The sequence below is a fragment of the Pseudomonas entomophila genome, from assembly GCF_023277925.1.
Classification (GTDB): domain Bacteria; phylum Pseudomonadota; class Gammaproteobacteria; order Pseudomonadales; family Pseudomonadaceae; genus Aquipseudomonas; species Aquipseudomonas entomophila_D.
In genome coordinates, this window is record NZ_CP063832.1 from 4,686,465 (window position 1) to 4,742,347 (window position 55,883).

54 protein-coding genes (2 of these 54 cut by a window edge) are annotated in these 55,883 nt (G+C 64.4%); 26 read left to right on the forward strand and 28 right to left on the reverse strand.

All coding sequences use genetic code 11. The features are described 5' to 3' along the window. Positions 1-733 carry the 3' portion of a sulfurtransferase gene (locus tag IM733_RS20770; protein ID WP_248918291.1) on the forward strand. Its footprint begins 122 nt before the window's first position, so only the last 733 of its 855 coding nucleotides appear in the window; its start codon lies beyond the left edge, outside the window; it ends in the stop codon at positions 731-733. A gap of 94 nt (positions 734-827) precedes the next feature. Here the strand turns inward: IM733_RS20770 and IM733_RS20775 are convergent, their stop codons facing one another. Genes IM733_RS20775 through IM733_RS20790 form a run of 4 tightly spaced genes read right to left on the reverse strand, consistent with a single transcriptional unit; the run spans position 828 to position 5,336 of the window. Next, positions 828-1,820, reverse strand: a complete 993-nt coding sequence (locus IM733_RS20775) for a hydrolase (protein ID WP_213659193.1) — start codon at positions 1,818-1,820, stop codon at positions 828-830. A gap of 60 nt (positions 1,821-1,880) precedes the next feature. After that, positions 1,881-2,495: a 16S rRNA (guanine(966)-N(2))-methyltransferase RsmD gene (gene rsmD / locus IM733_RS20780; RefSeq protein ID WP_248918292.1), complete on the reverse strand. Its 615-nt coding sequence runs from the start codon at positions 2,493-2,495 to the stop codon at positions 1,881-1,883. After that, positions 2,495-3,988 (reverse strand): M16 family metallopeptidase, encoded by a 1,494-nt coding sequence (locus IM733_RS20785; RefSeq protein ID WP_248918293.1) that lies wholly within the window; start codon positions 3,986-3,988, stop codon positions 2,495-2,497. Before IM733_RS20785 ends, rsmD begins: the two co-directional genes overlap by 1 nt. Further along, positions 3,981-5,336 carry a M16 family metallopeptidase gene (locus IM733_RS20790; protein ID WP_248918294.1) on the reverse strand — a complete coding sequence of 452 codons (1,356 nt, stop codon included), beginning with the start codon at positions 5,334-5,336 and terminating at the stop codon, positions 3,981-3,983. The genes IM733_RS20785 and IM733_RS20790 overlap by 8 nt, the downstream gene beginning before the upstream one ends. 233 nt (positions 5,337-5,569) lie before the next feature. Between IM733_RS20790 and ftsY the strand changes: the two genes are divergently transcribed. The 4 genes from ftsY to rpoH all read left to right on the forward strand — a co-directional run bounded on the left by ftsY (position 5,570) and on the right by rpoH (position 9,794). After that, on the forward strand, positions 5,570-7,135 hold the full coding sequence (ftsY, locus tag IM733_RS20795; RefSeq protein ID WP_248918295.1) for a signal recognition particle-docking protein FtsY: 1,566 nt from the start codon (positions 5,570-5,572) through the stop codon (positions 7,133-7,135). After that, positions 7,132-7,803, forward strand: a complete 672-nt coding sequence (gene ftsE, locus IM733_RS20800; RefSeq protein WP_011531723.1) for a cell division ATP-binding protein FtsE — start codon at positions 7,132-7,134, stop codon at positions 7,801-7,803. Before ftsY ends, ftsE begins: the two co-directional genes overlap by 4 nt. Then, positions 7,800-8,828, forward strand: coding sequence for a permease-like cell division protein FtsX (gene ftsX / locus IM733_RS20805; RefSeq protein ID WP_248918296.1), 1,029 nt, complete (start codon positions 7,800-7,802; stop codon positions 8,826-8,828). The genes ftsE and ftsX overlap by 4 nt, the downstream gene beginning before the upstream one ends. 111 nt (positions 8,829-8,939) lie before the next feature. Continuing rightward, entirely contained in the window at positions 8,940-9,794 is an 855-nt protein-coding gene (gene rpoH / locus IM733_RS20810; protein ID WP_213659199.1) for an RNA polymerase sigma factor RpoH, read from the forward strand. A gap of 176 nt (positions 9,795-9,970) precedes the next feature. On the opposite strand, the gene mtgA is transcribed toward rpoH, so the two are convergent. After that, positions 9,971-10,681, reverse strand: a complete 711-nt coding sequence (gene mtgA / locus IM733_RS20815) for a monofunctional biosynthetic peptidoglycan transglycosylase (protein WP_248921212.1) — start codon at positions 10,679-10,681, stop codon at positions 9,971-9,973. 64 nt (positions 10,682-10,745) lie between these two features. Between mtgA and IM733_RS20820 the strand changes: the two genes are divergently transcribed. The 4 genes from IM733_RS20820 (at position 10,746) to trmB (ending at position 13,018) form a co-directional block, all read left to right on the forward strand. After that, a complete protein-coding gene (locus tag IM733_RS20820; RefSeq protein WP_248918297.1) occupies positions 10,746-11,117 on the forward strand; it encodes a DUF423 domain-containing protein in 372 nt (123 codons plus the stop codon). Between the two features lie 102 nt (positions 11,118-11,219). Then, a complete protein-coding gene (gene thiS / locus IM733_RS20825; protein ID WP_248918298.1) occupies positions 11,220-11,420 on the forward strand; it encodes a sulfur carrier protein ThiS in 201 nt (66 codons plus the stop codon). Between the two features lie 53 nt (positions 11,421-11,473). Beyond that, positions 11,474-12,286 (forward strand): thiazole synthase, encoded by an 813-nt coding sequence (locus IM733_RS20830; RefSeq protein ID WP_248918299.1) that lies wholly within the window; start codon positions 11,474-11,476, stop codon positions 12,284-12,286. A gap of 9 nt (positions 12,287-12,295) precedes the next feature. Next, a complete protein-coding gene (trmB, locus tag IM733_RS20835; RefSeq protein WP_248918300.1) occupies positions 12,296-13,018 on the forward strand; it encodes a tRNA (guanosine(46)-N7)-methyltransferase TrmB in 723 nt (240 codons plus the stop codon). 274 nt (positions 13,019-13,292) lie between these two features. On the opposite strand, the gene IM733_RS20840 is transcribed toward trmB, so the two are convergent. From IM733_RS20840 to IM733_RS20880, 9 genes are all read right to left on the reverse strand, one after another. Then, positions 13,293-13,619 (reverse strand): DUF3392 family protein, encoded by a 327-nt coding sequence (locus IM733_RS20840; protein ID WP_011531731.1) that lies wholly within the window; start codon positions 13,617-13,619, stop codon positions 13,293-13,295. 9 nt (positions 13,620-13,628) lie between these two features. After that, complete coding sequence (gene hemW, locus IM733_RS20845) at positions 13,629-14,807, reverse strand: radical SAM family heme chaperone HemW (RefSeq protein WP_248918301.1); 1,179 nt, start codon at positions 14,805-14,807, stop codon at positions 13,629-13,631. Continuing rightward, positions 14,804-15,400 carry an RdgB/HAM1 family non-canonical purine NTP pyrophosphatase gene (rdgB, locus tag IM733_RS20850; RefSeq protein ID WP_248918302.1) on the reverse strand — a complete coding sequence of 199 codons (597 nt, stop codon included), beginning with the start codon at positions 15,398-15,400 and terminating at the stop codon, positions 14,804-14,806. Before rdgB ends, hemW begins: the two co-directional genes overlap by 4 nt. After that, complete coding sequence (locus tag IM733_RS20855; RefSeq protein ID WP_248918303.1) at positions 15,397-15,831, reverse strand: DUF4426 domain-containing protein; 435 nt, start codon at positions 15,829-15,831, stop codon at positions 15,397-15,399. Before IM733_RS20855 ends, rdgB begins: the two co-directional genes overlap by 4 nt. Before the next feature lie 25 nt (positions 15,832-15,856). After that, positions 15,857-16,477 (reverse strand): methionine biosynthesis protein MetW, encoded by a 621-nt coding sequence (metW, locus tag IM733_RS20860; protein WP_011531735.1) that lies wholly within the window; start codon positions 16,475-16,477, stop codon positions 15,857-15,859. A gap of 7 nt (positions 16,478-16,484) precedes the next feature. After that, positions 16,485-17,624 carry a homoserine O-succinyltransferase MetX gene (gene metX / locus IM733_RS20865; RefSeq protein WP_248918304.1) on the reverse strand — a complete coding sequence of 380 codons (1,140 nt, stop codon included), beginning with the start codon at positions 17,622-17,624 and terminating at the stop codon, positions 16,485-16,487. An 88-nt stretch (positions 17,625-17,712) separates the two neighbouring features. Next, the gene (locus IM733_RS20870) at positions 17,713-18,303 is read right to left on the reverse strand and encodes a YggT family protein (protein ID WP_248918305.1); all 591 of its coding nucleotides are present in this window, start codon (positions 18,301-18,303) and stop codon (positions 17,713-17,715) included. A gap of 10 nt (positions 18,304-18,313) precedes the next feature. Next, positions 18,314-19,132, reverse strand: a complete 819-nt coding sequence (gene proC, locus IM733_RS20875) for a pyrroline-5-carboxylate reductase (RefSeq protein WP_248918306.1) — start codon at positions 19,130-19,132, stop codon at positions 18,314-18,316. A 38-nt stretch (positions 19,133-19,170) separates the two neighbouring features. Further along, on the reverse strand, positions 19,171-19,857 hold the full coding sequence (locus IM733_RS20880; protein WP_248918307.1) for a YggS family pyridoxal phosphate-dependent enzyme: 687 nt from the start codon (positions 19,855-19,857) through the stop codon (positions 19,171-19,173). Between the two features lie 65 nt (positions 19,858-19,922). Here IM733_RS20880 and IM733_RS20885 point away from each other — a divergent pair, with 65 nt between their 5' ends. Next, on the forward strand, positions 19,923-20,915 hold the full coding sequence (locus tag IM733_RS20885) for a type IV pilus twitching motility protein PilT (protein WP_248918308.1): 993 nt from the start codon (positions 19,923-19,925) through the stop codon (positions 20,913-20,915). A gap of 161 nt (positions 20,916-21,076) precedes the next feature. Here IM733_RS20885 and IM733_RS20890 read toward each other — a convergent pair whose 3' ends face one another. Continuing rightward, positions 21,077-21,724: a C40 family peptidase gene (locus IM733_RS20890; protein WP_248918309.1), complete on the reverse strand. Its 648-nt coding sequence runs from the start codon at positions 21,722-21,724 to the stop codon at positions 21,077-21,079. A 158-nt stretch (positions 21,725-21,882) separates the two neighbouring features. On the opposite strand from IM733_RS20890, the gene IM733_RS20895 reads away from it, so the two are divergent. After that, positions 21,883-22,308 (forward strand): NINE protein, encoded by a 426-nt coding sequence (locus IM733_RS20895; RefSeq protein ID WP_011531742.1) that lies wholly within the window; start codon positions 21,883-21,885, stop codon positions 22,306-22,308. Between the two features lie 39 nt (positions 22,309-22,347). Here the strand turns inward: IM733_RS20895 and IM733_RS20900 are convergent, their stop codons facing one another. The 3 genes from IM733_RS20900 to IM733_RS20910 all read right to left on the reverse strand — a co-directional run bounded on the left by IM733_RS20900 (position 22,348) and on the right by IM733_RS20910 (position 27,237). After that, positions 22,348-23,052, reverse strand: coding sequence for an SPOR domain-containing protein (locus IM733_RS20900; protein ID WP_248918310.1), 705 nt, complete (start codon positions 23,050-23,052; stop codon positions 22,348-22,350). A 1-nt stretch (position 23,053) separates the two neighbouring features. After that, the gene (gene argS / locus IM733_RS20905; protein WP_248918311.1) at positions 23,054-24,790 is read right to left on the reverse strand and encodes an arginine--tRNA ligase; all 1,737 of its coding nucleotides are present in this window, start codon (positions 24,788-24,790) and stop codon (positions 23,054-23,056) included. 227 nt (positions 24,791-25,017) lie between these two features. Further along, entirely contained in the window at positions 25,018-27,237 is a 2,220-nt protein-coding gene (locus tag IM733_RS20910; protein ID WP_248918312.1) for a primosomal protein N', read from the reverse strand. Between the two features lie 169 nt (positions 27,238-27,406). On the opposite strand from IM733_RS20910, the gene rpmE reads away from it, so the two are divergent. The 3 genes from rpmE (at position 27,407) to IM733_RS20925 (ending at position 29,894) form a co-directional block, all read left to right on the forward strand. Beyond that, complete coding sequence (rpmE, locus tag IM733_RS20915; protein ID WP_011531746.1) at positions 27,407-27,622, forward strand: 50S ribosomal protein L31; 216 nt, start codon at positions 27,407-27,409, stop codon at positions 27,620-27,622. 2 nt (positions 27,623-27,624) lie between these two features. Next, positions 27,625-28,446 (forward strand): thermonuclease family protein, encoded by an 822-nt coding sequence (locus tag IM733_RS20920; RefSeq protein ID WP_248918313.1) that lies wholly within the window; start codon positions 27,625-27,627, stop codon positions 28,444-28,446. A gap of 179 nt (positions 28,447-28,625) precedes the next feature. Then, the gene (locus IM733_RS20925) at positions 28,626-29,894 is read left to right on the forward strand and encodes a malic enzyme-like NAD(P)-binding protein (protein WP_248918314.1); all 1,269 of its coding nucleotides are present in this window, start codon (positions 28,626-28,628) and stop codon (positions 29,892-29,894) included. Positions 29,895-30,047: 153 nt separating this feature from the next. On the opposite strand, the gene IM733_RS20930 is transcribed toward IM733_RS20925, so the two are convergent. Further along, positions 30,048-32,498 carry a penicillin-binding protein 1A gene (locus IM733_RS20930; RefSeq protein ID WP_432760437.1) on the reverse strand — a complete coding sequence of 817 codons (2,451 nt, stop codon included), beginning with the start codon at positions 32,496-32,498 and terminating at the stop codon, positions 30,048-30,050. Between the two features lie 171 nt (positions 32,499-32,669). Between IM733_RS20930 and pilM the strand changes: the two genes are divergently transcribed. The 11 genes from pilM (at position 32,670) to IM733_RS20985 (ending at position 47,704) form a co-directional block, all read left to right on the forward strand. Beyond that, entirely contained in the window at positions 32,670-33,545 is an 876-nt protein-coding gene (pilM, locus tag IM733_RS20935) for a type IV pilus biogenesis protein PilM (RefSeq protein WP_283107510.1), read from the forward strand. Continuing rightward, entirely contained in the window at positions 33,542-34,081 is a 540-nt protein-coding gene (locus IM733_RS20940; protein WP_248918315.1) for a PilN domain-containing protein, read from the forward strand. Before pilM ends, IM733_RS20940 begins: the two co-directional genes overlap by 4 nt. A 65-nt stretch (positions 34,082-34,146) precedes the next feature. Continuing rightward, positions 34,147-35,079 (forward strand): pilus assembly protein PilP, encoded by a 933-nt coding sequence (locus tag IM733_RS20945; RefSeq protein ID WP_248918316.1) that lies wholly within the window; start codon positions 34,147-34,149, stop codon positions 35,077-35,079. Further along, complete coding sequence (locus tag IM733_RS20950; RefSeq protein ID WP_248918317.1) at positions 35,039-36,283, forward strand: type IV pilus secretin PilQ; 1,245 nt, start codon at positions 35,039-35,041, stop codon at positions 36,281-36,283. Before IM733_RS20945 ends, IM733_RS20950 begins: the two co-directional genes overlap by 41 nt. Before the next feature lie 4 nt (positions 36,284-36,287). Continuing rightward, the gene (gene aroK, locus IM733_RS20955) at positions 36,288-36,806 is read left to right on the forward strand and encodes a shikimate kinase AroK (RefSeq protein WP_248918318.1); all 519 of its coding nucleotides are present in this window, start codon (positions 36,288-36,290) and stop codon (positions 36,804-36,806) included. 97 nt (positions 36,807-36,903) lie between these two features. Beyond that, positions 36,904-38,001 (forward strand): 3-dehydroquinate synthase, encoded by a 1,098-nt coding sequence (aroB, locus tag IM733_RS20960; protein ID WP_248918319.1) that lies wholly within the window; start codon positions 36,904-36,906, stop codon positions 37,999-38,001. A gap of 15 nt (positions 38,002-38,016) precedes the next feature. Beyond that, positions 38,017-39,636 carry an AAA family ATPase gene (locus IM733_RS20965; protein WP_248918320.1) on the forward strand — a complete coding sequence of 540 codons (1,620 nt, stop codon included), beginning with the start codon at positions 38,017-38,019 and terminating at the stop codon, positions 39,634-39,636. A gap of 374 nt (positions 39,637-40,010) precedes the next feature. Beyond that, positions 40,011-44,456 carry a glutamate synthase large subunit gene (gene gltB, locus IM733_RS20970; RefSeq protein ID WP_248918321.1) on the forward strand — a complete coding sequence of 1,482 codons (4,446 nt, stop codon included), beginning with the start codon at positions 40,011-40,013 and terminating at the stop codon, positions 44,454-44,456. Between the two features lie 106 nt (positions 44,457-44,562). Beyond that, entirely contained in the window at positions 44,563-45,981 is a 1,419-nt protein-coding gene (locus IM733_RS20975) for an FAD-dependent oxidoreductase (protein WP_248918322.1), read from the forward strand. 194 nt (positions 45,982-46,175) lie between these two features. After that, on the forward strand, positions 46,176-47,240 hold the full coding sequence (hemE, locus tag IM733_RS20980; RefSeq protein ID WP_248918323.1) for a uroporphyrinogen decarboxylase: 1,065 nt from the start codon (positions 46,176-46,178) through the stop codon (positions 47,238-47,240). A gap of 116 nt (positions 47,241-47,356) precedes the next feature. Then, entirely contained in the window at positions 47,357-47,704 is a 348-nt protein-coding gene (locus tag IM733_RS20985) for a NirD/YgiW/YdeI family stress tolerance protein (protein WP_248918324.1), read from the forward strand. Positions 47,705-47,783: 79 nt separating this feature from the next. On the opposite strand, the gene IM733_RS20990 is transcribed toward IM733_RS20985, so the two are convergent. Continuing rightward, positions 47,784-49,025, reverse strand: a complete 1,242-nt coding sequence (locus IM733_RS20990; protein ID WP_432760379.1) for an MFS transporter — start codon at positions 49,023-49,025, stop codon at positions 47,784-47,786. A gap of 111 nt (positions 49,026-49,136) precedes the next feature. Here IM733_RS20990 and IM733_RS20995 point away from each other — a divergent pair, with 111 nt between their 5' ends. Further along, positions 49,137-50,030 (forward strand): LysR family transcriptional regulator, encoded by an 894-nt coding sequence (locus IM733_RS20995; RefSeq protein WP_248918325.1) that lies wholly within the window; start codon positions 49,137-49,139, stop codon positions 50,028-50,030. A 150-nt stretch (positions 50,031-50,180) separates the two neighbouring features. Here IM733_RS20995 and IM733_RS21000 read toward each other — a convergent pair whose 3' ends face one another. The 8 genes in view from IM733_RS21000 to IM733_RS21035 are tightly spaced (at most 25 nt apart) and all read right to left on the reverse strand, a layout consistent with a single transcriptional unit that may run on beyond the window. Further along, positions 50,181-50,609, reverse strand: coding sequence for a hypothetical protein (locus IM733_RS21000; RefSeq protein ID WP_248918326.1), 429 nt, complete (start codon positions 50,607-50,609; stop codon positions 50,181-50,183). A 25-nt stretch (positions 50,610-50,634) separates the two neighbouring features. Next, positions 50,635-51,861, reverse strand: a complete 1,227-nt coding sequence (locus IM733_RS21005; protein ID WP_248918327.1) for a beta-ketoacyl-ACP synthase — start codon at positions 51,859-51,861, stop codon at positions 50,635-50,637. Beyond that, positions 51,861-52,589 (reverse strand): 3-oxoacyl-ACP reductase FabG, encoded by a 729-nt coding sequence (fabG, locus tag IM733_RS21010; protein WP_248918328.1) that lies wholly within the window; start codon positions 52,587-52,589, stop codon positions 51,861-51,863. Before fabG ends, IM733_RS21005 begins: the two co-directional genes overlap by 1 nt. Further along, complete coding sequence (locus IM733_RS21015) at positions 52,582-53,052, reverse strand: hotdog family protein (RefSeq protein WP_248918329.1); 471 nt, start codon at positions 53,050-53,052, stop codon at positions 52,582-52,584. Before IM733_RS21015 ends, fabG begins: the two co-directional genes overlap by 8 nt. Then, positions 53,049-54,242, reverse strand: a complete 1,194-nt coding sequence (locus IM733_RS21020) for a beta-ketoacyl-[acyl-carrier-protein] synthase family protein (protein ID WP_248918330.1) — start codon at positions 54,240-54,242, stop codon at positions 53,049-53,051. Before IM733_RS21020 ends, IM733_RS21015 begins: the two co-directional genes overlap by 4 nt. Beyond that, the gene (locus IM733_RS21025; RefSeq protein WP_248918331.1) at positions 54,239-54,724 is read right to left on the reverse strand and encodes a hypothetical protein; all 486 of its coding nucleotides are present in this window, start codon (positions 54,722-54,724) and stop codon (positions 54,239-54,241) included. Before IM733_RS21025 ends, IM733_RS21020 begins: the two co-directional genes overlap by 4 nt. Next, complete coding sequence (locus tag IM733_RS21030) at positions 54,721-55,452, reverse strand: class I SAM-dependent methyltransferase (RefSeq protein WP_248918332.1); 732 nt, start codon at positions 55,450-55,452, stop codon at positions 54,721-54,723. The genes IM733_RS21025 and IM733_RS21030 overlap by 4 nt, the downstream gene beginning before the upstream one ends. Beyond that, on the reverse strand, positions 55,449-55,883 hold the 3' end of the coding sequence (locus IM733_RS21035; protein ID WP_248918333.1) for an NAD(P)/FAD-dependent oxidoreductase. It continues 813 nt past the right edge of the window; the window shows 435 of its 1,248 coding nt (coding positions 814-1,248); its start codon lies beyond the right edge, outside the window — the gene reads right to left on this strand; the stop codon is at positions 55,449-55,451. Before IM733_RS21035 ends, IM733_RS21030 begins: the two co-directional genes overlap by 4 nt.

Sequence of the window (55,883 nt, forward strand, 5' to 3'; positions counted from 1 at the left end):
CCAGGGGCATATCGCCGGGGCGCGTTTCGCCGACCTGGAGCGTGACCTGAGCGGGCCGGTGGTCAAGGGGCGTACCGGGCGGCATCCGTTGCCCGATGCGCAGCGCCTGGTCGAGCGCCTGCGTGAATGGGGCCTGGACGACGACAGCGAGGTGGTGCTCTACGACGACGGCCCTGGCGCGTTTGCCGCCCGTGCCTGGTGGCTGCTGGCCTGGCTGGGCAAGCGCGACGGGGTATGGATTCTCGATGGCGGCCTGAAAGCTTGGCACGCGGCACACCTGCCATTGAGCCTGGACCCGCCCGCGCGGCGTGAGGGCAACTTCAGCGGTGACCCGGACATGAAGCTGCTGATCGATGCCGGGCACCTGGCCAAGCGCTTGGGCGAGGCGGACCTGACCCTGATCGACGCCCGTGCGTTGCCGCGCTTCCGAGGCGAGGTCGAGCCGATCGACCCGGTGGCCGGGCACATCCCGGGTGCGCAATGTGCGGCCTTTACCGACAACCTTGGCGCCGACGGGCGTTTCCTGCCTGCCGCGCAGCTCAAGCAGCGTTTTGCCGAAAAGCTGGGTGGCCGCTCGCCGGAGCACCTGGTGGCCTATTGCGGCTCGGGCGTGACGGCCTGCCACAACCTGTTCGCCCTGGCGCTGGCGGGGTACCCGCTGGGGCGGTTGTATGCAGGCTCCTGGAGCGAGTGGATCAATGATCCGCAGCACGCAGTGGCGACAGGCGACTGACTTTTACTGTAGGAGCCAGCCTTGCTGGCGATGCAAGGCGCAGCCTTGCCAGAGAGCCCATTCGCCATTAAGGCTGGCTCCTACAGAACTACCGCTATCGACCTTCCAGCAGCCACTGCGGAATCCGCCGCTCCAGGTAATACCCCGGATTACGCAGGCTGCCGTCGACAAACCCCACATGCCCGCCCCGGCTGTGCAACTCGAAGTGCGTTTGCGCTGCCAGCTCGCTGGCGCTTGGCAGGCTGTGGTCGAACACGAATGGATCGTCGCTGGAGTGGATGATCAGCGTTGGGGTGCGGTTCTCGCCCAGGTAGTAGCGGCTTGAAGCACGCCGATAATAATCGTGGGCATCACTGAAACCGTTGAGCGGCGCGGTTACCCGGCCATCGAAATCCCAGAAGGTACGCAGGTTGCGCAAAGGCCCCAGGCGCTCGATCTCATCCAGCCCTTGTTGATGGCCCTTGTCACGAAAATGCCGCTGCTTGTTCTGCACATAGGCCAGCATCTCGCGCATGAAATGCGCTTGGTAGAGCTTCGAGAAGCCCAACCCGATGCGATCGGCGCACTGGTCCAGACGAAACGGCACCGACACCGCCACCGCCGCTTCCAGCTGGCTGGCCGAACCACTCTCACCCAGGTACTTGAGCAACACGTTGCCTCCGAGCGAATAGCCCACTGCGTACAGCGGTGCCAGCGGCCGCTGGGCGCGCAGGTGGCGGATGGTCTCGGCCAAGTCTTCGCTCGCCCCGGAGTGGTAGCTGCGCGCCAGCAGGTTGGGCTCGCCCGAGCAACCACGCCAGTTCACCGCGACACTGGCCCAGCCACGTGCCTGCAGTGCTTGCTGCAAACCTTTGACGTACGGGGAGTTGGAAGAGCCGGTCAGCCCGTGCAGCACCAGCACCAGGGGGGCGTCGGGCTGGTGCGGGCCATGCCAGTCGAGGTCGAGGAAGTCGCCGTCGGCCAGCCACAGGCGTTCGCGGTTGCGGGACAGATCGGGAAGCTTGCGCCAGAGAGGGCCCCACAGCGTCTGCAGGTGCGGGTTGGACAGGCCGGTGGCCGGGCGGAACGTGGCGGTGAGGCTGGGCATGCTGGGCGACTCGTGATGTGCCCGCCTAGAGTGCCATGAAACACCGCCACTGTATCTGCGCTATTGGTCGGCTGCCACGCGCTGCCACAGCGCATAGTGCACCTGGCCGGTCTTCTTCTCGCGGTGCAGGCGCCAGTTGCCTGGCATGGGTAGTGAGGACGGTGCCGCCTCGCTCTCGGTGTAGACCCACGCCTGTTCGCGCAGCCACTGGCCTTGTTCCAGCAGGTTGCAGGTGTTGGCCAGCAGGTCTTGGTGGAAGGGCGGGTCGAGGAACACCAGGTCGAACTGCTGCTTGGTCGGGCCTTGCAGGTAACGCAGAGCGTCGGTCTGCAGGATCTGCCCACGGGGGCAGCGCAGCAGTTCGAGATTGTGCTTGAGGTTTGCGATGGCGGTCGGGTTGCTGTCCAGCGCCACTGCGTTCTCGGCACCACGGGACAGCGCCTCGAGTACCAGGGCGCCGCTGCCGGTGAAAGCATCCAGCACATGGGCGCCCTCGATGTAGGGTGCCAGCCAGTTGAACAGGGTTTCGCGCACGCGGTCAGGCGTGGGGCGCAGGCCCTCGCCTTCCGGCACTGCCAGGCGGCGGCTGCGCCACTCGCCGGCGATGATGCGCAGTTGGCCGGGGCCCTTGCTGGCGCCCGGTGCCGGGCGCGCTGGGGAGGTGGGTCTTGCCATTAATGCTCCGGTACGCCGAGCGGCTGCTCGGCGGGTTTGTCAGTGGGGGCCGGCAGTGGCTTCTGTGGCACCTTGGGGCCGGCGGTGACGATCACCAGCCGGTCGGCGGCCAGGTGCTTGGCCATGGCGGCCTTGACCTGCTCGACCGTCAGTGCCTGGGACTGCTGCATGAAGTCCTCCAGCCAGCTCAGCGGCAGGTCGTAGAAGCCGATCGCGCCCAGTTGGCCGACGATGCTCGCGTTACTGGCGTTGGACAGCGGGAAGCTGCCGGCCAGTTCACGCTTGGCGTCGTCCAGCTCTTGCTGGGTCGGGCCATTCTTCAGGTAGTCGGCGAGGATGTCCTGGACCAGCTTGAGCGTGCCTTCGCTAAGCTCGGCGCGGGTTTGCAGGTTGATCATGAACGGGCCGCGCACCTGCATCGGGCTGAACACCGAGTACACGCCATAGGTGAGGCCGCGTTTTTCGCGAACTTCACTCATCAGGCGGGTACCGAACGCACCACCGCCGAGGATCTGGTTGCCCAGCGACAGGGCGGGCCAGTCCGGGTCGTTACGGTCGATACCGAGTTCGGCCAGCATCAGGTGGGTCTGCTTGGACGGGAAGTCGATATGGGTCACGCCCGGCTTGGGTTCGTTCGGTTGCTCGGGCTTGGCCAGTGCCGGCCCTTTGGGTAGGCCGGCGGACACCTGGGCGGCGATGGCCGCGGCTTCGCCACGGTCGAGGTCGCCGACCAGGGCGATCACCGCATTGCCAGCGCTGTAGGCCTTCTTGTGGAAGTCGCGCAGTTGCTCCAGGGTGATGCCGGGGATGGTCTCGGCGGTGCCGTCGCTGGGGTGAGCGTAGGGGTGGTTACCGTACAGGTTGGCGAACAGTGCCTTGCCTGCAAGCTTGCCGGGGTTCTGTTTCTCATACTCGAAGCCGGCAAGTATCTGGTTCTTGATGCGCTTGAGAGCGTCCTCGGGGAAGGTCGGCTTGCCAACCACCTCGGTGAACAGCTGCAGGGCCGGTTCACGCTTGTCCGCGGCGCTCAGGCTACGCAGGGAGGCCACAGCCATGTCGCGATAGGAACCGTTGCCGAAGTCCGCGCCCAGGCCTTCGAAGCCTTGAGCGATGGCGGTCACATCCTTACCGGCTACGCCCTCGTTGAGCATGGCGTTGGCCAGTGCGGCCAGGCCGGGGGTGCCGCCGTCCTGGCTGCTGCCGGCGGCGAAGGTGACGCGCAGGTCGAACATTGGCAGTTCGCGGGCCTCGACGAACAGTACCCGGGCGCCTTCGGCGGTGGTCCAGTTCTGGATGTTCAACTGGCGGCGGCTCGGGGCCTTGCCGTCCAGCTCGGCCAGCGACTGCAGTGCATGGGCCGGGCGGGCGGCGGTGGCGGGCTTGCCGGCATTGTCTGATTGGGCCGGGCGCGCCAGCAGCAGGGCGATGGCCACCACCAGCACGATGATCGCCAGGCCGAACAGGGTGTAGCGGGGTGCGCTGCGATCACTCATGAGCGGACTCCTCGGGCAGTACATGGGCAACGCTCAGGCGTTCGCGGGTGAAGTAAGTGCGGGCGGCGTCCTGGATGTCCTGAGGCGTCACGCGCTTGAGGTCGTCCAGCTCGCTGTCGATCAACTTCCACGACAGGCCGACGGTCTCCAGCATGCCGATGGTGGTGGCCTGGCTGCTGATCGAGTCGCGGTCGTAGACCAGGCCGGCGATCACCTGGGCGCGCACGCGCTCGAGCTCTTCAGCGGTCGGTGGGGTGGTCTTGAGCTCGTCGAGCAGTTGCCAGACGCCTTTCTCGACGTCGGCGAGGGTCTTGTGCTTCTGCACGTTGGGCGTGGCCGAAACCAGGAACAGGCTGTCACCCCGGGTGAAGGCGTTGTAGCTGGACGAGGCGCCGGCCACCAGCTCCTGGCCGCGCTCCAGGCGTGCCGGCAGGCGCGCGCTGTAGCCGCCGTCGAGCAGGGCGGAGATCAGGCGCAGGGCGTTGACGGTGCGCGGCTCTTTGCTGGTGGCCAGGCTTGGGACATTGAACCCGTAGATCAGGCTGGGCAGTTGCGTGCGTACATGCAGGGTCAGTTGGCGCTGGCCCGGCTCGGCCAGTTCCAGCGGCAGCTTGCTCGGTGGCACGGCGCGCTTGGGGATCGGGCCGAAGTATTTCTGTGCGAGGTTCTTCACCTCGTCAGGGGTGACGTCGCCGACCACCACCAGGGTGGCGTTGTTCGGTGCGTACCAGGATTCGTACCAGTGGCGCAGTTCCTCGACCTTCATGCGTTCGAGGTCGGCCATCCAGCCGATGGTCGGGGTGTGGTAGCCGCTGGCCGGGTAGGCCATGGCGCGGAACAGCTCGAAGGCCTTCGCGTTGGGCTGGTCGTCGGTGCGCAGCCGGCGCTCTTCCTTGATCACCTCGATCTCACGGCGGAATTCGTCGGCCGGCAGGCGCAGGCTGGCCAGGCGGTCGGCCTCCAGCTCGAAGGCTACCGGCAGGCGGTCGCGGGCCAGCTCTTGATAGTAGGCGGTGTAGTCGTCGCTGGTGAAGGCGTTCTCTTCGGCGCCGATGTCACGCAGGATGCGTGAGGCTTCGCCTGGGCCAACCTTGGCGCTGCCCTTGAACATCATGTGCTCCAGGGCATGCGAAAGACCGGTCTGGCCTGGCGTTTCGTAGCTGGAACCGACCTTGTACCAGATCTGCGATACCACCACTGGCGCGCGGTGGTCCTCGCGCACGACAACCTTCAGGCCGTTGTCGAGGATGAATTCGTGAGTGGGTTGCACATCGGCGGCGAAGGCCACCAGCGGCAGGCACAGCGTGCCGAGCAACAGGCCAGCGGCACGGCGGGCTAGAGCATTCATACGGTGTTCAACCTGTTCGGCGGCCCGCTTGGGTTTAGCGTCGGCGGGCCAGGAGGTGCTAGGATACTGATCCGGTTGCCTGGCGACCATGCCTGTCGCCGTTCTGGCCCGCAGGCCCTTACGTCAAAACGTTGCGCATGAACCCGCTGGCTTCACAGTAGTCTGTTCTGCGTGAGTAAGAATTCCCGATGCGCCATTGCTGGCCCATCGCTACCCTGAGATAGCCGTCCTCCATGTTTGGTTCCAACGACGACAAAAAAGCGCCGGCCGCGGCTGGCGAGAAGAAAGGCCTGTTCAGCTGGTTCCGCAAGAAGCCGGAGCAACCTGTCGCCGAACAGCCGCAAGCCCCACAGCCGCCGGTCGAGGCGCAAGCGGTGCCGCAGCCACCCGTCGAGCAGCCCGCTCCGGTGGCCGAGGCACCCCAGCCTGCACCGGTAACCGAACCGGTCGAGCCTGAACCTGCCGTCGCCCCTGAGGTTGCGCAACCCGTTTTGGTGGCCGAGGCGCCCCAACCGGCACCGGTAGCCGCGCCGGTCTCGCCTGAGCCTGCTGTTCCTCAGGCACCGCAGCCTGTTGAGCTGGTCGAAGCACCCCGGCCCGAGCCGGTGCACGTTCCGTTCGAGCCGGCCCCGCGGCCCCAGCCCCCTGCGCCAGTGAGCAACCTGGTGCTGCCGGTCGCCGAAGAGCCGGTTGCGCTGGTGCCTGATCTCGAACCCATGGCCCCGCCTGCCATCCCGGAGCGCACGGCCCCTGAGGTGGTGGTTCCCGAAGCCGCCCCCGTGGTTGTCGTTCCGGTGGTCGAGCCCGAGTCTGTCGCTTCCACTCAGGTTGCCGCAGAGCCCGTGCCTGCAGCCGCCGAACCCGCCAAACCAGGCTTTTTCGCCCGGCTCAAGCAGGGCCTGTCGAAGACCAGCGCCAGCATCGGCGAAGGCATGGCGAGCCTGTTCCTGGGCAAGAAGGTCATCGACGACGACTTGCTGGACGAAATCGAAACCCGCCTGCTGACCGCCGACGTCGGCGTCGAGGCCACCTCGACCATCGTCCAGAACCTGACACAGAAGGTCGCCCGCAAGCAGCTGGCCGACGCCGACGCCCTGTACAAGTCGCTGCAGGAAGAGCTGGCCGCCCTGCTGCGCCCGGTCGAGCAGCCGCTCAAGATCGAAGCGCAGAACAAGCCCTACGTGATCCTGGTTGTGGGCGTGAACGGCGCCGGCAAGACCACCACCATTGGCAAACTGGCGAAAAAGCTCCAGCTCGAAGGCAAGAAGGTCATGCTCGCCGCCGGCGACACCTTCCGCGCCGCGGCGGTGGAGCAATTGCAGGTGTGGGGCGAGCGCAACCAGATCCCGGTCATCGCCCAGCACACCGGCGCCGACTCGGCCTCGGTGATCTTCGACGCCGTGCAGGCCGCCAAGGCCCGTGGCGTCGATGTGCTGATCGCCGATACCGCAGGGCGCCTGCACACCAAGGACAACCTGATGGAAGAGCTGAAGAAGGTCCGTCGGGTGATCGGCAAGCTCGACGCCGACGCGCCCCACGAGGTACTGCTGGTGCTCGACGCCGGCACCGGCCAGAACGCCATCAGCCAGGCCAAGTACTTCAACCAGAGCGTCGAGCTGACCGGCCTGGCTCTGACCAAGCTCGACGGCACCGCCAAGGGCGGCGTCATCTTCGCCCTGGCCAAGCAGTTCAACATTCCGATCCGCTTCATCGGTGTGGGCGAGGGTATCGACGACCTGCGCACCTTCGAAGCCGAACCTTTCGTCAAGGCGCTGTTTGCCGAGCGGGAACCTTCATGATCCGATTCGAACAGGTTGCCAAGCGCTACCCCAATGGCCACGTTGGCCTGCACGAGCTGAGCTTCCGGGCGCGCCGTGGCGAGTTCCTGTTCGTCACCGGCCACTCCGGCGCCGGCAAGAGCACCTTGTTGCGCCTGCTGCTGGCGATGGAGCGCCCGACCAGCGGCAAGCTATTGCTGGCCGGGCAGGACCTGGGCCAGATCAGCAACGCGCAGATCCCGTTCCTGCGCCGACAAATCGGCGTGGTGTTCCAGAACCACCAGTTGCTGTTCGACCGCACCGTGTTCAACAACATCGCCCTGCCGCTGCAGATCCTCGGGTTGTCGAAGGCTGAGATCGCCAAGCGTGTGGACTCGGCGCTGGAGCGCGTGTCGTTGAGCGACAAGGGCGAACTGTTCCCGGCCGACCTGTCTACCGGTCAGCAACAGCGGGTCGGCATCGCCCGCGCCATCGTTCACCAGCCGGCCCTGCTGCTGGCGGACGAGCCCACCGGTAACCTCGACCCGCGCCTGGCCGCGGAGATCATGGGCGTGTTCGAGGACATCAACCGCCTGGGTACCACGGTATTGATCGCCAGCCACGACCTGGCGCTGATCGCGCGCATGCGCCACCGCATGCTGACGCTGCAACGCGGCCGCTTGATCGGCGATGGGGAGGCCGGGCAATGAGCACCACACGTACACCAAAAGTTTCCGAGCGCGTCGCGCCCAAGGCCGCCGACCCGCAACCGGCGAAGAACAAGCGCGGCGATCACGACGACGATGGCCCGGATTTCCGCACCCTGCTGCACGCCTGGCTGGAAAGCCACCGTGCCAGCCTGGCCGACAGCCTGCGCCGTTTGGGCAAGCAGCCGATCGGCAGCTTCTTCACCTGCCTGGTGATGGCGGTGGCGCTGAGCATGCCCATGGGCCTCTCGCTGCTGCTCAAGAACGTCGAGAAGCTCGGTGGTTCATGGCAGCGTGCGGCCCAGATTTCGCTGTACCTCAAGCTTGACGCCAGCAGCCGCGATGGCGAGGCGCTGCGCGATGAGATCAAGGGCATGCCAGGTGTCGCCGAGGCCCAGTACGTCAGCCGCGAACAGGCGCTGGAAGAGTTCCAGCAGCAGTCGGGCCTGGGCGAAGCACTGCGCGAGTTGCCGGACAACCCGCTGCCCGGCGTCGTAGTGGTGACCCCGACCGAGGTCGACAAACCCGCCCTGGAGGCCTTGCGCCAGCGCCTGTCCGAGTTGCCTCGCGTGGAAACGGCACAACTGGACCTGGTGTGGGTGGAGCGCCTGGCGGCCATCCTCAAGCTGGGCGACCGCTTTGTGTTCGGCCTGGCGGTGATGCTTATTTCCGCTTTGCTGTTAGTAATCGGTAACACAATTCGTCTACACATTGAAAACCGTCGGGTGGAGATCGAAGTGATCAAGCTCGTCGGTGGTACCGACAGCTACGTGCGCCGGCCTTTCCTGTACATGGGCGCCTTGTATGGCCTGGGCGCGGGCGTGCTGGCCTGGGGCATCCTGGCGTTCGGCCTGAATTGGCTCAACGATGCGGTGGTCGGGCTTTCCGGCCTGTACGGCAGTGATTTCGCCTTGGGCGGCGTGCCGGCCTCGGATGGTCTTTCACTCTTGATTGGGGCGGTACTGTTGGGGTATATCGGTGCATGGATCGCCGTCGCTCGTCACCTGAACGAGCTGGCACCGCGATAAATGTTTCATGGCCAGTATTGACAAATTTTTCATTCTGGAACTTGTACAAGGGTTCCTTGTCTATGCTGGCAGTGCCCACAAGGCACGAGTCTGTAAGCCGGAGGTACTTGAATGACCACATCGTTGCAACCTGCCTATGCCCTGGTTCCCGGTGCAAACCTGGAAGCCTACGTGCACACGGTGAACAGCATTCCCTTGCTGACGCCGGAGCAGGAGCGTGATCTGGGCGAGCGTCTCTACTATGAGCAGGATCTCGAGGCCGCTCGTCAAATGGTGATGGCCCACCTGCGTTTCGTTGTACACATCGCCCGCAGCTATGCTGGCTATGGGTTGGCCCAGGCTGACCTGATCCAGGAAGGCAATGTCGGCCTGATGAAGGCGGTAAAGCGCTTCAACCCGGAAATGGGCGTGCGCCTGGTATCCTTTGCGGTGCACTGGATCAAGGCCGAGATCCACGAGTTCATCCTGCGCAACTGGCGTATCGTCAAGGTGGCCACCACCAAGGCCCAGCGCAAGCTGTTCTTCAACCTGCGCAGCCAGAAGAAACGCCTGGCCTGGTTGAACAACGACGAAGTGCATCGCGTGGCGGAAAGCCTCGGTGTCGAGCCCCGTGAAGTACGCGAGATGGAAAGCCGCCTGAGCGGCCAGGACATGGCCTTCGACCCGGCGGCAGAAGCCGATGACGACAGCGCCTTCCAGTCGCCCGCGCATTACTTGGAAGACCACCGCTACGACCCGGCCCTGCAGCTTGAGGACGCCGACTGGAGCGACAACTCCAGCAGCAACCTGCACGAAGCCCTGCAAGGCCTGGACGACCGCAGCCGCGACATCCTTTACCAGCGCTGGCTGGCCGAGGAAAAGGCCACATTGCATGAGCTGGCGGAGAAGTACAGTGTTTCGGCCGAGCGGATTCGTCAGCTCGAGAAGAACGCGATGAATAAGGTCAAGGCACTGATTACCATCTGATCGGCGCCTGGCTGGATCGAAAAAGCCGCTTCCCTTCCCGGGGGTAAGCGGCTTTTTTCATTTGTGTTGCCTATAACCAGCCTCTTCGCCGGCAAAACCGGCTCCTACAGGTATCGTGAAGCTTCTTGTAGGAGCCGGCTTTGCCGGCGAATAGGCCGGTATTGCAGCCACAAAACTCAAAGCTTGCGCGAAGCATCCAGCTGCATCAGGTAGCTCGGTCCACCCAGCTGGCTCATCTGCCGACGAATCCACCCTGCCCTGCTGGCCACATAGGCGCTAGGACGGCTGGCGCTCCACTTGATCGGGCTTGGCAGCACCGCCGCAAGCTGCGCGGCCTGTTGGCGCGAGAGGCGGCTGGCATCGACCCCAAAGTGATAGCGCGCCGCCGCTTGAGCGCCAAACACGCCCTTGCCCCACTCGGCACTGTTCAGATACACCTCAAGAATCCGTTCTTTCGACCAGAACAGCTCGATCAGCGCCGTGAACCAAGCTTCCAGTCCTTTACGCAACCAGCTGCGTCCGGACCACAGGAACAGATTCTTGGCCACCTGCTGGGTCAGCGTGCTGGCGCCACGAACCTTGCCGCCACGCTCGTTGTAGGCCAGGGCTGCCTGGATCGCTGGGATGTCGAAGCCCCAGTGGCTGGCGAACTTCTGGTCCTCACCGGCGATCACCGCCACCTTCAACTCATCGGAGATATCCTCCCATGGCGTCCAGTCGCGCTGCAGGTCGATAGGTTCGCCGTTGAACCATGACTCCACCTTGCGCTCGACCATCAGCGCCGTGCCGGGCGGTGGCACCCAGCGCAACACCAGGACCACGGCGATGCTGCCAGCAGCGAACCAGAGCAGGGCACGGGAAAGGCGGCGGAGGAAGGATGACAGCATGGTGATGGCTTGGCCGGACCGTTGGAACGGGCCATTATACAGGCCCATTCCGAGGAGTCGTCCCATGCTTCGCAGCTTCCTGATGCTTGCCGCGTTCTTCGGCTTTACCGGTGTCGCCCTCGGTGCCTTCGCCGCCCATGGCCTGAAAAGCCGCCTCAGCGCCGACTACCTGGCGATCTTCCATACCGGTGTCACCTACCAGTTGGTGCACGCCCTGGCGATTCTCGGTGTGGCAGTGCTGTCGGTACACCTGCCGGGGCGCCTGGTCGGCTGGGCCGGTGGTCTGTTCGCGCTGGGTATCCTGCTGTTCTCCGGTAGCCTCTACTTACTGACCCTCAGCGGCCTGGGCAAGCTCGGCATGATCACCCCGCTGGGCGGTCTGTGCTTCCTCGCTGGCTGGTTGTGCCTGGGGCTGGTCGCCTGGCGCCTGGGCTGACCGAACGGTCCACAATCGCGACTAATGGCGTGTGCCGCCCTTGGGTTGCAAGGTGGATCGGGGCTAGAATGCGGGCCCCAAAGAACAATGGTGGCCGTGCGCATGCGCATTCAACTGAACGGTGAACCTTACGAATTGCCCGCAGGCGAAAGCGTCGCGGCGCTGCTGGGCCGGCTGGAGCTGGCCGGCCGCCGGGTGGCGGTGGAACTGAACCTGGACATCGTGCCGCGCAGCCAGCACGAGAGCACGCTGCTTGCTGAGGGCGATCAGGTTGAAGTGGTCCATGCCATTGGCGGTGGTTGAGCATCTCCTGGCGATTCACCCGAAAGCCCCGTAACCTTTCCAGAGGAACATCGATGAGCAACGTTCGAAGCGACAAGCCTTTCGTCCTGGCCGGGCGTACTTTCCAGTCGCGCCTGCTGGTCGGCACCGGCAAGTACCGTGACATGGAGGAGACCCGCCTGGCCACCGAGGCCTCGGGTGCCGAGATCGTCACCGTAGCCGTGCGTCGCACCAACCTCGGCCAGAATGCGGGCGAACCGAACCTGCTCGATGTGCTGTCGCCTGACAAGTACACCATCCTGCCGAACACCGCAGGCTGCTTCGACGCAGTCGAAGCGGTACGTACCTGCCGCCTGGCCCGTGAGCTGCTCGATGGCCACAAGTCCCACGAAAGCCGGACGTTGGTGAAGCTGGAAGTGCTGGCCGACCAGAAGACCCTGTTCCCCAACGTGATCGAAACCCTCAAGGCCGCCGAAGTGTTGGTCAAGGACGGATTCGATGTGATGGTCTACACCAGCGATGACCCGATCATCGCCCGCCAGCTGGCCGAAGCCGGCTGCATCGCCGTCATGCCGTTGGCCGGCCTGATTGGCACGGGTCTGGGAATCTGCAACCCGTACAACCTGCAGATCATCCTGGAAGAATCCAAGGTGCCGGTGCTGGTCGATGCCGGCGTGGGCACTGCTTCCGACGCCACCATCGCCATGGAGATGGGCTGCGAAGCCGTGCTGATGAACTCGGCCATCGCCCATGCCCAACAACCGGTACTGATGGCCGAGGCCATGAAGCACGCCATCGTTGCCGGCCGCATGGCGTACCTCGCCGGACGCATGCCGAAGAAACTCTATGCCAGCGCGTCCTCGCCGCTGGAAGGTCTGATCAAGTAAGAGCCCCAGATGACTGAATCGCAAGAAACGCCGATCACCGAAGACGGCGAAGCGCGCCCGCACCGCCGCATCAAGAGCTTCGTGATGCGCGCCGGGCGCATGACCGAAGGCCAGCAACGCGGCTTGGAGCAGGGGGGGCCGTTGTTCATCCTGCCGCTGGCCGACAGCCCAGTGGACTACGACCAGGTGTTCGGCCGTTCGGCGCCGCGCACCCTGGAGATCGGCTTCGGCATGGGCCATTCGCTGCTGGAAATGGCCGCCGCCTCGCCGGAGCTGGATTTCATCGGTGTCGAAGTGCACCGTCCGGGTGTCGGTGCGCTGCTCAACGGCGTGCTCACTCAGGACCTGAAGAACCTGCGGGTCTACGACTGTGACGCCATTGAGGTGCTCAACCGCTGCGTGGCCGACAACAGCCTTGATCGGCTGATGCTGTTCTTCCCGGATCCGTGGCACAAGGCGCGTCATCACAAGCGCCGAATCGTCCAGCCGGAGTTCGCCGAGCTGGTGCGCCGCAAGCTTAAGGTGGGCGGGGTGTTCCACATGGCCACCGACTGGGAGCCCTATGCCGAGCACATGCTAGATGTGATGAAGGTGGCACCGGGTTATCGCAACCAGGCGGCCGATGGTGCGTATGTGCCGCGCCCGCAGGAGCGCCCGATCACCAAGTTCGAGCGCCGTGGCGAGCGCCTTGGGCATGGGGTGTGGGACTTGAAGTTCGAGAAGGTGGACTGAGCGGCTTCATTGGGTTTCGCCTTCAATGCCTACGAAACCACAGACCAAAAAAAACCGCCCTTCAAGGGCGGTCTTTTTTACGGGCTTTGGGTTACGAAGCCTCAGCCTGCGTGTTTAAGCTTCACTACGCTGAGCCGCGTCTGGAAGCTGTTTCGGATCCTGTTTGTCTTCAGGACCGCCAGGGGCTTGCTGCGTGATCACTTTGACGATGCCCATCAAGGGCTAGTTGGGTGAGAAGCCATCCTGGCTTCCCTGGGCGGCTTTGAGCAAGCGCTCAGCCCCGCCGATCAGCCACCACGCCAATCAACACCAGCACCACCAGTAGCACCGGTGCCAGCGCATAGTTGTTGAACTGCCCCAGCCCTTTCACGATCCACGGTGTCGCATAGATCAGCGCCGCACCGCTGCCGATCATCACCAGCAGGGCCATGAACGGCACGCGCAGCGCGCCGGCCAGGCCGCCCAGGCGCCCTTCCACCCAACCCTTGATATCGGTGCCGAACAGCACTAGCAGGCAGCCCACCAGGGCCAGCGAAATTTCCGACAGGTTGCTGCGGCTCCAGCGGGAAACGGTCGAGAGCAGGTCAAGTACCAGGTCCATGGGTCATCCTTAATTCAAGAAGTACTGCAGCAGGTCGTTGAGGAACAGCTGGCCACGCGGTGTGGCTGCCAGCCGATCCGGTTCGACCTGCAAAAGGCCCTTTTGTTCGGCTTCGCGGCGCGCTTCGGCGAGCTGCGCCAGGGGCAGGCCGGTGCGCAGGCTGAACAGCTCGGCCTCCACGCCGTCGGTGAGGCGCAGCGCGTTCATCAGGAACTCGAAGGGTAGCTCATCGGCCGGCAGCAGTTTCTCGCCTGCCTTGAACGGTTTGGACGGATTCAGGTAATCCTTGGGCAGGCGGGTCTTCCAGGTGCGAAGGATGCGCCCCTCGGGGAACGATAGCTTGCCATGGGCGCCTGCACCGATGCCGATGAAGTCGCCGAAACGCCAGTAGTTCAGGTTGTGCCGTGCGGCACGACCGGCCTGGGCATAGGCCGAGACTTCGTATTGCCGGTAGCCATGCTTGGCCATCAGCGTTTGGCCGGCTTCCTGGATATCCCAGAGGATATCGTCCTCGGGCAGCTCTGGCGGCTGGCTCCAGAACACTGTGTTCGGTTCCAGTGTCAGCTGGTACCAGGACAAGTGCGTTGGCGCCAGCTCGATGGCCTGGCGCAGGTCACTCAGCGCATCGTCCAGCGACTGGTCCGGCAGGCCGTGCATCAGGTCGAGGTTGAAGTTGTCAAAGCCTGCCGCGCGCGCCATACCAGCAGCGCGAACCGCTTCGTCGCCATTGTGGATGCGCCCCAGTTTCTCCAGCTTGGCCGGCTGGAAGCTCTGCACCCCGATGGACAGGCGGTTGATGCCGGTTTGCCGGTAGGCCTTGAACTTCTCCTGCTCGAAGGTACCCGGGTTGGCCTCGAGGGTGATCTCGATATCCGTGGCGAACGGGATGCGTTGCTCGACACCTCGCAGCAGTCGGCCAAGCGCAGCTGCGCTGAACAAGCTGGGCGTACCGCCACCGAAGAAGATTGTGCTGATAGGGCGGCCCTGGACCGCAGGCATTTCCTGCTCCAGGTCGGCGAGCAGGGCATCGATGTAATCGTCTTCCGGCAACGATGGGCCGGCCTGGTGCGAGTTGAAATCGCAGTAGGGGCACTTACGCACGCACCAGGGAATATGGATATACAGCGACAGCGGCGGGAGTTCGGGAAGGATCAGGCCCGCCGGCTGCAAGGACAACGATTCGGTCATGCCAGGCCCAGACGTTGACGCAGCAGGGCCATGGCGCGGGCGCGGTGGCTGAGCTGGTTCTTGTCGACCGGGGCGAGGTCGGCGCTGGAGCACTTGCGCTCCGGGACCCAGAACAACGGGTCATAGCCAAAACCATGCTCGCCGCTGGCCTCGAACAGGATGCTGCCGTGCCACAGCCCTTCGCAGAGGATCGGCAGCGGGTCGTCGGCGTGACGCACCAGGGCCAGGACGCAGACGAACTGCGCGCCGCGTTGCTCCTGGGGGACATCCTTCAAAGCCTCGAGCAGCTTGGCGTTGTTCGCCGTATCGCCCTTGCCATCGGCGTAGCGCGCCGAATAAATGCCCGGCGCGCCGCCGAGGAAATCCACGGCCAGGCCGGAGTCGTCAGCCAGGGCCGGCAGGCCGGAGATGCGCGCGGCGTTGCGGGCTTTCAAGATGGCGTTCTCGACGAACGACAGGCCGGTTTCTTCCGGCTCTACCTGGCTGAATTCACCGATCGAGCGCAGGTGCACGGCCTCGCCGAGCATCGCTTGCAGTTCCTTGAGCTTGCCGGCGTTGTGGCTGGCCAATACGAGTTGCTGGAAATTCATCATTCGCCTGGGAACACTTCCTGGTTGAAGCTGAGTGAATGGCTGACGCCGCCGGTTTCGACGCTAAGGTCGAAGGTGAGTGTTTCGGGTTGTTCGATCTTGAACTGGGCGATGTAGTACACCGCGCCCTGGTCGGTGATCTGCTTGAACGACAACGGGGCGCTGCGACCGGTGAGATCTTTCACCGTGCCGCTGACCACCGCCGTCGCGGGCTTGCCGGCCTTGAGCACGGCGATGTTGAGCACGCCCTGGTTCTTGCTGCGGGTCAGGCCCGTGGCGGCGGCGATGTCGGGTTGCAGCATGCTTGAGGTGAAGGCGCTGTAGTGGACCGTCACGTCGCCGAACACTTCCTTGCGTTCAGGTTTGGCGGCATCGGCAGCCAGTACCGGCAAGGCCAGGCACAGGCAGATCAGAAACAGTGCTAGACGACGCATGATCCCATTCCTCCGTTCGCGAGGGTCAGACCGCGAGCTGGTGCTCCTGCAGGCCCGGGCTGCTGACCCGATAGATACCGATCTCACCTAGAAGATTAGGCCATAGCCGGCCGCCTAACCCGTTACGGTGCAGACGGTCGACGGCCAGGCGGTCGAGTACCTTGGCGTGACGCTCGTGGCACAGGTTCTCGAAGTCTTCGAAGGTGCAGAAGTGGATGTTCGGGGTGTTGTACCAGGTATACGGCATGAAGTCCGAGACCGGCATGCGACCCTTGGTCGCCAGGTACCAGCGGCAGCGCCAGTGGCCGAAGTTGGGGAAGGTGATGATGCACTGGCGACCCACCCTCAGCATCTCGTCGAGGATGCGGTCGGGGTACTCCACGGCTTGCAGGGCCTGGGTCATGACCACCACGTCGAAACTGTTGCTGGCGAAGTTGCCCAGGCCCTTGTCCAGGTCCTGCTCGATGACGTTGACGCCTTTGGCCACGCAGGCGGCGATGTTGTCGGCGTCGATCTCAAGGCCATAGCCGGTGACGTTCTTGCGCTCGCGCAAGGAGGCCAGCAGTTCGCCGTTGCCACAGCCCAGGTCGAGGACCCTGCTGCCGGCGGGGATCCAGTCTTGGATGATTTCCAGGTCGGCTCTCATGCTGTCCTCAGATGACGATGCGGTTCATGTAGTTCGCGAAACCCTGCATGTAGCGAGGCGTGGGGATCAGGAAGGCGTCGTGGCCGTAGGGCGAGTCGATGTCCAGGTAGCAGACGTTCTTGCGCGCGGCCATCAGGGCATCGACGATCTCCCGCGAGCGGGCCGGCGAGAACCGCCAGTCGGTGGTGAACGACATGATGCAGTAGTCCGCCGTGACATGGGCCAGGGTCGCCGCGAGGTCGCCGCCATGGGCCGCGGCCGGGTCGAAGTAGTCCAGCGCCTTGGTCATCAGCAGGTAGGTGTTGGCATCGAAACGCCCCGAGAACTCCTCGCCTTGATAGCGCAGGTAGCTCTCGACCTGGAACTCGACGCTGTGGAAATCGTAGTTGAGCTTGTCGCTCTTGAGCTCGCGACCGAATTTCTCGCCCATCGAGTCGTCGGACAGGTAGGTGATATGGCCGACCATGCGCGCCAGCATCAGGCCGCGCTTGGGGATAACACCCTGGTCCTGGAACGAACCACCGTGGAACTCGGGGTCGGTGAGGATGGCCTGGCGTGCCACTTCGTTGAAGGCGATGTTCTGCGCCGACAGTTTGGGTGCCGAGGCGATGTCCACGCAGTGGCGCACCCGGTCCGGGTAGGTGATGGTCCACTGCAGCGCCTGCATGCCGCCCAGGCTGCCGCCGACGATGGCGGCCCAGGTCTGGATACCCAGGCGATCGGCCAGGCGCGCTTGGCTATGCACCCAATCTTCGACCGTCAGTACCGGGAAGTCGGCGCCGTAGGGCTTGCCGGTGGCCGGGTTGACACTGCTGGGGCCGGTGCTGCCGTTGCAGCCGCCCAGGTTGTTCAGGCTGACCACGAAGAAGCGATTGGTGTCGATGGGTTTGCCGGGGCCGATGCAGCTGTCCCACCAGCCCGGCTTGCGGTCGGTGGCGGCGTGGTAGCCGGCGGCGTGGTGATGGCCGGACAGCGCATGGCAGATCAGCACGGCATTGCTGGCGGTGCTGTTGAGGGTGCCATAGGTTTCGTAGATCAGCTCATACGAGGCCAGCGAGCGGCCGCAGGCCAGGGCCAGCGGTTCATCGAACCGGGCGATTTGCGGTGTTACCAGACCGACGGAATCTTCGGGAAGGACAGTGGACATCGACCCTGCTCACGCTTGACGGAGGCGTAAGTCTAAAGAGCGCTACCCCCAGCGGCAAGCAAAGGCTTGCCGCTGGATGCAGGCGGGGTCAGATCATCCGCCACAGCTCTTGCGGCATGCCGGCGTAGGCTGCCAGCTGAGGCATGAGGAACGACTGGATCACCTGGATGGCGATGAAGGCGAAGATCGGCGAGATGTCCATGCCACCGAGGTTCGGCACCAGGCGGCGGAACGGCGCCAGCACCGGTTCGCTGATCTGGTAGGCCAGCTCGGCGGCAGGGTTGTGGCTGTTGGGGGCGACCCACGAGACGATCACCATGACGATCATCGCCACCCAGAAGATCTTCAGGAACAGCGAGGTGACACCCAGGATCGCCCACATCAGCAGGTGCAGCACGTCACCGAAGGTGCCGTAGGTGAGCATCAGCACGAAGGCCATCAGCAGCCCCTGGATCAGGACCGACAGCAGCAGCGACGAGGTATCCAGGCCGGCGATGCTGGGGACCACCCGGCGCAGCGGCTTGAGCAGCGGCTGGGTGGCGCGCACGGCGAACTGGCTGAGCGGGTTGTAGAAGTCGGCCTTGACCAGTTGCAGCACGAAGCGCAGCAGGACGATCGCCAGGTACAGGCTGACCAGGGTTTGCACCACGAAGATCGCGGCGCCGGACAGTGCATTCATCTATGGCTCCTTATTTGCCCAGTTGTTCGGCCAGTTCGGCGGAGCGTTTCGCCGCAGCCTGCAGGGCCTGCTCGACGATGGCCTCGAAGCCGTTGGCCTGGAACGATTTGATCGCCGCCTCGGTGGTGCCGGCAGGCGAGGTGACGCGGCGGCGCAGTTCAGCGGCGTCGACGTCGCTGGCAACAGCCATGCGCGCGGCGCCCAGGGCGGTCTGCAGGGTGAGTTGCGAGGCGGTCTCACGTGGCAGGCCGAGTTTCTCGCCAGCGGCGGTCATGGCCTCGATCAGCAGGAAGAAGTAGGCCGGGCCGCTGCCGGAGACGGCGGTGACGGCATCCAGTTGCTGTTCTTCGTTCAGCCACAAGGCCGTGCCCACGGCGGACAGCAGCTGTTCGGCCTGCTGGCGTTGCTCGGTGGACACTTCCTGGGTGGCATACAGGCCGCTGACGCCCTGGCGCAGCAACGCCGGGGTGTTGGGCATGCAACGCACTACCGGGATGGCGCCCAGCCAGGCCTGAAGGCTGGCGCAGGTGATGCCCGCAGCGATGGAAACGACCAGTTGGCCGGCTTTCAGGTTCGGCTTCAGAGCCTCGCAGACGGCTTTCATGACCTGCGGCTTGACCGCCAGCACGATCACGTCGGCGCCGTCGATGGCTTGTGCGTTGCTTTCGAACGCTTCGATACCGTGTTCGGCCTGGATCCGTGCGCGGGTCTCGGCACCCGGGTCGCTGGCGCGGATCTGCGTGGCATCCAGGCCCTGGGCGCGCAGGCCGCCGATCAGGCTGGCGGCCATGTTGCCGGCGCCGATAAAGGCAATACGAGTCTTGCTCATGTCAGGTCCTTGAGGGAGAAGGTGAGTTAAGCATGGGTTCAGGGCTGGCCGTAATCGCGGGCACCGAACAGGGCGGTACCGATGCGGACCCAGGTCGCTCCTTGAGAGATAGCGGCTTCCAGGTCGTGGCTCATGCCCATCGACAGGGTATCCAGGCTAAGGCCCAGTTGTTCCTGGAGCTGGCGCAGGGTGGCAAAAGCAGTCTCCTGTGCGGCACGGTCATCGGTCGGTTCCGGGATCGCCATCAGGCCACGCAGGTGCAGGCCGGGCAGGGCGCTCACCGCCTGGGCCAGGGCCGGCAGTTCGGCGGGTGCGCAGCCGGATTTGCTGTCTTCGCCACTGACGTTCACCTGCAGGCAGATATTCAGCGGCGGCAGGTTGGCCGGGCGCTGTTCTGAAAGGCGTTGGGCGATTTTCAGGCGATCCACGGAGTGTACCCAGTCGAAGTGCTCGGCGATGGCCTTGGTCTTGTTCGATTGGATGGGGCCGATGAAGTGCCAGATCAAGGGCAGGTCGGAGAGTTCCTGCTGTTTCGTCAGGGCTTCCTGAAGGTAGTTTTCGCCGAAGTCGCGCAGCCCGCTGGCATGAGCTGCGCGGATGGCGCTGGCCGGCTTGGTCTTGCTCACCGCCAGCAGCTGGATGCTGGCCGGGTCGCGGCCGGCAGCCTTCGCCGCGTTGTCGATACGGGCGGAAATGGCCGAAATGTTCTCTGCTAGGGTGGACATGGTTCGTCGCCGACGGCTTTGGGGTCTGCGGCATTCTACCTGCTTGATCGCCGTTGGGGAGTCTCATGGATGTGACCGATCTGCTGGCCCAGGCTGTGGCTGCGGGTGCAAGCGACCTGCACCTGGCCGCGGGCGAGGTACCGCTGCTGCGCCTGGATGGCGAACTGCGACGCATGGCGTTGCCGGTGCTGGGCCCCGCAGTGCTGGAGCAGGGCCTGACTGGATGGCTCGATGATGGGCAGCGCCGGCAATGGATGTCTGGTGATGAACTGGATCTTGCCTTGGTTGTGCCTGCGCTGGGCCGATTTCGGGTGAACCTGTTTCGCCAGCGCAACGGGCCGGGGGCGAGCATACGGTTGATCCCGGCACGAGTGCCGAGCCTCGATGAGCTCGACTTGCATGATGTATTTCAAGCTATTGCATCGAGCCAGGATGGCCTGGTGCTGATCGGCGGGCCTACCGGGAGCGGCAAGTCCAGCACCCTGGCGGCGCTGGTCGATGAGTTCAATCGGGAGTACGCGCTACACGTCGTCACCTTGGAAGACCCAGTCGAATTCATTCATCAAGGCCAGCGCAGCCTGATCAACCAACGGGAAATTGGCCGCGACAGTCGCGACTTCGCCCAGGGGTTGCGCAGTGCGTTGCGCCAGGACCCCGATGTGATCATGGTCGGCGAACTGCGTGACCTGGAGAGTATCCGCCTGGCGCTGCGAGCTGCGGAAACCGGGCACTTGGTGCTGGCCTCGGTGCATACACGCTCGGCAGTCAACAGTATTAATCGCTTGGTGGAGGTATTCGCCGCCGAGGAGAAGCCGTTGGTGCGCACGATGTTGGCGGAGTCGCTGCGGCTGGTGGTGGCGCAGAAGCTGGTTAGGCGCGTCAGTGGCGGCAGGGTCGCCGCAAGGGAGGTGCTGGTGGTGACGCCGGCGGTACGCAACCTGATCCGCGAGGGGCGGATGGCGCAGATCTACTCGTTGATGCAGGCAGGCGCGGCGCAGGGGATGGTGACGATGGAGGAGGCGACACGGCGCCTGAGGCAGCAAGGCTTGATCGACTAGTCAGGCCGTCGCATGTCCTGGAGGGGCGGCTTTAGCCGCGAAGCAAGCGACGCGGTGATTGGCACCGGCACGCCGGTGTTCGCGGCTAAAGCCGCTGCTACAGAGAGCGTGCCGAATTGTTACCACGCATTCATGCGAGCCGGCTGGCCTGCCAAGGTACTTCAGCGCTTGGCCAGGCTCAGCGCCTGCTGTTGTGCCTTGGGCAGCACGCGCTTGGCCACCACGTAACGCTTCTGCCAGTAGGGTTTTTCCAGGCTGTCGATGCTCACCCGCTTGCCGGTGCGTGGCGCATGGATGAAGCGGTCGTTGCCCAGGTAGATGGCGACGTGGTTGACCCGGCGGCTTTGGATGTTGAAGAAGATCAGGTCGCCCGGCTTGAGGTCGTCTCGCGCCACTTTCACACCCTGGCCCTGGGCCATGGCGTTGGAGGTGCGCGGCAGGTCGACGTCGGCCACGTCGTTGAAGGCGTACTTGACCAGGCCGCTGCAGTCGAAGCCCTTCTTCGGGGTACTGCCGCCCCAGCGATAGGGTGTGCCGAGCACATTCACGGCGCGGCTGAGCACTTCGCTGCTCTGCTTGGGCGACATGGCCACGGCTTGCAGCGCCTGGTGCTTGGCGGCATTGCTCGGGCGGGCCTGCACGTTCAGGGTGCTTTTGCGGTACTGGACCGGAGCGCGTTTCACCGTGGCGTCGGCGTTGGTCGTATAACCGGTGAAACCGCTGGGAAGACGTTGCTCACGATTGGTGGCGTGGGCGGCCAGGGGCAATAATAGGCAGAGGGTCAGCCATGTCTTGAGGAAAGGCGGCATAGATGAAGCTCTTTATAAGTGTTGGCGCGCAACTTTATAACAGCTTTTTGATCTCATTCTGATCCACTGGTCGTTTGGTTCCGTACCATACGTCGGGTCAAAACGAAAAAGTCACATTTTCCGTTAGAAAATTTTCAGCTATCCCGCGAGGGCTTCGAATGAATGGTTATCAACAGGGGGCGCCCCTGCACGACACTCACAGCAAGGTGCTCGGCTACCTGCTGTGGATCTTTGGCTTCACCGGCGCGCACCGCTTCTACTATGGCAAGCCGATTACCGGGACGATCTGGTTCTTCACCCTTGGCTTGCTGGGTATCGGCTGGCTGATCGACCTGTTCCTGATCCCGTCGATGGATCGCGAGGCGGACATGCGCTTCGAGTCAGGTGGCGTGGACTATAACCTGGCGTGGATCTTCCTGACCTTCCTCGGGGTGTTTGGCGTGCACCGCCTATACCAGGGCAAGTGGATCAGCGCATTGATCTACCTGTTCACCGGCGGCGTGTTCTTGCTGGGTGTGCTGTATGACTTCTGGACGCTCAACAGCCAGATTTCGCAAGTAAACGCCGAGCGTCGGCGGGTATGAAAAAAGGCCTTGTCGCCACTGGCGACAAGGCCTTTTCAGTTACTGGCGGCGCTGTTGCAGCAGCAGGTTGCTGAAGCCTGCCCCTGCCAATTGCTTCTGCGCCACGGTCAGCTGTTCGCGATTGCTGAATGGGCCGACCATCACCCGATACCAGGTCTCGTCCTTGACCGTGCCCGACTCCACCTTCACTGCCTGGCCAAGCAGGATGATCTGCGCGCGGACCTTGTCGGCGTCGGCCTGCTTGCGGAACGAGCCAGCCTGCAGGAAGAACTGAGTGGTGGCGGCCGGCTTGATCACGGGCGGCGCGGGTGGTGGTGTCTGCCCCAGCAATGCCGCCTGGGCGCGGGCCGTGTCGATCTTCGCCGCCTCCGCTGGGGTCACCGGAGTGCTCGGTACCGGGGGCTGCGCCGGTACGGGAGGCGTTTTCTCCGGCACCGCCTCGGGCGGCACGATCACTTCCGACTCCGGCAGCAGGGTGTAGAAGTCGTACTTCGGCTTCACCGGCTGCTGCAGCGCGGGCGGGGTGGCCTTGCTCGCTTCGGCGACCTTTTCCGGCTTTTGCTGCTCGGGCTTGGTGCGCTTGATGTCGTCACCGCCAGGTTCGAGCTTCATCAGGAAGACGATGAAGGCGCCGACCGTGAGGCCGACCGCCAGCCACACCCAGCCCGGGATCGGCTGCTTGCTGGCAGGCGGCTGGGAGCGGCTGGCGCCGCGCTTGGGGGCGGGTTTCTTCTTTGCAGCCAACTTACATGCGCTCCAGGGTTTCCAGGCCGAGCAGTTCCAGGCCCTGCTTGAGGGTGCGACCGGTCAGGGCGGCCAGGCGCAGGCGGCTCTGTTGTTGCTCGGCGGTATCGGCGGCGAGGATCGGGCAGTTCTCGTAGAAGCTGGAGAACAGGCCGGCGAGGTCGTACAGGTAGCTGCACAGCACGTGCGGCGTGCCCTTGTCGGCAACGTTGTTGAGGATCTCGCCGAACTGTGCCAAGCGCGCGGCCAGAACCTGCTCGTGGGTGGCCTGCAGCACGATGTTGCCGTCGACTTCGTCGAAGCCCTTGCCGAGCTTGCGGAACACGCCGGCCACACGGGTGTAGGCGTACAGCAGGTACGGCGCGGTGTTGCCTTCGAAGTTGAGCATCAACTCGAAGTTGAAGCTGTAGTCACTGGTGCGGTGCTTCGACAGGTCGGCGTACTTGACCGCGCCGATGCCCACCACTTCACCGATCTTGCGCAGTTCGTCCTCGGCCAGGCTCGGGTTCTTCTCTTTGACCAGCGCGTAGGCGCGCTCCTTGGCCTCGGTGAGCAGGTCGATCAGCTTGACGGTGCCGCCATCGCGGGTCTTGAACGGGCGGCCATCGGCGCCATTCATGGTGCCGAAGCCCATGTGCTCCATCTTCATCGGATGACCGACGAAGCCGGCGCGACGGGCCACTTCGAACACCTGGTTAAAGTGCAGGGCCTGGCGCTGGTCGACGAAATACAGGGCACGATCGGCCTGAAGCTTGTTGCTGCGGTAGCGCACGGCGGCCAGGTCAGTGGTGGCGTACAGGTAACCGCCGTCGGCCTTCTGCACGATCACCGGCAGTGGCTCGCCTTCGGTGTTCTTGAACTCCTCCAGGAACACGCACTGGGCACCCTGGCTTTCAACCAGCAGGCCTTTGCTCTTCAGGTCGGCGACCACGTTGGCCAAGTCATCGTTGTAGGCGCTCTCGCCCATCACATCGGCCATGGTCAGCTTGACGTTGAGCAGCTCGTAGGTCTTCTGGCAGTGGGACAGGGAGATGTCCTTGAAGCGTGTCCACAGCGCCAGGCAGTCCGGGTCGCCGGCCTGCAGCTTGACCACCAGGCCGCGGGCGCGGGTGGCGAACTCTTCAGACTCGTCGAAGCGCTTTTTCGCCGCGCGGTAGAAGTTCTCCAGGTCCGACAGTTCGTCGCTGGTGATCGGGTTCTCTTCGAGGTAGGCCAGCAGCATGCCGAACTGGGTGCCCCAGTCGCCCACGTGGTTCTGGCGGATGACGTCGTCGCCCAGGAACTCCAGCACGCGCGCGACGCTGTCACCGATGATGGTCGAGCGCAGGTGGCCGACGTGCATCTCCTTGGCCAGGTTCGGCGCCGACATGTCGATCACGACTTTTTCGCTCGGTCCGGCCTTGCGCACGCCTAGGTGGCCATCGGCCAGGGCGGCGTCGAGGCGGGTGGCCAGGGCGTCGGTGTTCTGGAAGAAGTTCAGGAAGCCAGGGCCGGCGATCTCGACCTTGGCGATGTCGTCGCTCTTCGGCAATGTGGCGATCAGCTTTTCAGCGAGGTCGCGCGGCTTCATGCCGGCCGGCTTGGCCAGCATCATGGCGATGTTGCTGGCGAAGTCGCCGTGGGTCTTGTCCCGGGCGTTTTCCACCTGGATCGCCGGCGTCAGCCCTTCAGGCAACACACCTTCGGTGACGAGTTGGGTGAGGGCTTGCTGGATCAGCTGGCGAATGGTGTCTTTCATGGGCTTCTCTTTTCGACCGCAAGCGCGGTGAGCGCTTCGATGCGCAGGTGGAAAAACTGGGCATTATCCGTTGCCGAGGGCGGGTTGCCAACCTTTGGGGCTGGAATGCCTGTTCCGGCAGGCGGCTGCTTACCCTGCAAGAGCGGGTTTACCCGCGAACACCGACACAGTCGGTGCCGTTCACCGGGTTGCCTTGTTCGCCGGCAAGCCGGCTCCTGCAGGGGCTGTCAATAAAGGTCGACGGGGTCGACATCCAGCGACCAACGTACCTGCCGCCCGGAAGGCATCTGCTCCAACACTAGCAACCAGGTACTGATCAGTCGATGCAGCGGCGCCCGGGCATTGGCCTGGAGCAATAGTTGCGCACGGAACCTTCCCGCCCGTCGCTCCATGGGCGCCGGGACCGGGCCGAGCAGTTCGATGCCGTGCAGGCCTTGTTCGGCGAGCACGCGCTCGGCGGCGGCGCAGGCTTCGTCGAGGAAGGCTTCCGCCTGGCCTGGCTTGTGGGCATCGGCGCGCAACAGGGCCAGGTGGGCGAACGGCGGCAGGCCAGCGGCGCGGCGCTCGCTCAGGGCTTGCTCGGCGAAGGCGGAGTAACCCTGTTCGGTAAGCTGCACCAGCAACGGATGGTCGGCCAGGTGCGTCTGCACGATGACCTTGCCCGGTTCCTCGGCGCGTCCGGCGCGCCCAGCCACCTGGACGATCAACTGAGCCATGCGCTCGCTGGCGCGGAAGTCGCCGGAGAACAGGCCGCCATCGGCATCGAGGATGGCCACCAGGGTGACGCGGGGGAAGTGGTGCCCCTTGGCCAGCATCTGGGTGCCCACCAGGATGCTCGGCTGGCCGCGCTGGATGGTGGTGAACAGGTTGTGCATGGCGTCCTTGCGCGAGGTGCTGTCGCGGTCGACGCGCAGGATCGGATAGTCCGGGAACAACACTTTCAGGCGCTCTTCGGCGCGCTCTGTCCCGGCACCCACCGGGCGCAAGTCGACGTGGGCGCACTGCGGGCATTGCAGCGGCAGGCGTTCGTCATAGCCGCAATGGTGGCAGCGCAGCACGGCGGAGCGCTGGTGCACGGTCATGCGCGCATCGCAGCGCGGGCATTCCGAGAGCCAGCCGCAGTCGTGGCACAGCAGGGTGGGGGCGAAGCCGCGACGATTGAGGAAAACCAGCACCTGCTGGCCAGCTTCAAGGGTCTGGCGGATCGCTTGTTGCAACGGCCCGCTGATGCCGCTGTCCAGCGGCAGGCTGCGCACGTCCAGGCGCAGGAAGCGCGGGGCGCGGGCGCCACCGGCGCGCTGGTTCATGCGCAGCAAGCCATAGCGGCCGCTGTGGGCATTATGCAGGCTTTCCAGTGAAGGGGTGGCCGAGCCCAGCAGGATCGGGATGTTCTCCTGATGCGCGCGCACCACGGCCAGGTCGCGGGCGTGGTAGCGCAGACCCTCCTGCTGTTTATAGGAGCCGTCGTGCTCTTCGTCGATGATGATCAGGCCCGGGTTCTTCATCGGCGTGAACAGCGCCGAGCGGGTACCGATGATGATATCCGCCTCGCCATCGCGGGCCGCCAGCCAGGCGTCCAGGCGCTCGCGGTCGCCCACTGCAGAATGCAGCAGGGCGATGCGCGCGTTGAAGCGCTGCTCGAAGCGTTGCAGGGTCTGCGGGCCGAGGTTGATCTCAGGGATCAGGATCAGTGCTTGCTTGCCGGCCTCCAGTGTCTCGCGGATCAGTTGCAGGTAGACCTCGGTCTTGCCGCTGCCGGTGACGCCGGCCAGGAGAAACGCATGGAAGGCGCCAAAGCCCGAGCGCACGGCCTCGAAGGCGGCGCGTTGCTCCTCGTTGAGCGGCAGCTCCGGCTGGGCCAGCCAGCGTTCGTGGCGTGGCGGCGGCAGGTGGCGGCGCACTTCGACCTGGACCAGCTCCTTGGCCAGCAGCAGATCGAGGCTGTCCTTGTTCAGGCCCAGCTTGGCCAGCACGCTGTGGGCCACGCCGTGGTGATGCTGCGACAGTGTCTTTAGCGCCTCGCGCTGGCGTGGGGCGCGGGCGATACGCGGGTCTTCCAGGCGGGCCCCTGGGGCAACATGCCAGAAGCGCTCCTGGCGCGCCTCGGCAGGTTCGCCCTGACGTAACAGCGTGGGCAACGCCCAGTTGAGGGTGTCGCCCAGGCTGTGCTGGTAGTACTGGGCGGTCCACAGGCACAGCTTGAACAGTGCCGGCGGCAGCGGTGAAACCGGGTCGAGCAGGGCGCTGGCCGGTTTGAGCTTGTCGGCGGGCACTTCGCTCTTGTCGGCGACCTCCACCAGCACGCCGATCATCTCGCGGCGGCCAAACGGCACGCGGAGGCGCATGCCGGGCGTCAGTGCCTGGCGCGCCATGCTCGCGGGTGCCCGGTAGTCGAACAGGCGACGCAGGGGCGAGGGCAGGGCAAGGCGCAGGATGACGTCGGACACGCGGAAGGTCTCTGGAGGGCGTTTCACAAATCAGGCGAGCCTAGCAGACGACGGTCGGTGCGAGCGACAACTTGCGTTGGCTTGGCGCTCTGGTATTATTCGCCGCCTAATTACGTGCGGTATTCAACAATAGGTGTTGGGTGGCGGCACGCAGCTCGAGGAAGTGACCATGAAAGCAGATATTCATCCGAACTACGAAGTAGTTGCAGTCACCTGCAGCTGCGGCAACAAGTTTGAAACCCGTTCGACCCTGGGCAGCGTCCTGGCGATCGACGTTTGCAACCTGTGCCACCCGTTCTACACCGGTAAGCAGAAAGTCCTGGACACCGGTGGTCGCGTACAGAAGTTCGCCGATCGCTTCGGTATGTTCGGTACCAAGAAGTAATCATGCGCATGGCGAATCTCTCGAGGTTCGCGCTGCTGCAAAAGAAGGCGCCCCTTGTGGGCGCCTTTTTTGTGGGCGCGATCTGGCATCTTCCGGCCCAGGCCTTCTGCCCGCTGCCTGAAAGCCCACGGCAGGTGGCGGTGCGCAGCGTGGTCGATGGCGACACCGTGCGCCTGGTTGATGGCCGTAGCGTACGGCTCATCGGCATCAATGCGCCCGAGATTGGACGCAAGGGGCGAACCAGCGAGCCCTATGCCGAGGCCGCCAAGCGGCGGCTACAGGACCTGATCAAGGCCAATGACGGTCGCATCGGGCTGGTCCTGGGTGTCGAAGGCAAGGACAAGTACGGCCGTACGCTGGCGCACTTGTACGGTCGGTCTGGCGACAATCTGGAAGCACAATTGCTCAGCGAAGGGCTTGGCTACCGGGTGGCGATCGCACCCAACGTGGAACTGGCCAGCTGTCAGCAGCACGCGGAGAAAGCCGCTCGCAAGGCGAGGGCCGGGCTCTGGCAAGAGTCGCCGGTGTTGCCTGCCGAGCGTGTGCGGCAGTCAGGGTTCGCGGTGATTGTTGGTAAAGTCACGGAAATCGAACGCAATCGTGGCGGTGTCTGGCTTGAACTTGACGACTCCGTGGTACTACAGGTTCCCGCTCGTCTGCAACGCAACTTCCCTGCCAGCTTCTTCGCTAACCTCAAGGGACGCCAGGTCGAGGTGCGTGGCTGGGTGCTGGATCGTTCCCGCAAGGGCGGGCTCAAGCCTGGGCAACAACGCTGGCTGTTGCCATTGACCGATCCGAGTATGTTGGAGCCTGTTTCCGGCTAAATAGTTGTAGACAGTTTGCTACTGGATTGTACACACTGGCTTCCGTAAGCCCCGTGGGTTATAGCGTAAAGTCGTAGGCCAGAGGCCTTGACACATAGTGACCGGGCAGTCTTGTCGCCCCCCGGCACTTTGCGTATCCTCGGCGGTCCGTCAGAACAGTAAATAGCGGAATGCCCATCATGTCAGACCTGAAAACCGCCGCTCTCGAATACCACGCTCAGCCTCGTCCGGGGAAACTGAGCGTCGAGCTCTCCAAGCCAACCGCCACCGCCCGCGACCTCGCACTGGCCTACAGCCCAGGCGTCGCCGAACCTGTACGCGAGATCGGCCGTGATCCGGAGTTGGCCTACAAGTACACCGGCAAGGGCAACCTGGTCGCGGTGATTTCCGACGGCACCGCGATCCTCGGCCTGGGTGATCTGGGCCCGCTGGCCTCGAAGCCGGTCATGGAAGGCAAGGGTGTTCTGTTCAAGCGTTTCGCCGGTATCGACGTGTTCGACATCGAAGTCGAGTCGGAAAGCCCGCAGGCCTTCATCGACACCGTGCGCCGTATCTCCATCACCTTCGGTGGCATCAACCTCGAGGACATCAAGGCACCTGAGTGCTTCGAGATCGAGCGCACTCTGATCGAGCAGTGCGACATCCCGGTGTTCCACGATGACCAGCACGGCACTGCGATCGTCACTGCGGCCGGCATGATCAACGCGCTGGAAATCGCCGGCAAGAAGCTTGAAGACGCCAAGATCGTCTGCCTGGGCGCTGGCGCCGCGGCCATCTCCTGCATGAAGCTGCTGGTGAGCATGGGCGCCAAGGTCGAGAATATCTTCATGATCGACCGCAGCGGCGTGATCCACGCTGGCCGCGACGACCTGAACCAGTACAAGGCCCAGTTCGCCCACACCACCGACAAGCGCACCCTGGCTGACGCCCTGGATGGCGCCGATGTGTTCGTCGGTCTGTCCGGCCCGAACCTGCTGAGCCCTGAAGGTCTGAAGTCGATGGCTGCCAACCCGATCGTGTTCGCCTGCTCGAACCCGGACCCGGAAATCGCCCCGGAACTGGCTCACGCCACCCGTAGCGACGTGATCATGGCCACCGGTCGTTCCGACTACCCGAACCAGGTCAACAACGTGCTTGGCTTCCCGTTCATCTTCCGTGGCGCCCTGGACGTTCGCGCCAAGCGCATCAACGAAGAGATGAAGATCGCTGCCGCCATCGCCCTGAAAGACCTGGCCAAGCAGCCGGTACCGAAGGAAGTCTGCGATGCCTACGGTGTGCAGGCCCTGGAGTTCGGCCGCGAGTACATCATTCCGAAGCCACTGGATGCTCGCCTGATCACCGTGGTTTCCGATGCCGTGGCCAAGGCCGCCATCGAATCCGGCGTGGCGACCCTGCCGTATCCGAAGCACTACCCGCTCAAGAGCGTGGATGACGTGTTCAACGGCTGATCCAGCCGTAGCATGATGAAAAAGCCCCGGCTCGTGAGAGCCGGGGCTTTTTGTTTATCTCGAGTTCAGTGAACACTGTCAGGGCCATTCACCGGCAAGCCGGTTCCTACCTGACTGTGTAGGAGCCGGCTTGCCGGCGAACAGATCGATGTGTCAGAACAGATCCATCGGTGCCGATTCATCCGCTGGCAGCGGGCTGCCTGGCGCCGCGCCATTGCCCAGCTCATCGACCGACGGTGGCGAATCCTCGGCCTTGAACAGCTCGAAGTAGGCGTTCGGCGTGCTTGGCGTGGCCGCACGGCCGCTGACCGGGTCGACGCGCAGGCTGAGAATCCCCTCAGGCTCGGCGGGCGCGTGCTCGGGCTTGCCCTTGAGCGCCTGGCCCATGAAGCTCATCCAGATCGGCAGGGCCACAGTGCCGCCATACTCGCGGCGGCCCAGCGTCTCGGGCTGGTCGAAGCCGACCCAGACGGTGGTGACGTAGTCGGCGTTGTAGCCGGAGAACCAGGCGTCCTTGGACTCGTTGGTGGTGCCGGTCTTGCCTGCCAGGTCGCCACGGCCCAGGGCCAGGGCGCGGCGGCCGGTGCCGCGCTTGATCACGTCCTGCAGCATGCTGGTGAGAATGTAGGTGGTGCGACCGTCGATGATCTGCTCGGCGATGGCGGGCGCTTGCGGTGCCGCTGCCACCTGGCCGAGGGTTGGGGGTGTCTCGCCGGGCATTGGCGCGACGCTGATCGGCTGCTCCGGTGCTGCAAGGCCGGCCTGGTCCTGGCTGCCCTGGGGTACACGCGCCGGGTTGGCAGTGAACAGGGTTTCGCCGTTGCGGCTTTCGACGCGGTCGATCAGGTACGGGCTGATCTTGTAGCCGCCGTTAGCGAAGGTGCTCCAGCCGGTGGCAATCTCCATGGGCGTCAAGGTCGCGGTACCGAGTGCCAGCGACAGGTTGCGCGGCAGGTCCTGCTTGTTGAAGCCGAACTTGGCGATGTAGTCGATGGTGCGGTCGACGCCCATCGCTTGCAGCAGTCGGATCGAGACCAGGTTGCGCGACTTGTACAGCGCCTCGCGCATGCGGATCGGGCCGAGGAAGGTGTTGGTGTCGTTCTTCGGGCGCCAGACCTTGTCCAGGTACTCGTCGACGAACACGATGGGCGCGTCGTTGACCAGGCTGGCAGCGGTGTAGCCGTTATCCAGTGCGGCACTGTAGACGAACGGCTTGAAGCTGGACCCTGGCTGACGCTTGGCCTGCATGGCGCGGTTGTAGTTGCTCTGCTCGAAGGAGAAACCACCGACCAGGGCGCGGATGGCGCCATTGTAAGGGTCGAGGGTGACCAGTGCGCTTTGGGCGCCTGGCACCTGGCTGAACTTGAGTTTGCCGTTCTCCAGGCGTTGCAGGCGTACCAGGTCGCCAACCTGGGCCACATCGGCGGGCGACTGTGGCGAGCGGCCCTGCGAGTTGCTGTTCAGGTAAGGGCGGGCCCATTTCATGGTGTCCCAGGCTACATCTTCCTCCAGGCCGGCGCGGGTCATCACCTTCAGGCCGCTTTTATCGACGTGAGTGACGATGGCCGGCTCCAGGCCACCCAGGGTGCGCTGCTTGCCCAGTTCCTGCAGCCAGGCGGCGCGGGTCTTGCCTGGGAAGCGTGCGTCGGGGCCGCGATAGCCATGGCGTTCGTCGTACTCGGAAAGCCCGTTGAGCACCGCATCGTTGGCCATCTGCTGCATGTCGCTGGGTACCGTGGTGGTGACGCGGAAGCCTTCGGTGTAGGCATCGCTGCCGTAGCGCCCGACCATCTCGGCGCGGGCCATCTCGGCGACATAGGGCGCGTTCACTTCCGGGGTGGGTACGTGGTAGCTGGCGTTCAGCGGTTCGGCCAGGGCGGCTTGATAGCTGGCATCGTCTATCTTGCCGAGCTTGTACATGCGCCCGAGGATCCAGTCGCGGCGCTCCTTGGCGCGTACCGGGTTGGCCAGCGGGTTGAAACGCGACGGCGCTTTGGGCAGCCCGGCGATCATGGCCATCTGCGCCAGGCTGACGTCGCGGATCGACTTGCCGTAGTACACCTGCGCGGCGGCGTCGATGCCGTAGGCACGGTTGCCCAGGTAGATCTTGTTGACGTACAGCTCGAGGATCTCGTCCTTGGTCAGCTCGCGTTCGATCTGCAGGGCCAGGAGGATTTCGTTGGTCTTGCGCGAGAAGCTGCGTTCGCTGCTGAGGAAGAAGTTCTTCGCCACTTGCATGGTGATGGTGCTGCCGCCGGTCTGGATATGCCCGGACTTGAGCAGTTGCGTGGCTGCACGCATCAGGCTGCTGGGGTCGACACCGTAGTGGTTGAGGAAATTGTCGTCTTCGGCTGACAGAAGCGCCTGGATGAACTGTGGGGGAATTTCCTGGAACTTGATCGGCGAGCGCCGCATCTCGCCGAACTCGGCAATCAGCTTGCCGTCGCTGCTGTACACCCTCAGGGGGATTTGCAACTGGACGCTTCGCAGCGAATCGACCGAGGGCAGGCTGGGGCTAAGATACAGGAACGCACCGCTCACACCGAGCACGAGCGCGCAGATGACTGCGACGAAAGACCACCAGAAGAACTTCAGCAGGCGTATCAAGGCTTTTGGGTGTCCAGGTTGAGGAGTGGGGGCGCGCACGGCCAGCGGACGGGAAAATTCGCTGGGCATTATAAGCACTTTTCGCCCCATCGGGTGACCGGTCGGGGCCTGTCGATGACCGCTGGCGCCGCAATCGTGGTGGCTCGCCGTGACTAGGAAGGGACAGCCATGCTTGGACGCTTTGGTAGGGATGCCGGTTCATTGCTGGGGGTAGAAATTGCCTCCGACACCATACGAATGCTGCAATTGCGCCGCCAGCGCGGGCGCTGGCGAGTTGCTGCCTGGGCCTGTGAGCCAATTCCTGCGGGGTTGGGCCATCCGCAACTGCCTGAAGTGTTGCGCGAGGCCTACCGACGCTGTGCGACACCGCAACGGAGGGTGGCGTTGGCTTTGCCAGCGTCTCAGGTGATCTGCAAGGTCTGTCGGTTGCCGTGTGAAGCAACCGGGTTGGACGCCGAGGCGCGGTTGCTTGCCCAGGTCGAACAATTGTTTCCCTTTCCGCTGGATGATCTGGCCCTGGATTTCCAGGTGCTGGGGGTGTCTGCCGAATGCCCTGCTCATACCGATGTCCTGGTGGCCGCCTGCCGGCAGAGCCAGCTCGACCCGCTCGAGCATATGTTCGACCAGGCGGGGTTGCAGGTAGCGGCCATGGAGGTCGACAGTTTCGCTCTGCTGCGTGCATCGGGGGGCGAAGCATCGGGTGACTTGGCACTATTGCAGTTGGAGGCTGGTGAAGTCGTGCTGCATCGTTGGCAACGAGATCTTGTCCCTCTGCGTCAGCACTTGCCCCTGGCTGCATCAGGGCAATGGCTCGAGAGCGTCGAGCGTCTCTGGTCGTTGCACAGCGCGCGGGAGCATGTGGGGCAAGTGGTGATCGCAGGGGGAGCCGCAGACACCGAGCGGGCCGAGCAACTGGCTGACCGGCTAGGTGTGCGCTGCAGCCTCGCGCGCCCCTCGCCGCTAGCGGATGGCGCCGAGTCCGAAGCCTTTGTGGCATCCATGGCATTGGTCTGCGGGCTGGCGTTGGGAGGTTCGCGAGCATGACGGTGCGGCTGAACCTGATGCCTTGGCGTGAATTGCGCCGGGTCGCGGTGGTGCGACAGTTCCGGGCTGCGCTGTTAGCCAGCCTGATGATGGCGGTAGCTGCGGTGATGCTGCTTGACGGGTTCATGCAGGTGCGTCAGGCCAGGCAGCATGAGGTGATCACGGCTCTGGAGCGCGAGCTGGAAGGGCTCGATAGCACTTTGGAGCAGGTTGAGCATCTGCGCGTTTCACGTATCGCATTGCATGAGCAGTACGTTGCGTTGTCCAGGCTTAGGGCCAGGCAGGCCTTGCTGGCCGCTCTTTTCCCAGGCTTGGAGATGGCAATGCCTGAGGGGGCGCGATTGCGCGAACTGGATGTGCAGGGCGATCGCGTACAGCTGATGGGGATGGCCGCCTCGGCATCTGTGGTGGCTGTGCTGATGCGCAGGCTGGAGCAGGTCGATGTGCTTCAGGACCTGGAGCTTGTGTACCTGCGGCACAAGTCGGGTGGCGACGAATTTGTCGTGACGGCACGCTTGTCGGCGACTTGGTCGTGAGCGGCATGTGGTTGTTTGATTGGCAGGGAGTGGTACACCGATCCCCCTTGCTCAGGTTCCTTGTCGTGTTGTCGCTGGTGCTGGTAGTGGGCGTCGTGGGTTATCTGGGCCGCTTGCGTGAGGTGCATCAGGACTACCAGCTCGCGGTGTCGACGGAACATCGGGTGCGTCAGGTGCATGAAGCCAGGACCGCTCAGGCCCTCGACGTCGATGCCGAGCGCAGGGCGCTGGATGACATGGAACAGCGCTTGCGCGTGGAGCGATGGCGGCTGGCGGCGGGCGAAGGTATCAGCGAGTTGCTCGATCAGTTGGCGGTCTCGGGGCACGAGCATGGCTTGCTGTTCGAGCTGCTGGAGGTGCTTGAGGAGCAGCAGGAAGTTGGGTACCGCAGGCTGCCCCTCGACATACAAGTAAAGGGCGGCTATCCGGCTCTCCGTACGTGGCTGGAACAATGGCTTGGGCAGCTGCGCCTTTTGTCTGTTCCTCGCCTGAACTTGAGCGGGGCTGAAGAACAACCCGGGATAGTCAGTGCACGGCTTCGGGTAGATGTCCATCACCCGGGTGAGTCGCTTGAAACTCCCGACAATCTGGCTGAGGAGCCGGCCCGAGCGGCCCTTCCTGTCGTGTCCTTTGATCCGTTCCAGGCCTGGAGCGCCGGCTCGGCTGAGCCGCGGCTTGGGCGAATTCCCCTGGAGCAGCTGGAAATGGTCGGTAGTTTGTCCGGCGCTGGCGGTCGCCAGGCACTGCTGCGTTCAGCAGGCCGCCTGTATCGGGTGGCGACGGGGGAGCAGTTGGGGCGTGACGAAGGGGTTGTGGTGAGCATAGAAGCCGAGCAGGTCGAGGTACGTGAGCGTTTGTACATCGGCGGCGCTTGGCACGAGCGTTCCAGGTATCTGGCACTCAGGAAGAGTGCGCGAGGGGAGGTCAAGGATGAGATTGACGGGGCTGGCGAGCGCGATGTTGGTGCTGCTGGGCGCACGGGCAGCGCTGGCGGCTGAGTTTCAGGGCGAATCGATGTCGCTGAACTTCCAGGATGTGGAAGTGCGTGCGGTATTGCAGGTAATGGCCGACTACGCCGGTATAAACCTGGTGGCCAGCGATGCCGTCCAGGGGCGAATCACCCTCAGGCTGGAGGAAGTGCCCTGGGATCAGGCGCTCGATCTTGTGTTGCGTAGCAAGGGGCTGGGGCGTCGACAAGAGGGGAATGTGCTGTTGGTAGCGCCCATTGCCGAACTCGCCGAGCAGTCGCGGGGTGCTCACCTGGAGCAGGCGCTGGATGCTCGACTCGAACCGTTGCAACGGGAGCTGATCCCGGTCTATCACGCAAAAGCGTCTGACCTGTCCGAACTGCTGCTGGCGAGTCTGGCCGACGACGGCATCCTGGCCGGGCGCGGTAGCCTGAGCGTGGATGCACGCACCAATACGCTGGTGGTTGCCCAGCCCGCCGACCGGATGGGTGAAATCCGGCGATTGGTGGCCCAGCTTGATGTGCCTGTGCGCCAGGTCATGATCGAGGCGCGTATCGTCGAGGCCAATATCGATTACGAAAAGGCTCTGGGTGTGCGCTGGGGTGGCCCGCTGTACGGTCGTGACAGCCAGCTGGGCAGCGAACTGTTCGTCGATATGGGGGTGGAACGGGCGACGTCGGCGCTTGGGGTCGGGCTGCTACGCAGTGACATCCTGCTTGACCTCGAGCTCAGCGCGATGGAGAAAAGCGGCAATGGCGAGATCATCTCCCAGCCCAGGGTGGTCACCGCCGACAAGGAGACGGCGCGAATTCTCAAGGGAACCGAGGTCCCCTACCAGGAGACCACCAAGAGCGGTGCCACCTCCATCTCGTTTCGCGAAGCCTCCCTGTCGTTGGAGGTGACGCCGCAGATCACCCCGGACGGCAAGGTGATCATGGCGGTGCGGGTGACCAAGGACGAGCCGGACTTCGTCAATGCCCTGAACAATGTGCCTCCCATTCGCAAGAACGAGGTCAACGCCAAGGTGCGGGTCACCGATGGCGAAACCATTGTGATTGGTGGCGTGTACTCGACGTCGCAGAACAATGTGGTCGACAAGGTGCCATTTTTCGGCGATCTGCCGTATGTTGGGCGGCTGTTTCGACGCGATGCATTACAAGAGAAAAAATCCGAGCTGCTGGTCTTCCTGACTCCGCGTATCATGAGTGACCAGGCGATTGCTGTGAGTCGTTGATTCTGTGCGAAATTTGATACTTGTGGGGCCCATGGGCGCTGGTAAGAGCACCATCGGGCGCCTGTTGGCCAAAGAGCTGCGCCTGCTGTTCAAGGATTCCGACAAGGAAATCGAGCTGCGAACCGGCGCCAACATCCCGTGGATCTTCGACAAGGAAGGCGAGCCGGGCTTTCGTGACCGTGAGCAAGCGATGATCGCCGAGCTCTGTGCGCTCGACGGCGTGGTCGTGGCCACCGGAGGCGGCGCCGTGATGCGTGATGCCAACCGTGTCGCGTTGCGGGCGGGCGGCCGGGTGGTCTACTTGCATGCTTCGGTGGAGCAGCAGGTCGGGCGTACCGCGCGGGATCGCAACCGGCCCTTGCTGCGTACCGCCAACCCTGAAGCGACCCTGCGCACCCTGTTCGAAACGCGTGACCCGCTCTATCGCGAAATTGCCGACCTGGTGGTTGAAACCGACGAACGGCCGCCGCGCATGGTGGTGCTCGACATTCTGGAGCGCCTGCAGCAGTTGCCGCCCCGATAAGCGGGGTCTATCCTCGGCCTCCATCGCCGAGGCGGGGTTCAACCTGATCGCGTGGTTCGCTCGATAGGCGCCGCGCCCAAGTACATTGTGGGGATACATGCAGACACTAAAGGTCGACCTGGGCGAACGTAGCTACCCGATCTACATTGGCGAGGGCCTGCTGGACCAGCCAGAGCTGCTGGCGCCACATATCGCCGGCCGGCAGGTCGCCATCATCTCGAACGAGACCGTCGCGCCGCTGTATCTCGAACGCCTTGGCAACACGCTAGGCGCCTACTCGGTGCTGCCGGTGGTGCTGCCCGACGGCGAGAAATACAAGAACTGGGAAACCCTGCAACTGATCTTCGATGCCCTGCTGACCGCGCGTCACGACCGCCGCACCACCGTGGTGGCGCTCGGCGGCGGCGTGATCGGTGACATGGCCGGCTTCGCCGCGGCCTGTTACCAGCGTGGCGTGGACTTCATCCAGGTTCCGACTACCCTGTTGTCCCAGGTGGATTCTTCGGTTGGGGGCAAGACCGGTATCAACCACCCGCTGGGCAAGAACATGGTCGGTGCCTTCTATCAGCCCAATGCAGTGCTGATCGATACCACCAGCCTGAAGACGCTGCCCGAGCGCGAGCTGTCCGCGGGGCTGGCGGAAATCATCAAGTACGGCCTGATCTGCGACGAGCCCTTCCTCGGTTGGCTCGAAGACAATATGCAGGCCCTGCGCGCCCTGGAGCCCGTGGCCCTGACCGAAGCGATTCGCCGCTCCTGCGCGGCCAAGGCGGCCGTTGTCGGTGCAGATGAGCGCGAATCGGGCGTGCGCGCCACGCTCAATCTCGGCCACACCTTCGGCCATGCTATCGAAACCCACATGGGCTACGGTGTATGGCTGCACGGCGAAGCCGTGGCGGCTGGCACGGTAATGGCGCTGGAAATGTCCATGCGCCTGGGCTGGATCGACCAGCCGGCGCGTGATCGCGGTATTCGCCTGCTGCAGGACGCAGGATTGCCGGTGGTGCCACCACAGGAAATGACTCCGGCGCATTTCATGGAGCACATGGCGGTCGACAAGAAAGTGCTCGACGGGCGCCTGCGCCTGGTGCTGCTGCGCCAGATGGGCGAGGCCGTCGTCACCGACGACTATCCGAAAGAGATTCTTCAGGCCACGCTGGCAGCGGATTACCGCGCGATCGTGGCCCAGCTTTGAGGTTGTGACAACGCAATGAGCACTTTGCATGCCGATGAGGCGTTCCTCGATCATTACCAGTTGAGCCACGATCCGTTCGCGCCCCGCGTGCCCGGCTTCAAGTTCTTCCCCGCCCAGCGCAAGCCGGTGCTTGGCCAGTTGCACCATCTGGCCCGCTACAGTCAGTTGATGCTGGTGGTCACCGGCCCTGTCGGCAGTGGCAAGACCCTGCTGCGCCAGGCGCTGGTGGCCAGCACTAATAAGCAGTCGGTACAGAGTGTGGTGGTCTCCGCCCGTGGTGCCAGCGATGCGGCCAGTGTGCTTGGCCAGGTTGCCCAGTCGCTGAACGTGGCGCAGCCGGAAGTGCAGGCCATTCTTACGCAGGTGGTGCAACTGGCGCTGACCGGCCAGGAAGTCTATCTGCTGGTGGATGATGCGGAACAACTCGACGAGTCGGCACTCCAAGCGTTGCTGGAGTTGGCGGCAGGTACCTCCGAAGGGCGCCCGCACGTGTTCCTGTTCGGCGAGCCGTCGCTGATCGCTGGGTTGGAAGAGCTGAACATCGATGAGGAGCGTTTCCATATCATCGAGCTGGCCCCGTACAGCGAGGAAGAGACCCGCGAGTATCTGGAGCAGCGCCTGGAGGGTGCTGGCCGGGGCATCGAGGTGTTCACTCGCGAGCAGATCGTCGACATCCACGAAAACTCCGACGGTTGGCCTGGAAACATCAACCAGGTCGCCCGCGATACCTTGATCGAAACCATGATCGCCAGTCGTACCACGGCCAAGCGACCATCCATGGGGTTCAAAATGCCTAAGAAACACGTGCTCGCGTTGTCCGCTGTGGTCGTGGTCGCCGTTGGTGCGGCGGTCTTGATGCCCAAGAAAGGCGACAAGGCCCCGGCCGAAGCGCCTACCGCCCAGGCCCAACTGCCGCTGGGGCAAGGTGGCAATGGCTCGCCGGCCATCGAGTTCTCCGGCTCTTCCCAACCCATGCCGCTGCCGCTGGTCGGCCAGTCGCAGCCGGTGATGCGGGAGCCGTTGGCCCAGGCCGCAGGCATGGGGGATGGTGAAGAGAGCAGCCCGGCGGGCAATACTGCACTGCAACCGTCCGCGCCGTCGGCCGCCGTGCCGCCGACCGTGACCACCATCGCGCCGCCGCAAGGCGCTACTGCCAGCCCTGCGCCAGTGCCTGCGCAACCGGTCACCACTGCACCGGTTCAACCGGTTGCGCCTGCTCCAAAACCTGTTGCAACCCAGCCGGCAAAGCCGGTTGCGCCTGCAAAACCAGCCCCGGCTCCGACCCAGGTCGCCAGCGCCAAGCCTGCCGCCAAGCCCGTGGAGAAGCCGGCAGCCGGTGGTGCGGGCAACGGTGGCTGGTATGCCGGCCAAAAGCCGGGCAATTATGTGGTGCAGATCTTCGGCACCAGCTCCGAAGCGTCGGCTCAGTCGTTCGTCAAGGAGCAGGGTGGCGACTATCGCTACTTCAAGAAAAACCTGCAGGGCAAGCCGCTGTACGTCGTCACCTACGGCAACTTCGCCAGCCGCGACGCCGCTGCTGCGGCAATCAAGAACTTGCCAGCCAAGGTCCAGGCTGGTAAACCTTGGCCACGTACCGTCGGCAGCGTCCAACAAGAGCTGGCCACGGCCCGCTGATACCTTCCGGGCGGCACCACCCCGCCGCCCAGTTGCTGAGCGACTTCTAGCTTTCGACTAGCCTGCTGCGCCCGAGCGCGGCAGGCTTTTCTGTCCCAGACTGACGGCCACAAGCCCTCCCTTGCAGTCCTGGCTGAAACGCTTCAGACTCGAGCCAAGCCGCTACCACGGAATTCGGCACAAAAACATTCAAAATTGCGACATAAATTTTCAATGGTGAGACATGAAAATTTGTGGGCGTCGCTGTCGCTGTGCAACAATGGTTTTCCATGACCACCGCAAAAAAGCTGGCGTTTGATCGGCGTGGATGGTAAGTGGTTGTTAAAAAAGAGATTTGCCTCCGGTTGAGAGGTGAACCTGGTGAGAAAGTGTCTATGAAAACAGGTCTGTACCATCCCGAAGAATTCAAGGACAACTGTGGTTTCGGCCTGATCGCCCATATGACGGGGCAGCCGAGTCACCACCTTCTGCAAACCGCCATGCAGGCGCTGACCTGCATGACCCACCGCGGCGGCATCAACGCCGACGGCAAGACCGGCGACGGTTGCGGTCTGCTCATGCAGAAGCCCGATCAATTCCTGCGTGCCGTAGCCCAGGAACACTTCGCCGTCGAGCTGCCCAGGCAGTACGCCGTTGGCATGGTGTTCTTCAACCAGGACCCGGTGAAAGCCGAAGCCGCCCGCCAGAACATGGACCGCGAGATCGTCAACGCCGGTCTCAAGCTGGTCGGCTGGCGCAAAGTGCCGATCGACACCAGCGTGCTGGGTCGCCTGGCCCTGGAGCGCCTGCCGCAGATCGAACAGGTGTTCATCGGCGGCGAAGGCCTGAGCGATCAGGAATTCGCCATCAAGCTGTTCAGCGCCCGTCGCCGTTCGTCCGTGGCCAACGCCCACGATGCCGACCACTACATCTGCAGCTTCTCGCACAAGACCATCATCTACAAAGGCCTGATGATGCCGCGCGATCTCGCGGCGTTCTATCCGGACCTGGGTGATGAGCGCTTGCAGACCGCGATCTGCGTGTTCCACCAGCGCTTCTCCACCAACACCCTGCCGAAGTGGCCGCTGGCCCAGCCATTCCGCTTCCTCGCCCACAACGGCGAGATCAACACCATCACTGGCAACCGCAACTGGGCCATGGCCCGGCGCACCAAGTTCGCCAACGACCTGATTCCTGACCTCGAAGAACTCGGCCCGCTGGTCAACCGCGTTGGCTCCGACTCCTCGAGCATGGACAACATGCTGGAGCTGATGGTCACCGGTGGCATCGACCTGTTCCGTGGCGTGCGCATGCTGGTACCGCCGGCCTGGCAGAACGTCGAAACGATGGATGCCGACCTGCGCGCCTTCTACGAGTACAACTCCATGCACATGGAGCCGTGGGACGGCCCGGCCGGCATCGTCATGACCGAAGGCCGCCACGCGGTGTGCCTGCTCGATCGCAATGGCCTGCGCCCGGCGCGCTGGGTGACTACCACCAACGGCTACATCACCATCGCCTCGGAAATCGGCGTATGGGGCTACCAGCCTGAGGACGTCCTGGCCAAGGGCCGTGTCGGCCCCGGCCAGATCCTCGCCGTGGACACCGAGACCGGCCAGATCCTCGACACCGACGCCATCGACAACCGCTTGAAGTCGCGCCACCCGTACAAGCGCTGGCTGCGTCAGCATGCCACGCGCATCCAGGCGACGCTGACCGACGACCAGGGCGTGGCCAGCTACGACGCCGACCAGCTCAAGCAGTACATGAAGATGTTCCAGGTCACCTTCGAGGAGCGTGACCAGGTGCTGCGCCCGCTGGGTGAGCAGGGCCAGGAAGCGGTCGGTTCGATGGGCGACGACACGCCGATGGCGGTGCTGTCGCAGCGCGTACGCTCGCCATACGACTTCTTCCGCCAGCAGTTCGCCCAGGTGACCAACCCGCCGATCGACCCGCTGCGCGAGGCGATCGTGATGTCCCTGGAAATCTGCCTGGGCGCCGAGCGCAACATCTTCCAGGAATCCCCCGAGCACGCCTCGCGGGTGATCCTCAGCTCGCCGGTCATCTCGCCCGCCAAGTGGCGTTCGCTGATGAACCTAGAGCGCGAAGGTTTCGACCGCCAGCTGATCGACCTCAACTACGACGAAAGCGTTGGCCTGGAAGCGGCGATCCGCAATATCGCCGATCAGGCCGAAGAGGCCGTGCGCAGTGGCAAGACCCAACTGGTGCTGAGCGACCGCTACATCGCCCCGGGCAAGTTGCCGGTGCATGCCTCGATGGCGGTTGGCGCGGTGCACCACCGCCTGACCGAGCAGGGCCTGCGCTGCGACAGCAACATCCTGGTCGAAACCGCCACCGCGCGCGACCCGCACCACTTCGCCGTTCTGCTGGGCTTTGGTGCCTCGGCCGTCTACCCATACCTGGCCTATGAAGTACTGGCCGACCTGATTCGTACCGGCGAAGTGCTGGGCGACCTGGACGAAGTCTTCAAGTACTACCGCAAAGGCATCTCCAAAGGCCTGCTAAAGATCCTGTCGAAGATGGGCATCTCCACCATCGCCTCGTACCGTGGCGCTCAGCTGTTCGAAGCGATCGGCCTGTCCGAGGAAGTGGTCGGCCTGAGCTTCAAGGGGGTGTCCAGCCGTATCAAGGGCGCACGCTTCGAAGACCTCGAAAGCGACCAGAAACTGCTGGCAGCCGAAGCCTGGAGCGCGCGCAAGCCGATCCAGCAAGGTGGCCTGCTGAAGTTCGTCCACGGTGGCGAATACCACGCCTACAACCCGGACGTGGTCAACACCCTGCAAGCCGCCGTGCAGCAGGGCGACTACGGCAAGTTCAAGGAGTACACCACGCTGGTCGACCAGCGCCCGGTGTCGATGATCCGCGATCTGCTGAAGGTGAAAGTGGCCGACCAGCCGCTGGCACTCGACCAGATCGAGCCGCTGGAGGCCATCCTCAAACGCTTCGACTCAGCCGGTATCTCGTTGGGCGCGCTGTCGCCGGAAGCCCACGAAGCGCTGGCCGAGGCGATGAACCGCCTGGGGGCGCGCTCCAACTCCGGCGAGGGCGGCGAAGACCCGGCTCGCTACGGCACCATCAAGAGCTCGAAGATCAAGCAGGTGGCCACCGGCCGCTTTGGCGTGACCCCGGAGTATCTCGTCAACGCCGAAGTGCTGCAGATCAAGGTTGCACAGGGCGCCAAACCCGGTGAGGGCGGCCAGTTGCCGGGCGGCAAGGTCAACGGCCTGATTGCCAAGCTGCGCTATGCGGTACCGGGCGTGACCCTGATCTCGCCGCCACCGCACCACGACATTTACTCGATCGAAGACCTGGCCCAGCTGATCTACGACCTCAAGCAGGTCAACCCGCAGGCTCTGGTGTCGGTCAAGCTGGTGGCCGAAGCGGGCGTGGGCACCATCGCCGCCGGTGTGGCCAAGGCCTACGCCGACCTGATCACCATCTCGGGTTACGACGGTGGTACCGGCGCTTCGCCGCTGACTTCGATCAAATACGCCGGTGCGCCGTGGGAACTTGGCCTGGCCGAAACTCACCAGACCCTGCGCGGCAACGACTTGCGCGGCAAGGTCCGGGTACAGACCGACGGCGGCTTGAAGACCGGCCTGGACGTGATCAAAGCGGCCATCCTCGGTGCCGAGAGCTTCGGCTTCGGCACGGCGCCGATGATCGCCCTGGGCTGCAAGTACCTGCGCATCTGCCACTTGAACAACTGCGCCACCGGTGTGGCCACCCAGAACGACAAGCTGCGCAAGGACCACTACATCGGCACCGTCGACATGGTGATCAACTTCTTCACCTTCGTCGCCGAGGAGACCCGCGAGTGGCTGGCCAAGCTGGGCGTGCGCAGCCTGGGCGAGCTGATCGGCCGCACCGACCTGCTCGACGTACTGCCGGGCGACACCGAGCGTCAGCAGTACCTCGACCTCTCGCCACTGCTGGGTAGTTCGCACATCCCGGCCGACAAGCCGCAGTTCTGTGAAGTCGATAAGAACCCGCCGTTCGACAAGGGCGAGCTGGCCGAGAAGATGGTCGAGATGGCCTTGCCGGCGATCCGCGACCAGGCCGGTGGCGAGTTTGCGCTCGACATCTGCAACTGCGACCGTTCCATCGGCGCGCGCATCTCCGGCGAAATCGCCAAGCTGCACGGCAACCAGGGCATGGCCGCGGCGCCGATCACCTTCCGTTTCAAGGGCACCGCGGGCCAGAGCTTCGGCGTGTGGAACGCCGGGGGCCTGAACCTGCACCTGGAAGGCGACGCCAACGACTACGTCGGCAAGGGCATGACCGGTGGCAAGCTGACCATCGTGCCGCCAGCCGGCAGCCCGTTCGAAACCCAGCACAGCGCGATCGTCGGCAACACCTGCCTGTACGGCGCCACTGGCGGCAAGCTGTTCGCCGCCGGCACCGCGGGCGAACGCTTCGCTGTGCGTAACTCCGGCGCCCACGCTGTGGTCGAGGGCACCGGCGATCACTGCTGTGAATACATGACCGGCGGCTTTGTCTGCGTATTGGGCAAGACCGGTTACAACTTCGGTTCTGGCATGACGGGCGGTTTCGCCTACGTGCTCGACATGGACAACACCTTCGTCGACAAACTCAACCACGAGCTGGTGGAAATCCAGCGTATCAGTGGCGAGGCGATGGAGGCCTACCGCAGCCACCTGGCGCGGGTCCTGGGCGAGTACGTGGAAGAGACCGGCAGCGAGTGGGGGCGTGAGCTCTCCGAGAACCTGGACGACTACGTGCGGCGCTTCTGGCTGGTCAAGCCGAAGGCGGCCAACCTCAAGCACCTGTTGTCCAGCACCCGCGCCAACCCGCAGTAACAACAGCTGCAAGTGGCGGGCCCCATGCGTGGGGCTTGCCTGGCTCAAGTGATCGTCTTGCAGCTTGCGGCTGACGCCGGCAACTGCGGTAAAGAGGTTTTGAAAAATGGCTGAACGTCTGAACAACGACTTCCAGTTCATCGAAGTGGGCCGCAAGGACCCGAAGAAAAAGCTGCTGCGCCAGCGCAAGAAGGAGTTCGTCGAGATCTACGAACCCTTCAAGCCGCAGCAGTCGGTCGAGCAGGCACACCGTTGCCTGGGCTGCGGCAACCCGTACTGCGAGTGGAAGTGCCCGGTGCACAACTTCATCCCCAACTGGCTGAAGCTGGTCTCTGAAGGCAACATCCTGGCCGCGGCGGAGCTGTCGCACCAGACCAACACCCTGCCGGAAGTGTGCGGCCGCGTGTGCCCGCAGGACCGCCTGTGCGAGGGTGCCTGCACGCTCAATGACGGCTTCGGCGCGGTGACTATCGGCTCGGTGGAGAAGTACATCACCGACACGGCCTTCGCCATGGGCTGGCGCCCGGACATGTCCAAGGTCAAGCCCACCGGCAAGCGCGTCGCCATCATCGGTGCAGGTCCGGCGGGCCTTGGCTGCGCCGACGTGCTGGTGCGTGCCGGCGTGACTCCGGTGGTGTTCGACAAGAACCCGGAAATCGGTGGCCTGCTGACCTTCGGTATCCCCGAGTTCAAGCTGGAAAAGACCGTGCTGAGCAATCGTCGCGAAGTCTTCACGGGTATGGGCATCGAATTCCGCCTGAACACCGAGGTGGGCAAGGACATCACCATGGAACAGCTGCTCGCCGAATACGACGCGGTGTTCATGGGCATGGGCACCTACACCTACATGAAGGGTGGTTTCCCGGGTGAGGACCTGCCGGGCGTGCACGACGCGCTGGACTTCCTGATCGCCAACGTCAACCGCAACCTCGGCTTCGAGAAAGCGCCGGAAGACTTCGTCGACATGCAGGGCAAGAAGGTCGTGGTGCTGGGCGGTGGCGACACCGCGATGGACTGCAACCGCACCTCGATCCGCCAGGGCGCCAAGTCGGTGACCTGCGCCTATCGCCGTGACGAAGCCAACATGCCGGGTTCGCGCAAAGAGGTGAAGAACGCCAAGGAAGAGGGCGTGAAATTCCTCTACAACCGCCAGCCCATCGCCATCGTCGGCGAGGATAAGGTCGAGGGCGTGAAGGTGGTCGAGACCCGCCTCGGCGAGCCGGATGCCCGTGGCCGCCGCAGCCCCGAGCCGATCCCGGGCTCCGAGGAGATCCTGCCGGCCGATGCCGTGGTGATCGCCTTCGGCTTCCGCCCGAGCCCGGCGCCGTGGTTCGAGCAGTTCGACATCCAGACCGACAGCCAGGGCCGCGTGGTGGCACCGGAGAAGGGCAAGTTCAAGCACCAGACCAGCAACCCGAAAGTGTTTGCCGGTGGCGACATGGTGCGGGGGTCGGACCTGGTGGTGACCGCCATTTTCGAGGGTCGCACCGCTGCTGAAGGGATCCTGGATTACCTCGAAGTCTGATCCGGCCTATTCGCGGGGCAAGCCCGCTCCCACGGGATATGCGTACAACCTGTGGGAGCGGGCTTGCCCCGCGATGCTTTTTGTATACAAAAACGTTTGATCCATGGCACCCGATAGACAAAACGCATGGCCATGGCCGTGCCTTTTGCGTCCGCGTCTGAGAAAATGCCCGCACTTTTTTTCCGGATGCCGACATGACTGCCCTGAAGAACGATCGTTTCCTGCGTGCACTGCTCAAGCAACCCGTAGACGTCACCCCGGTCTGGATGATGCGCCAGGCCGGCCGCTACCTCCCGGAGTACCGTGCCAGCCGCGCCAAGGCCGGCGACTTCATGAGCCTGTGCATGAACCCGCAGTTCGCCTGCGAGGTGACGCTGCAGCCGCTGGACCGCTACCCGCTGGACGCGGCGATCCTCTTCTCGGACATCCTCACCATCCCCGACGCCATGGGCCAGGGCCTGTATTTCGAGACCGGCGAAGGCCCGCGTTTCAAGAAGGTCATCAGCACCTTGGCGGACATCGAAGCCCTGCCGATCCCCGACCCGCAGAAGGACCTGGGTTACGTGATGGACGCGGTCAGCACCATCCGCCGCGAGCTCAACGGTCGCGTGCCGTTGATCGGTTTCTCCGGCAGCCCGTGGACCTTGGCCACCTACATGGTCGAGGGCGGCTCGTCGAAGGACTTCCGCAAGACCAAGGCCATGGCCTACGACAACCCAGAAGCCTTGCACCTGCTGCTGGACAAGCTGGCGCAGTCGGTCACCAGCTACCTCAATGGCCAGATCCTGGCCGGTGCCCAGGCGGTGCAGATCTTCGACACCTGGGGTGGCAACCTGTCGGCGGCGGCCTACCAGGAATTCTCCCTGAGCTATATGCGCAAGATCGTCAGCGGCCTGATCCGCGAGCACGAAGGGCGCAAGGTCCCGGTCATTCTCTTCACCAAGAACGGCGGCCTGTGGCTGGAGAGCATCGCTGAAGCCGGCGCCGATGCGCTGGGCTTGGACTGGACCTGCGAGATCGGCGATGCCCGTCGCCGCGTGGGTGACAAGGTGGCGCTGCAAGGCAACATGGACCCGACCGTGCTGTATGCCAAGCCCGAAGCCATCCGCAAGGAAGTGGCGCGGATCCTGGCCAGCTACGGCAAGGGCAGCGGCCATGTGTTCAACCTGGGGCATGGCATCACCCCGGAGGTCGACCCGGAGCACGCGGGTGTGTTCATCAACGCGGTGCACGAACTGTCGGCGCAGTACCACCAGTAATCGATGCGCAACGCGAAAAGCCCGGTCTAGTGCCGGGCTTTTTTGTTGCATTAAGTTTGAATTCAGCGATCGTCGGTAATCTGGTGCCATCAAAACGCAAACAGGACCCGATCCCCATGAAAGCCCGTTACCTGCCCCTGATCCTCGCCCCACTGTTCAGCACCGCCGCCCTGGCCGCCGGCTACACCGGCCCTGGCGCTCAGGCGGTGACCACCGTCGCCGCCGCCAAGGAAGCCGCCGATGACACCCCGGTGGTGTTGCAGGGCTTCGTGACCAAGAAGATCGACAACGACGACAAGTACGAATTCAAGGACAACACCGGTACCATCACCGTCGAGATCGACAATGAAGACCTGCCGCCGACGCCGTTCAACGACAAGACCAAGGTCAAGCTGACCGGCGAGGTGGAGAAGCACCTGATGAGCCGCGAGGTGGATGTGGATATCGTCGAGATCATCAACTGACCAGCCGATTGTTCGCCGACAAGCCGGCTTCTACGGGGCGTGTGCCCTTTCCGTAGGAGCCGGCTTGCCGGCGAAAGGCTTACGCGGTCTTGGGCGCCAGCCTGCTCAGATGCAGGGCCACCAACAACGCCACCGCCAGCAGGCTGCCGATGAACAGCCCGATACCGTTCCATCCGGCCATGTGCCAAAACACCCCGCCCGCCGTCCCGGCGACACTCGACCCGGCGTAATAGCAGAACAGGTACAGCGACGACGCCTGCCCCTTGGCCTTCAATGCCCGGCGCCCGATCCAGCTACTGGCTACCGAATGCGCGCCAAAGAAACCGAAGGTGAACACCAGCATGCCGACGATGATCATCATCAACGGGCTGGCCAGGGTCATCAGCAGGCCGCCGGCCATCACCAGAATACTGGCCCAGAACACTCGGCGCCGACCTAGCTTGTCAGCCAGTGCGCCTACCTGCGCCGAGCTGTAGATCCCCGACAGGTATACCACCGAGAGCAGCCCGACCAGCGCCTGGTTCATGTGGTAAGGCCCGGCCAGCAAGCGGTAGCCGATGTAGTTGAACAGGGTGACGAAGGCGCCCATCAACAGGAAGGCCTCGAGGAACAGCCAGGGTAGCCCGGCATCCTTGAAGTGCATGACGAAGCCATTGAGCAGATTGCGCGGATGCATCGGCTGGGGGCGGAAGTTGCGCGACTCGGGCAACACTTTCCAGAACACCAGGGCCGCCACCAGCGCCAGGCCGCCGATGGTCAGCATCGCCGTATGCCAGCTGACGAAGTCGATCAGCACGCCCGTGATCAACCGCCCGCTCATGCCACCGATGGCATTGCCTCCGATATACAGCCCCATCGCCAGGCCGATGTGCTGCGGGTGGATCTCTTCGCTCAGGTAAGTCATCGCCACTGCCGCTAGGCCGCTCAATGACAGCCCCACCAGGGCGCGGGTGGCCAGCACCAGCTCCCAAGAGGGCATGACCGCGCTGGCCAAGGTCGACAAGGCGGCGCAAAGCAGGGCGAAGACCATCACCGGTTTGCGCCCGATACGGTCGGAAACCGGCCCGGTGATCAGCAGCCCGAAGGCCAGCATTGCGGTGGACACTGACAACACCAGGCTGCTCTGCGCGGCATTGATGGCGAACTCCTGCGAAAGCAGCGGCATCATCGGCTGCACGCAGTACAGCAGGGCGAAGGTGGCGAAGCCGCCGCTGAACAGCGCCAGCACGGTCTTCATGAAGGCAGGGGTGCCTTTCTCGATCCAGATGTCGCTGAAGGAAGGCTCGGGTTCGACAGGCAGGGGCACTACGGCGGATCTCACGGGCGGGTACCTTCAGGTGCTGCGGTGAAAAAAGCATATAGCTGGCTAATGATTAGATCCAATATATTGTTCGACCTGTTTGATATGTACTGCGACCTATTGGAGTGGATCATGGAACTGCGTCACCTGCGCTATTTCATCGCCGTGGCCGAAGAGCTGCATTTCGGCCGCGCGGCCCAGCAACTGGGGATCTCGCAACCGCCCTTGAGCCAGCAGATCCAGGCCCTGGAGCAGGAACTGGGGGCGCGCCTGTTCGAGCGCACCAACCGTCGGGTAGAGCTCAGCGAGGCGGGGCGGCTGTTTCTCGAGGAAGCCCGGCAGGCGATTGCCCAAGTGGAGAAGGCCGCCGATGTGGCCCGGCGCGCGCAACTGGGCGAGCTGGGCGAGATGAAAATCGGTTTCACGTCCTCGGCACCGTTCACCTCGAAGATCCCCAAGGCGTTGCATGCTTTCCGCCAGCGCTTCCCGGCGGTGCACCTGAACCTCAAGGAAATGAGCAGCCGCGAGGTGGCCGAAGGGGTGTTCGACGAATCGATCGAAGTGGGGCTGATGCGGCCGATGCCGTTGCCCGAAGGCCTGGTGGTCACCGAACTGCTGCGCGAGCCGCTGGTGGCGGTGATCAACGCCTCGCACCCGTTGGCACAGGGCGGCGACCCGGGTGTGTACATGGCAGAGCTGGCGCAGGAACCGTTCGTGTTCTTTCCGCGCAGCTATGGCAGCGGGCTGCATGCGCAGTTGCTGAGCCTGGCGCGTCAGGCGGGTTTCAGCCCGCACTTCGCCCAGGAGGCGGGGGAGGCGATGACCATTATCGGCCTGGTGTCGGCGGGGTTGGGGGTATCGGTGTTGCCGGCGTCGTTCCAGCGCATGCGCATCGATGGGGTGGTGTACCGCACGCTGCTGGATGAAGAGGCGATGACGGCGGTGTGGCTGGTGCAGCGCGAGCGGGGTGGTTCGGCAATGGCCAAGGCCTTTGCCGAACTGCTCACCGGTAAGCTATGCGGTTGATTGGCCGGCACCTGGACTGCCGGCTTGCCGGCGAACACTGGCAAAGCCAGTGCCATTCACCGTGGTGGCTGCACCGGCCCGTTCGCCGGCAAAGCCGGCTCCTACAGGTGCATGCGCCTCGGGCTTCCAGGCGCATGTATCGGTCCTTGATCAGTTGAGGGCGTTGCTCTGCTGTTGCACCAGGCTCTGCGTGTATGCGGCATTAAGTTCGCGCACGATGCTGCGGTCCAGGTTGTAGACCCAGCGGTTGTAGTTGCGGTGGATCTTGCCATCCTTGTAGCCCAGCTCGCGGCTGTCGCGGTAGGCGATGCGGAACTGGCTGGGGCTGTAGTGGATGTCCACGGCGGCGAAGAAGGTGTTGCGCACGGTGATGTCGGCCTGGATCAGGTTGGGGCCGACGTTGCGCGCGGTCCAGCCACGCTCGGCGATAGCCTTGAGGATCGCCTGTTGCACTTGCGGCTGGCTGTAGGCATGGCTGGCGGTCAGTTGCTCGGTGGGGTTCAACACCGCTTTCGAGGTGCAGCCGGCCAGGCCGGCCAGCGCCAGGCCCAGGGCCACGGCGCGGATGGATGGGGACATTCCTTGCTCTCCGTTAGGGGGGATTTCAGGGCCAGCGACGGAAGATCAACGAGGTGTTGACCCCGCCGAAGGCGAAGTTGTTGTTCATCACATGTTCGTGGTTCATCGCACGGAACTCGCCGCGCAGGTAATCCAGCTCGCCGCAGCGCGGATCGACGTGATCGAGGTTGAGGGTGGGCACGTAGCGGTCGCTGTTCATCATCTCGATGCTGAACCACGACTCCAGCGCGCCACAGGCGCCCAGGGTGTGGCCAAGGAAGCTCTTCTGCGAGCTGATCGGCATGCGTGGGCCGAACAGGCTGCTGGTGGCCTGGGTTTCGGCGATGTCGCCCTGTTCGGTGGCGGTGCCGTGACCGTTGACGTAGCCAATCGCCTCGGGAGCCAGCCCCGCGTCCTCCAGGGCCAGCTCCATGGCCCGGCGCATGGTGGCCTGCTCCGGGCGAGTGGTGTGCTGGCCGTCGGCATTGCTGCCAAAACCGACGATCTCGGCGTGGATCCGGGCGCCACGGGCCAGGGCGTGCTCCAGTTCCTCGAGCACCAGCATGCCACCACCTTCGCCGATCACCAGGCCATCGCGGTCGATGTCGTAGGGGCGCGGGCTCAGGTGCGGGGTGTCGTTCTTCAGGCTGGTGGCGTACAGCGCGTCGAATACCATGGCTTCGGTGGGGCACAGCTCCTCGGCGCCACCGGCGAGCATCATCGGCAGGCGCCCGAACTTGATCGCCTCGTAGGCGTAGCCGATGCCCTGGCTGCCGCTGGTGCAGGCGCTGGAGGTGGGGATCAGGCGCCCGGTGAGGCCGAAGAAGATGCTGATGTTGGCCGCCGTGGTGTGGGGCATCATGCGCACGTAGGAGTTGGCGTTCAGACCGTCGGCCACCGAGTTGAGCAGCATGTTGCCGAAGGCCTTGATCTCGTCGGTGCTGCCGGTGGACGAGCCGCAGGCCACGCCCATGCGGCCGTCGCGGATGCTCGGGTCGTCGAGCAGGCCGGCGTCGGCCAAGGCGCGCTCGGCGGCGGCGACCGCCAGGCGCGATACCCGGCCCATGCTGCGCAGCTGCTTGCGGGTCCAGTGGCCGGGCACCTGGAAGTCATCGATGGGGCCGGCCAGGCGGGTGTTGAGTTCCTCGAAGCGGTCCCACTCGTCCATGCGGCGGATGCCGCTGCGGCGCTGGGCGAAATACCCGGCAATGGTGCCCCAGTCATTGCCCAGGGCGGTGAGGCCGGCCATGCCGGTGACGACGACGCGGCGCATCAGCACAGCCCTCCGTTGACCGCCAGCACCTGGCGGGTGATGTAGGCCGCCTCGGGCGACATGAGGAAATTCACCGCGCCGGCCACTTCTTCCGCCGTGCCCATGCGGCCTGCGGGGATCATCTTCAGCAACTCGTCCACCGGCACGTGCTCGTCGAGCATGGCGGTGTCGATCAGCCCCGGGGCCACGCAGTTGACGGTGATGCGGCGCTTGCCCAGCTCGATCGCCAGGGCCTTGGCGGCACCGATCAGGCCGGCCTTGGAGGCGCTGTAGTTGACCTGGCCGCGGTTACCGATCAGCCCGGACACCGAGGTGACGCAAACGATGCGACCCGGCGCGCGGCGGCGGATCATCGGCATCGTCAGCGGGTGCAGGACGTTGTAGAAGCCGTCCAGGTTGGTGCGCATGACCTGATCCCAATCGTCCTCGGTCAGGGCCGGGAAGGCGCCGTCGCGGGTCAGGCCGGCATTGCACACCACGCCGTAGTAGGCGCCGTGGGTCTCCACGTCGGCTTCCAGGATGGCCTTGCAGGCCGCGCGGTCGGCGACATCGAACTGCAGCACCCGTGCCTGCCGGCCCAGCGCCTGGACTTCGGTGGCGACAGCGTCGGCCTCGGCGCGGCCGCTGCGGCAGTGCAGGACCAGGTCGAAACCGGCGTGTGCCAGGCGCAGGGCAATGGCCCGGCCGATGCCACGGCTGGAGCCGGTGACCAGGATGGTGTCAGTCATGGGGGGACTCCTCAGGGCCCGCCTCGGCCAGGTAACTGGCCACTTGCGGCGGGCGGTAGACATTCAGGCGAGCGCTGGCGTGGATGCCGGGGCCGCGCAGGTGGCATTCGAACACGCCCATGCCGTTGTCGTCTTCCAGCGAGCGCAGTGCGTGGATGTGCAACTCGGCGCCGGCCGGGAACTGCTCGACATCACATTCGAACTTGCGGGTGCCGAGCAGGAAGCCCAGCTCCACAGGCTGGCCCAGGCGGCGCGCGCGGCAGCCGGCGTAGGCGGCCACGCTCTGGGCCATCAGCTCCAGGCCCAGCCACGCCGGCAGGCTGCCGTCGGCGCGGTTGAACAGGCCGCCGGGGCGCACGGTGGTACGGGTGTGGATCTGCTCATCGTCGCAGCTGTCGACCTGATCGATCAGGATCATGTCGCCGGCGTGGGGCAGCAGTTCGGCCAAAGGCCAGGCAATCATGGGGTGTCTCCGAGAATCAGGCTCACGTTGTTGCCACCGAAGGCGAACGAGTTGCTCATCAGGCGGCGCGGGCGGCCCTGGGGCAGGCGATGGCTGCTGTCGGCCAGGGCCAGGTTCGCCAATTGCGGGTCGCGCTGGCCGTCCCACACATGGGGGGGCAGCCTGCCGTCCGGGTTGTGTTCGCTCAGGGCCAGCCAGCAGAAGGCCGCTTCCAGCGCGCCGGCCGCACCCAGGGTGTGGCCGGTCATGGGCTTGCTCGACGAGCAGGGCGTGCCGGCGCCGAACAAGGCATGCACGGCCAGGCTTTCCATGGCGTCGTTGTGCTGGGTGGCGGTGCCGTGCAGGTTCAGGTAGTCGATCTGCGCCGCATCCAGGCCGGCATTGTCCAGGGCCTTGGCCATGGCGTGCAAGGCGCCCTTGCCGGTGGGGTCGGGTGCCGAGATGTGGTGGGCGTCGGAACTGGCACCGGCACCCAGCAGGGCGATGGACGGGCCCTGTGCCGGGCGTGTGCGGGTCATGACGAACAGCGCGGCGCCTTCGCCGATGTTGATGCCGTCGCGGTTCACCGAGAACGGGTTGCAGCGTTGTTCGCTGACCGCGTCCAGGGCGCTGAAACCGTTGAGGGTCAGCCCGCACAGGCTGTCGACGCCGCCGCACAGCACCGCGTCGCACAGGCCCAGGTCGAGCAGCCGGCGCGCGCTCAGCAGCGCCCGGCCGCTGGAGGTGCAGGCGGTGGAGATCACGTAGGCCGGGCCGCTGAGCTGCAACCAGTCGGCCAGGAACTCGGCGGGGGCGCTCAGTGCTTGCTGGTCGTAGCGGTAGCTGTCGGGCAGCGCCCCTTCACGCAGGTAATGGGCGATGCCGACGCTGGCCTCGGCGATGCCCGAAGTGCTGGTGCCCAGCACCACGGCGACCCGCTGCGGGCCGAATTCGGCGATCACCTGGCGGATTGCCGGTTCGATCTGCAAGGCCGCGCAGTACAGCAACTGGTTGTTGCGGCTGTGCTGCTCTGGCAGCGGCACGGCAGGCAGCTCGCCGTTCACCGCGCCCACGGGCGGGCGGCGCTCCGGCACCCAGCCATCCTGGGGTTGCATGCCGGAGCAGTCACCGGCGAACAGGCGCGCGGCCACCTGGGCCTGGCCGCGACCGAGGGCGCAGACCAGGCCCAGGGCGTTGAGGTAGGCAGTCATGGCGTGCTCTCGCTGGGCAATGGGCTGACTTCATAGCGCAGGCCCTGGCCCAGGTTCAAGGTGAAACGGTCGCTGGCCCGATAGTTGACCTGCCAGCGGTCGCCCAGCCAGCGTTGTTGGCCGTGCTGGCGCGCCTGTGGGTACAGGCGCTGTACTTGCTCGGAGGGCGTCAGGGCGAACAGCACGGCGGCGAACAGTTCGCGCGCTGCCGGGTTGGGTGGCAGCAGGCCGTCGGCCTGCCAGCGCGTCCCCTCGAGCAGTTGGCGGGCCTGGGGGATACCCAGCAGGTCGAGCAGCGACCAGCGCAGGCGATGGTCTTCGCTTTGGATCACCAGCAGCCAATCCTGGCGTTGACCGTCCTGCTCACGCTGCACATGCAACTGGCGCGGCAGCGTCAGTGTGGGCAGTGTCTCGGGCAGCGGCGGGTGCGCGGCACAGGCGCCGAGCAACAGGCACAAGCACAGCGCCAGCAGGTGTTTCATGGCCGCTCCAGGGGTTTGCGCGCCACCACGTTGACCAGGGTTTCCTCGCGCTGGCCAACCGGTGGCGGCTTGCGCAGTCCAAGGCGTTCGAGCAGGCCGAAGTCCTTCGAGCGGCTCCACCACAAGTAAGGGTAGGACACGTTGCGCTCAGCGAACTCGAAGCCTTGGCCACGCAGCATCTGCAGGTAGCCTTCGGCGCTCTTCTGTACGTGCATGGGGTGGCGGAACAGCCAGCGGATCACCCAGGTGTCGATGTAGGCCTCGGTGGACTCGGCGAACAGCAGGTAGCCGCCCGGCTTGAGCACTCGGTGGAATTCGGCCAGGGCTTTCTCCTGCTCCACCAGGTGGTGGAAGGTCTGGTGGCAGAACACGATGTCGACGCTGGCATCAGGGAACTGCAATGCGGCGCAGTCGCTGCCGCGCAACTCCACCTCGACACCCAGGCGCTGGGCCTCGGCGGCGCTCAGCGCCAGGCTGTGCGGGTCGGCGTCGGTGCCCAGCAGGCGCGAGGGGGCGAACACCTGCATCAGGTGTTTGAACGACTTGCCCTGGCCGCAGCCGGCATCGAGCAGCACCGGCGCTTGCGGCGGCTCGCCGTCGAACAGCCGGCGCAGGTCGTTGATCGCCACGCGCAGCACATGGTGCTGCCAGGTGTGGCTGCGCAGGAACCAGAAGCCGATGCGGGTCTCTTCGACGTAGGTGTCGCTCAGGTAGGTTTGCTGGCTCATGCCGGCGTCCTCGCGCACAGCTCGGCGAGGGTGCGCAGGCGGCGCTTGGGCTCGGCGACGAACGGGTTGCGCAGGTCCCAGGCGTAGCCGGCCAGGATTGAGCTGATCATGGCGCGGATTTCCGGCGAGCTGCCAGGGTGGTAGATCACGTCCTGGAAGCTGCCGTCGTACCAGCCTTCGACATAGGCACGGAAGGTATCGACGCCACGCTTGAGCGGCGTGGCGAATTCGGCCTGCCAGTCCACCGCCTCGCCTTGCAACTGGCGGTGCAGCAGGTTGGCAGCCATGCTCGCCGAGCGCATGGCGATGGTCACGCCCGAGGAAAATACCGGGTCGAGGAATTCGGCGGCGTTGCCCAGCAGGGCGAAGCCTGGGCCATGCAAGGTGCTGACGTTGGCCGAGTAGCCACCGATGGTGCGTGCCGGGGTGTC

Bases quoted from the DNA above. Each gene is read 5' to 3' on its own strand.
- IM733_RS20830 (WP_248918299.1), top strand. From the start codon at position 11,474: ATGAGCAACGTTCGAAGCGACAAGCCTTTCGTCCTGGCCGGGCGTACT.
- rsmD (WP_248918292.1), bottom strand. From the start codon at position 2,495: ATGGCAAGACCCACCTCCCCAGCGCGCCCGGCACCGGGCGCCAGCAAG.
- argS (WP_248918311.1), bottom strand. From the start codon at position 24,790: ATGAAAGACACCATTCGCCAGCTGATCCAGCAAGCCCTCACCCAACTC.
- fabG (WP_248918328.1), bottom strand. From the start codon at position 52,589: ATGACTGACACCATCCTGGTCACCGGCTCCAGCCGTGGCATCGGCCGG.
- gltB (WP_248918321.1), top strand. From the start codon at position 40,011: ATGAAAACAGGTCTGTACCATCCCGAAGAATTCAAGGACAACTGTGGT.
- IM733_RS20975 (WP_248918322.1), top strand. From the start codon at position 44,563: ATGGCTGAACGTCTGAACAACGACTTCCAGTTCATCGAAGTGGGCCGC.
- ftsE (WP_011531723.1), top strand. From the start codon at position 7,132: ATGATCCGATTCGAACAGGTTGCCAAGCGCTACCCCAATGGCCACGTT.
- IM733_RS21000 (WP_248918326.1), bottom strand. From the start codon at position 50,609: ATGTCCCCATCCATCCGCGCCGTGGCCCTGGGCCTGGCGCTGGCCGGC.
- IM733_RS20995 (WP_248918325.1), top strand. From the start codon at position 49,137: ATGGAACTGCGTCACCTGCGCTATTTCATCGCCGTGGCCGAAGAGCTG.
- mtgA (WP_248921212.1), bottom strand. From the start codon at position 10,681: ATGCTGTCATCCTTCCTCCGCCGCCTTTCCCGTGCCCTGCTCTGGTTC.
- IM733_RS20840 (WP_011531731.1), bottom strand. From the start codon at position 13,619: ATGGACCTGGTACTTGACCTGCTCTCGACCGTTTCCCGCTGGAGCCGC.
- IM733_RS20885 (WP_248918308.1), top strand. From the start codon at position 19,923: ATGGATGTGACCGATCTGCTGGCCCAGGCTGTGGCTGCGGGTGCAAGC.
- thiS (WP_248918298.1), top strand. From the start codon at position 11,220: ATGCGCATTCAACTGAACGGTGAACCTTACGAATTGCCCGCAGGCGAA.
- IM733_RS20790 (WP_248918294.1), bottom strand. From the start codon at position 5,336: ATGAATGCTCTAGCCCGCCGTGCCGCTGGCCTGTTGCTCGGCACGCTG.
- IM733_RS21025 (WP_248918331.1), bottom strand. From the start codon at position 54,724: ATGAAACACCTGCTGGCGCTGTGCTTGTGCCTGTTGCTCGGCGCCTGT.
- rdgB (WP_248918302.1), bottom strand. From the start codon at position 15,400: ATGATGAATTTCCAGCAACTCGTATTGGCCAGCCACAACGCCGGCAAG.
- IM733_RS20820 (WP_248918297.1), top strand. From the start codon at position 10,746: ATGCTTCGCAGCTTCCTGATGCTTGCCGCGTTCTTCGGCTTTACCGGT.
- IM733_RS20985 (WP_248918324.1), top strand. From the start codon at position 47,357: ATGAAAGCCCGTTACCTGCCCCTGATCCTCGCCCCACTGTTCAGCACC.
- IM733_RS20925 (WP_248918314.1), top strand. From the start codon at position 28,626: ATGTCAGACCTGAAAACCGCCGCTCTCGAATACCACGCTCAGCCTCGT.
- aroB (WP_248918319.1), top strand. From the start codon at position 36,904: ATGCAGACACTAAAGGTCGACCTGGGCGAACGTAGCTACCCGATCTAC.
- IM733_RS20880 (WP_248918307.1), bottom strand. From the start codon at position 19,857: ATGTCCACCCTAGCAGAGAACATTTCGGCCATTTCCGCCCGTATCGAC.
- pilM (WP_283107510.1), top strand. From the start codon at position 32,670: ATGCTTGGACGCTTTGGTAGGGATGCCGGTTCATTGCTGGGGGTAGAA.
- IM733_RS21020 (WP_248918330.1), bottom strand. From the start codon at position 54,242: ATGACTGCCTACCTCAACGCCCTGGGCCTGGTCTGCGCCCTCGGTCGC.
- IM733_RS21015 (WP_248918329.1), bottom strand. From the start codon at position 53,052: ATGATTGCCTGGCCTTTGGCCGAACTGCTGCCCCACGCCGGCGACATG.
- IM733_RS20775 (WP_213659193.1), bottom strand. From the start codon at position 1,820: ATGCCCAGCCTCACCGCCACGTTCCGCCCGGCCACCGGCCTGTCCAAC.
- IM733_RS21005 (WP_248918327.1), bottom strand. From the start codon at position 51,861: ATGCGCCGCGTCGTCGTCACCGGCATGGCCGGCCTCACCGCCCTGGGC.
- IM733_RS20785 (WP_248918293.1), bottom strand. From the start codon at position 3,988: ATGAGTGATCGCAGCGCACCCCGCTACACCCTGTTCGGCCTGGCGATC.
- metX (WP_248918304.1), bottom strand. From the start codon at position 17,624: ATGTCCACTGTCCTTCCCGAAGATTCCGTCGGTCTGGTAACACCGCAA.
- metW (WP_011531735.1), bottom strand. From the start codon at position 16,477: ATGAGAGCCGACCTGGAAATCATCCAAGACTGGATCCCCGCCGGCAGC.
- ftsX (WP_248918296.1), top strand. From the start codon at position 7,800: ATGAGCACCACACGTACACCAAAAGTTTCCGAGCGCGTCGCGCCCAAG.
- IM733_RS20920 (WP_248918313.1), top strand. From the start codon at position 27,625: ATGCGCATGGCGAATCTCTCGAGGTTCGCGCTGCTGCAAAAGAAGGCG.
- hemW (WP_248918301.1), bottom strand. From the start codon at position 14,807: ATGACCGAATCGTTGTCCTTGCAGCCGGCGGGCCTGATCCTTCCCGAA.
- IM733_RS20855 (WP_248918303.1), bottom strand. From the start codon at position 15,831: ATGCGTCGTCTAGCACTGTTTCTGATCTGCCTGTGCCTGGCCTTGCCG.
- IM733_RS20940 (WP_248918315.1), top strand. From the start codon at position 33,542: ATGACGGTGCGGCTGAACCTGATGCCTTGGCGTGAATTGCGCCGGGTC.
- IM733_RS20965 (WP_248918320.1), top strand. From the start codon at position 38,017: ATGAGCACTTTGCATGCCGATGAGGCGTTCCTCGATCATTACCAGTTG.
- hemE (WP_248918323.1), top strand. From the start codon at position 46,176: ATGACTGCCCTGAAGAACGATCGTTTCCTGCGTGCACTGCTCAAGCAA.
- rpoH (WP_213659199.1), top strand. From the start codon at position 8,940: ATGACCACATCGTTGCAACCTGCCTATGCCCTGGTTCCCGGTGCAAAC.
- IM733_RS20890 (WP_248918309.1), bottom strand. From the start codon at position 21,724: ATGCCGCCTTTCCTCAAGACATGGCTGACCCTCTGCCTATTATTGCCC.
- proC (WP_248918306.1), bottom strand. From the start codon at position 19,132: ATGAGCAAGACTCGTATTGCCTTTATCGGCGCCGGCAACATGGCCGCC.
- trmB (WP_248918300.1), top strand. From the start codon at position 12,296: ATGACTGAATCGCAAGAAACGCCGATCACCGAAGACGGCGAAGCGCGC.
- IM733_RS20950 (WP_248918317.1), top strand. From the start codon at position 35,039: ATGTTGGTGCTGCTGGGCGCACGGGCAGCGCTGGCGGCTGAGTTTCAG.
- rpmE (WP_011531746.1), top strand. From the start codon at position 27,407: ATGAAAGCAGATATTCATCCGAACTACGAAGTAGTTGCAGTCACCTGC.
- ftsY (WP_248918295.1), top strand. From the start codon at position 5,570: ATGTTTGGTTCCAACGACGACAAAAAAGCGCCGGCCGCGGCTGGCGAG.
- IM733_RS20895 (WP_011531742.1), top strand. From the start codon at position 21,883: ATGAATGGTTATCAACAGGGGGCGCCCCTGCACGACACTCACAGCAAG.
- IM733_RS21030 (WP_248918332.1), bottom strand. From the start codon at position 55,452: ATGAGCCAGCAAACCTACCTGAGCGACACCTACGTCGAAGAGACCCGC.
- IM733_RS20870 (WP_248918305.1), bottom strand. From the start codon at position 18,303: ATGAATGCACTGTCCGGCGCCGCGATCTTCGTGGTGCAAACCCTGGTC.